This is a genomic window from Saccharothrix espanaensis DSM 44229 (genome assembly GCF_000328705.1).
Taxonomy (GTDB): Bacteria; Actinomycetota; Actinomycetes; order Mycobacteriales; family Pseudonocardiaceae; genus Actinosynnema; species Actinosynnema espanaense.
On the sequence record NC_019673.1, the window covers coordinates 1,931,842 to 1,987,440 of the forward strand.

Consider the following 55,599-nt stretch of genomic DNA (forward strand, 5'->3'; position numbering starts at 1 on the left):
ACACGCCGGCGGGCGCGGGCTTGCCGTCCGGCCCGGTGGCCTCCAGCACCAGGTCGAGGGTGACCGGCGCGGTGCCGGCGTTGCGGTAGGTGAGCTCCCGGGTGACCGGGACGTCGTCGTCGTGGGGCCACTGCTGGAGCCCGAAGCCGACGCTGACCGGGTCGGTGGTCACCGACGTGGCGATGGCCTTGGCCAGGTCGACCCGGCCGGAGCCCTGGTCGAACACGCCGAGGGCCGGGTTGTGCTTGGCGGACGCGGTGAGCGCGGCCTTGATCTGCGCGCCGGTCCAGTCGGGGTGCTGCTGCGCCAGGACGGCTGCCGCGCCGGCGACGTGCGGGGTGGCCATCGAGGTGCCGGAGACGGCGACGTGCGTGGCGTCGACCGGGGTGCCGATGACGCCGGCGGCGGACTTGGCGGCGGCGATGTCGACGCCGGGGGCGGTGAGGTCGGGTTTGATGCCGGCGTCACCCGCGCGCGGGCCCTTGCTGGAGAACGGGGCGAGCTTGTCGTCGCGCTCGACCGCGCCGACGCTGAGCGCCGACTCGGCGGTGCTCGGCGAGGAGACCGTGCCGGGCCGCCCGGAGTTGCCCGCGGCGACCACGAACAGGGTGCCCTTCTCGGCGGAGAGCCGGTTGATCGCCGCCTCCAGCGGGTCGACCTCCTCGGTGTCGCCGCCGCCCAGGCTCAGGTTGACCACGTCGGCGCCCTGGTCGGCCGCCCACTGGATGCCCGCGAGGATCCACGACTCGGCGCAGCCGCCGATGAAGCAGACCTTGCCGTCGAGGATCTGCGACTCCGGCGCGATGCCCCGGTACTTGGCGTGCCGGCTCGCGATGGTGGCCGCGACGTGCGTGCCGTGGCCGACGGCGTCGGTGTTGTCCGGGTCGTCGGTGAAGTTGGCCTTGCCGGCGACCACGCCCGCGAGGTCGGGGTGCGCGGCGTCGACGCCGGTGTCCAGCACGGCGACCTTCACGCCCTTGCCGGTGTACCCGGCGTTCCAGGCGGTCGGCGCGCCGATCTGGGCGGCGCTGCGGTCCAGGCTGGTCTGCCGGATCCCGTCCAGCCACACCTTGGCCACGCCGGGGTCGGCGACCAGCGCGGCGAACAGGCCGGTCGCGCCGACCTTGGCCGCGCGGGCGGCGAACGCGCCGGCGGCCGGCAGGTCGCGGGTGACCCGCAGGCCGGCCGCGGCGCGCAGCCGGTCGGCGTCGCCGGTCACGATCAGCGGCACGTCGTCGCGCCGGGCGTCGTCGTAGCCGGCCTCGGCCAGGCCGGTCACGTCGAACAGCCGCGGGTCGAGCCTGCCCTGCGCGAGCGGACCCAGGGCGTCGACCGGGACGACGTGCAGCCGCCCGTCGCGCCGGTAGGTCTGGAACCGGGCGTCCGCGCGGCCCTCACCGGGGGTGATCGAGTCCAGCCGATCCCCGCGGAACAGGACCCGGTCGCCGGTGACGAGGGTGACGGACGTGGTCCTGGCGGCGTCGGCGAGTGCCCCGCCGGCCTCGACCGGACCGGCCCCGGGACCGGGTGCGGCGGTGGCCGCGGCGGTCCCGGAGACGAGCAGGCCGACCGCCAACGCGGCGGCTCCCCAAGCGCCACGCTTACCGGATCTCAACACAGATACCTCCCGAATCTGGTTGTGCGCGCTGTGGAACGCGCGGTCGGGAGGCCGCTCGACACCGGAGCGGCGGCGGTTAACCGGAAGTGACGAAGCCCCCCAACAACCTCGACGCTATCCACCCCTCAGAGTGAGATCAGCGTCTCATTGAGGGATGTTTAGCCACCGGATCGGGGGTTTTCGACGTGACGCACGGTGCGTGGCTAGTACGGAAGAGTGCCCGGCGAACCGGGCACTGTCCGCGTCAGACGATCTTGTAGGCCCGGATCACGGTGTGCTCGGCGGTGTTCCCGACCCGGTCGGACGCCCTCACCCGGAGCGAGGCGAACCCGGCCGCGTCGGGGTTGGCGACCCGCGCGACGCCATCCGAGACGGGGACCGCCGCCCACGTCCGCCCGTCGTCGAAGGAGACCTCGACGTCGAGCCGCCCGATCCCGTCGGTCGCCTGCTGCCGCACCACCAGCGGCACCCGCAGCTCCGCGCCGCGCGGCGCGCTGCCGGCGGTGAGCTCCGGCGCGAACCGGACGACGGTCAGCGGCAACGGCCGGAGCTCCCCGCCCGGCGCGGTGTCCGAGCGGAACGTCCACGCCGCCGCGACCCGGGTGGCGAACTCCGACACGCCCGCCGGCCGGGCCGCCTCGGTCTCCACCCGGTAGTCCGCTGCGCCGCCGGGCACCTTGAACAGCCCGTTGCCCGGGAAGGCGGTCTCGCCGACCCGCACGCCGTCGCGCAGCAGCGTGGTGCGGGCCGACGACACGGCCGAACTGCCGCCGTTGCCCGCGCCGTCGCCGAACAGCGGCAGCCCGAAGCCGATCTCGTCGCCCTTGCGCGCCAACGACGTCGGCCGGCCCACCGGCAGCACGGGCGAGAACACCGGGTCGTTGAACCGCTCCTGGACGGTGGAACCCTTGCGGTAGGAGCGTTCCGGGGCGACCAGGGACAGCGCGGTCGACCCGTCGGCGGCGGTCTGCTGGAAGCCCCAGCTCCACCCGACGCCCTCGGTGCCGACCCGGTCGACCGACGCGCCGGCCACGGCCGGCATCCAGCCCCAGCCCGTGGTGCCGTCCGGCGCCGCCGGGTTGCCGACGTGCCCGTAGGTCGACCCCGCCGGGCCCGCGCCGTAACTCGTGCGCACCTCGGCCAGGTCCTCGGCCGGCACCGCGCGGGCGAACCCGGTCGGCAGCCGGCCGTGCAGCGCCCACGCGAACCGGTAGGTCACCGGGGTGGGGCCCGCCGGCGTGCCCGACAGTTGCGCGCCGAGCAGCGCGGTCAGCTCCTCGCCCGGCAGGTCCGGACCGTTGTGGCCGATCGACACGTCCGTCCCGAACCCGCCCAGGAACGCCGTGCTCACGCTCGCCGACCGGTCACCGCGCCGACGGGCCGTGGTGAGGTCGCCGAGCACCTCCCGCGCTTTCGGGTCGGGAGCGGTGATCCGCACCGGTCGAGCCGTGCGCGCGTCCACGACGACCGTCGTGTCGGCGGTGACGGACAGGTCGGGGCGGGGGAGCAGCGCGACCTTCCGGTCGGTGGTGACGTCCGCGCCCACGAAGTAGTCGCCCTTAGACACGCGCAGCGAGACCTTGCCGTCCGCGCTGAACAAGAACACGAACGTGCTGTTGTCCATGCCGATGACGGAGGCGTAGTAGTTCTTGGCCGGGTTGCCCGCCGCGTCCACGAACCGGAACGTCACGTCGTAGCTCTCCACCTCGCGGTGCACGCTCACCGGCACGCGCAACGGCGTCGCACCGCCCGTCGCGACGATCGTGCCCGCGTACACGCCGTCCACCGGCGCACGGCGGGTGTCGGCGGTGACGGCGATCGTCGCGTCACCGCCCGGTGGCACCGTGACCTCCGCCGGTGACACGGTGACCACGTCGCTCGGCTTGCCGTCCGGCGCGGTCACCACCGCAGACGGCCGCAGGGTCACGGGCGCGGTGCCGGTGTTGCGGTAGACGACGTTCTTCGTCACCGGGGTGTCGTCGTCGTGCGGCCACTTCTGCAAGCCCAGCGCCACGTTCGCCGGGTCGGCGGTGACCGTCGTGGTGATGGCCGCGGCCAGGTCGACCCGGCCCGCGCCCTGGTCGAACGCGGTCAGCGCCGGGTTCGGCCGGGCGGAGGCGACCAGCGCGGCCTTGAGCCGCGCGCCGGACCAGTCCGGGTGCTGCTGCGCCAGCAGCGCCGCCGCGCCCGCGACGTGCGGGGTGGCCATCGACGTGCCGGACAGGGCGACGTGCGTGGCGTCCACGGGCGTGCCGATCGTGCCGTGCTCGGCCTTCGCCGCCGCGATGTCCACGCCGGGCGCGGTCACGTCCGGCTTCACGCCACCGTCGGGACGCGGGCCCCGGCTGGAGAACTCCGCGATGCCCTCCGCCCGGTCCACCGCGCCCACGGTCAGCGCGGCGTCGGCGCTGCCGGGGGAGGAGACGGTGCCGGGCCGCCCCGAGTTGCCCGCCGCGACCACGAACAGGGCGCGCGCGGACAGCGCCTCGACGGCGGCCTCCAGCGGGTCGGTCTCCGGGGTGTCGGGGCCGCCCAGGCTCAGGTTGACCACGTCCGCGCCCTGCCCGACCGCCCACTGCACCCCGGCCAGGATCGCCGACTCCGGGCAGCCCGCCGCCACGCAGACCTTGCCGTCCAGCAGTTCCGCGTCCGGCGCGACACCCCGGTACACGGCGTGCCGGCTGCCGATGGCGGCGGCGACGTGCGTGCCGTGGCCGACCCGGTCGGTGTTGTCCGGGTCCGTGGTGAAGTTCGACCTCGCCGCGACCCGCCCCGCCAGGTCGGGGTGGCCGTCGTCGATCCCGGTGTCGAGCACGGCGACCTTGACGCCCTCGCCGGTGTAGCCCGCGCTCCACGCGGCGGGCGCGCCGATCTGCGCCGTGCTGCGGTCCAGGCTCGGCCGGCGCAGCCCGTCCAGCCACACCTTGCGCACGCTCGCCCTCGACACGAGCGTGCGCCAAGCGTCGGCCGCACCGCCTTTCGGCACCTCGACGGCGACCGCGCCGACCGCGTCCAGGGTCTTGGTGCGCGGCAGGCCGGGGTCGCCGACGACGATCAGCGGGATCGTCGGGCGGCGGTCGTAGCCCGCCTCCAGCAGGGCCGTGACGTCGAACAGGCGCGGGTCCAGCCGGCCGCGCGCCAGGTCGTGGGCCGCGTCGCGCGGCACCACGTGCAGGTGGCCGTCCCGGCGGAACGTGTGGAACACGGCCCGCTCCCGGCCCGGACCGCCGGTCAGCGAACCGACCTGGTCACCGGTCAGGACGACCCGGTCACCGGTGACCAGGGTGATCGAGCGCGCGCCGGCCGCGACTTCGCCGGCCGGGGACCGGCCGCCCGCCGGCGTCGCCGCGGTGACCAGACCGAACAGGGCCAGTGCGGCGCACAACGCGCCGCGCCCGCGTGGGGGTGTCAACGGACCTACCTCCCGGTGGTGGTGCCGCGCGCGGCGGATCGCACAGCCGGAGGGCTCGGCCGGCCGCGGTCGCGGCGACGGCACCGGGAGGTGGCCGGAAACCCAGGACCCGCCCGACGCTAGCCCGACCCGTCGGCGGCAGGCACCCGCTGATCGGCCGGTGTCGTCAGCGCTGGGCCACCGACCCGTCCGCGCCGACCGCGAGGGACAGCTGCGGGCCCGCACCGCCGCAGTCCGGACCGTTGGGGTAGACCGTTCTCGCGGTCGGCGTGAGCTCCCGGTCCACCACCGGCGCCCCCGCCGCGTCGGCCAGCCGCAACCGCACGGTCACCTGCTTGGCCGGCAGGTCCTCGATGGCGGCGAACCCGGTCTTCCCGCCGGTCGGCACGGCGCTCGCGCCGCACGTGTCCTCCGGCGCGGTGCCCGTGCACGTGGTGTCGCCGGCCCGGGACGCCGGGAGCAGGTCCAGTCGCGGCTGCACGCACCGGCCGTCCCAGCACACCTCGATCGTGCCGGTCTCGGCGGTGGCGAGCGCGACTTCCACGTTGACGCCCGTCGGCGCGCCGATCATGGTGCACGCCCGCCCGACGTCCGCCCCGCATGCCGGGACGAGCAGCAGCAGGGCCAAGAGTGGTCTCCACATGCCCGGGGGACGGAACGGCAGGGCGGTCAGGTTGCCCGCCGCCACCAACGCCGTTTCGGCGGCGGGGCCAGTTCGCCGCGCTCGGTGGCCCACGCGGCGAACGCGGCGGCGTCCTCCCGGAACCGGCTGCCGGTGCGGCGCGGGTGCGCGCGGGCGTACTCGTCGAACAGCGGCCGGAAGCGCTCGCCCAGCTCGGCGGCCACCTCCGGGCGCAGCATCGCCACGATCCCGCGCCGCTTGTTCAGCAGCGACCGCGCCTCGACCCGCAGCCGCTCCGGGTCGAACCCCGCCGGCGGCGGACCGTCGGCCATCAGCGAGTGCAGCAGCTCGGCCTGCGCCGCCGCGAGCCGGTCGCGCTGCGGCTGCGTCACCCGAGCACCGCCCGGATCGCGGCCAGCTCACCGGCCAGTTCCGCGTCGGCCGGGTAGTCGTCGTCGCGCTCCAGCAGCACGCCCGGCGGGTCGATCCGCTCGCACAGCTGCGCGAGCACGTCGAGGACCTCCGGCAGGACCGCGTGCGCGTGCGTGTCGTGGTAGACGCCGTGGTGCTCCTCGCCGCCCGCGACGTGCACGTACGCCAAGCGCTCCAACGGGATCTCGTCCAGGAACCGGCCCACGTCGGTGCCCAGGTTGCGGGCGTTGGCGTACAGGTTCGCCACGTCGATCAGGAGCAGGCAGTCGGTGCGCTCCACCAGGTCGGCCAGGAACTGGCCCTCGGTCAGCTCGCCGTCGGGCCACTCCAGCAGCGCGGCCACGTTCTCCAGCGCCAGCGGCACCGGCAGGTCAGCCTGCGCGGCCTTGACGTTGGCCACCAGGACGTCCAGCGCGTCACGGGTGCGCGGCAGCGGCATCAGGTGGCCCGAGTCGAGGCCGCCCGCGCGCACGAAGCACACGTGGTCGCTGACGAACGGCGCGTCGAGCGCTTCGGCGAGCGCCCCGAGGTGCGCGACCCGCCCGGCGTCCACCGGCTCGGCGCCGCCCAGCGACAGCGACACGGCGTGCGGCAGCACCGGCAGACCGCGTTCGCGCAGCAGCAGCACGGACTCGGGCAGGTGCCCGACATGCAGGTTCTCCGCCACGACCTCGACGAAGTCCACGTCGAGCCGCTCCACCGTGAGGTCGATCTCCGACCGCCACCCGATCCCGACACCGAGTTTCATGCCCGCCACCCCATCACGCCCGACCGGGCGACCACCACGGCCGCCGTTGCACCATGGTCGCCGCGCGCGGCGACAGCCCGAGGTTCTCCCACAACCGACGCGACCGCATCCGGCCGTGCAACCCGCAGCGCGCGGTCAACGCCACCACCTCGGCCCGCGCGGTGAGCGGATCGAGGTCGCGCAGTCGTTTGAGCCCCCGCGTGGTCGACGGCCCCACGTAGCGCAGCAGACCGGCGAGCAGTCCCAATACGCCGTACCCCAGGAGGTGTGACGTGAGCGCGGACAGCTCGTAGTGCCACTCCGTGCTGATCACGCCGATCCAGGAGACGACCGAGCCGGTCACAGCCCAGGTGGCGATGACCTGCCGGTTGCGCGGGATGGCGAGGCGGTGGGCGATCACGCGTTCGCCGAGCGCGCGGGTCTCGGCGGAGGCCGCGGTGCTCGCCAGCACGACGTCCAACGGCGCGGGCAGTAAACGCAACACGTGTTGCGTCAGCGGTCGGAACGACAACGGGTGATCCGCTGTCCCGACGCCTGAAAGCGACTCGTGTTGCGTTAGCGTGCCTGCTGGCGACAGCTCCGACCACGTCGACATCGTCGCGGTTGTCGGCTCGGCCACCGGAAGCGACTCGTGTTGCGTCAGCGGAGTGGGGGAACGCGACTCGTGTGGCGTTAGGGGGCTCGCCAAACGCGACACGTGTTGCGTTACGGGGTGCACCACGCCGTCCGGGGTGATCCGCGCCGCGCCGGCCTCGACCAGCACGACCACCGCCACCTCGGCGGCCCGCTGTGGGCCGCCCGCGATGAAGCCGTACTCCTCGGGCAGCAACCACCCCGGCGCGGTGTCGGTCATCAGTCGCCGCCGCCCCCGCAGCCGCCGCCGCACGACGACCCGCCGCCGCACGACGATCCGCTGCTGCCGCCCGACCCGGACGCGCTGCCGCAGCTGTTGCTGGAACAACTGCCACACCCGCCGCCGCACGACGCGCTGCCGGTCGCGTTGTCGCTGCGCTTGCGCCGCTGCAACGTCGCGGCGGCCGTCGGGGCGATGCCGAGGACCTCCCACACCAGGTGTCCCTGCACCTTGCCCAGCAGCCCGTAGTACGCGACCAGCGAGACGCGGTTGTTCGTCGTGGCCAAGCCGTCGAGCCGCTTCACCGCCGCCTGCCCGGAGACGGTCAACGGCAGTGCGAGCCTGGTCAGCGCGATGCACGCGAAGATCGTGCAGAGCAGCGCCGCCACCACGCCCTTGAACGGCACCACGTCGCCGATGCCGAGCGCCACGGTCACGATCCCGCCGAACACCAGCACCCGCCGCACCGACCGCATCGCCGAGCGCCGCCGCGTGGACCGCACGAAACCGCGGTCGACCAGGTGCCGCCGCAACGACTCCACCTCGCCGCTGCGCGCGGCCGACGCGACGAGGTCACCCAACGCCTGCGGCAGGGACTGCAACACGCGCGCCTGCAAGGGCGTCCACGAGCGGTGTTGCGCGTGCACCGCGCTCACCCGGCCGTGGCGCGACATCCGCACCGCACCCGCCTCGACCAGCGACACCACCGCGACCTCGGCCGCCCGGCCGGGTCCGCCCGCGAGGAAGCCCTGCTCCTCGGGCCACAGCTCAGCCGCCGAACCCGCTGAAGTCGGTGTCCAGGAAGTCGCCACCGTCGTCCCCCTCCAACCACTCCGAGGCCAGCCACCCGCCGGCGAGCCAGCCGCCCGCGACGAGCAGTCCGTCGCGCTTGCGCCACCGCCGCGGCTCGATGACGACCGCCGGCCGCCTGCGTCGGGGAAGCGCCTGCTCGGACGCTCCGGCATACCCGATCGGTTCCGCCGTCTCGCCGTCGAACACCGCGGTGTCCGCGCGCCGTCCGCCCGACTCCGGCGGGGCTGCCACGGCCCGGCGCACCAGGCCGTAGCGGGCGGTCACCTCGGCCGGGTCGACCGGGGCGAGCCCGGCGGTGGCCTCGTCGTACGCCCGCGCCCCACGCCGGGTGCGCACCGGCGGCGGTCCCAACAGCAGCAGCACCGCCACCACCCCGGTCACCGACGGCAGCACGGCGACCGGCCACCCGGCCGGTGCGACCACCCACCCGACCGCCATCAGGGCCAGCACCGGCAGCACGCAGAGCACCGCCCGCACCAGCCGTCGTCGCGGCGACACCAGCAGTCCCGCCTCGACCAGACCTTGACCGATCCGCCGGGCGGGCCCGCTGGTCGCGACCTCGACCAGCAGCCCGTCCAGGTCGCGCGGCTCGTCCAACCGGGCCAGCAGCACGTTCTGGAGGGCGGTCGACGTGCCGGGTTCCGGCGCGGGCACGGCCGTCAGCGTGCCGCCGGCGAGCCGGGCGCGGTTGTCCGCGACCAGGCCCGCGACCGCGACCTCCGCCGCCCGCACCGGGCCGCCGCCGAGGAAGCCGATCTCCTCGAAGGTCAGCGGCCGGACCGGCGCGGAGCCGGTGACCCGCTTCAGCCACAAGCCGAGCAGGACCGCGAGCACCAGCGCCGGTCCGTACCACCACAGGAACGCCATGCCGTCAGCCTAGGAGCGCGGGCTGTGCGCGGGCTAACCTCCGCCGCCCCCACCGCCGCACCCGCCGCCACCGCCGCCGCCACCGCCGCACGACGACCCGCTGCTGCCGCCGCAGGACGACGAGGAACCGCCGCTGCACGACGCCCCGGCACCGATGAACCCGCCGGCGACACCGGCCTGTGCCGCGCGCGGGCGCGGGCGTTGCCGAGCCGCGGCCCGCAGCGGGATGTTCGGGTGCGCGTTGAACCCGCGGAGAGCGACCGGCCAGACCTCCCCGGACCGGCCGGTCGCCCCTCCACCCCCGGTGGTCTCGCCTGCGCGAGCCAGGCCCACCGCGCTGTTGCCCAACGCCGTGGGAGTCACGTACTTCGGCTTGCGGAACAACCAGATCAGCACGCCGGTGAGCACCAGTTGCAGCGTCAGCCAGCCGACCGGCGCGCCGATCACGAGCCCGTTCGCCCAGCGGAACACGCCGATCGCGAACAGCAGCGCCAGCGGCACCACGCTGCGCCCCAGCCGCCGCTTCGCGACCCGCGGCGGCACCAGGTAACCCCGCTCCACCAGGCTGTCGCCGACCACGCCCGCCGCGCCCTGGTCGGACACGGAGGTGATCATCAGCGTGAGCGTGCGGTACTTGTAGCGGGTCGCGTCGGCGATCACGGCCTGGTCGACCGGGTTGTGCACGACGGGCTTGCCGATGACGCTCACCGCGCCGTCGCGGGCCGGGCGCAGCGCGTCGGAGGCGATCAGCGAGGCGACCGCGGTCTCCACGACCCGGCGCGGACCGCCGGTCAGGAACGCGATCTCGTAGGCCCCGAGCACGCCCGCGGGGGCGCCTCCCCGCGTCCCCCGCAGGCGCACTCGGACAGCGATCGCCCAGGCCACTGCGACGGCCAGCGCGATCCAGTACAGCTCAAGGAATTCCGGGCCCGACAAGCCCCACGGTCGCTCCACGGTCCACCCCCTGTGGGCCTCGGCGGACACGCGGTCCGCGCTAGGGGGCAATCGTGTGCGTCAGGCCACACCCCAGCAAGAGGGCTTTAGCAAACCTTAGGGTTGCTGTTGCCCTCGATCAGGACGACGATGCGCCGTCCACGCCGCCGGAACCCTCGCCGTCGGTGCCCTTGAAGATGCGCATGATTCCTCCTGGTGTCGATGTCTCATCATTCGGAGTAGCGCCTTCAGTCTGTCGGACCGCCCGGGTTCTCGACCAGACGCAAACTGATGCTGTTGATGCAGTAGCGCTGGTCCGTCGGGGTCGCGTAGCCCTCACCCTCGAAAACGTGCCCGAGGTGGCTGTGGCATGTGGCGCAGAGCACCTCGGTGCGCACCATGCCCAGCGCCCGGTCCTCCCGCAGGATCACCGTGTCGGCGGCGAGCGGGGAGAAGAACGACGGCCAGCCGCAGTGCGAGTCGAACTTGGTGTCGCTGCGGAACAGCTCGGTACCGCAGGCGCGGCAGGAGTAGACGCCCTCGCTCTTGGTGTCGGTGTACTCGCCGGTCCAGGCGGGCTCGGTGCCCGCGTCGCGCAGGACCGCGTACTCCTTGGGCGTGAGGATCTCCCGCCACTCCAGCTCGGAGTGGACCACCTTCGGGGTGGCGCCGAGGACAGGTTCCATACCTCCACGTTAGTCGAAGAACGTGGACAGGATCTCGCCGAGCCCGAACCACACGCTGATCGCCACACCCAGCAGGATCAGCAGCACCACGGCCACCGCGGTGAGCCGGCGCAGCCCGCCGGTCCGGTTCACCGAGTCGGCGAAGTTCTCCACGCCCGCCAGGTAGCCCTCGACGGTGAAGCCGGGGGTCTGGCGCTGCATCCGGTCCAGGTGTTCGGCGAACGCCCTGGTCTCCGGGTCGTGCGGGTCGAGGCCGATGAGCTCGTCCTCCACGTTCGGCGGGCGGTCGTCGGTCCGGCCGGACGGCCGGTCCTCCTCCGGGATGTCGGCGGCACGCGAACTGGCCATGCGCCAAGGGTAGTGGCAGGTTCAACCCGGACACCGGACGGAACGGACTTTCCGCCCGAGCCCGCGACGGTCCGTGCCCGTCCGCCTGCGCCTGTTCGTGCCCGGTCAGCCCGCGAGCACGGCCGCCGGGCGGACCGCGCCGACCGGCCGGCCGTGGCCCAGCACCGGGAAGGTCGCCAGGTCCGCCGGCGCGTCGACGCCCAGCCGGCGCAGCGCGGCGACCAGCACCACGGCCCGCGCCCGGCTCGACCCGTCGGCGATCTTGCACGCCACGGCCTCGCCGGTGGGCAGCCCGATCGCGTAGACGCCCTCGGCACCGTCCTTGGCGACCGCGCCGGGGATCGCCCGCATCAGCGCCGTGACGTCGCGCCCGGTGCCGCCGACCCACTCCGGGTGGCTGCTCATGGCCCGCGCGATCCGGCGTTCGGGACCGTCGGTCGCGGCGGCCAGCCGGGCGAACGCGCGGGCCAGCCCGACCAGGCTGATGCCGAACAGGGGAGCGCCGCAGCCGTCGACGCCCTCGGCCCCGATCCGCTCGCCGGCCAGTTCCTCCAGGGTGTCCCGGATCGCGGTCTGCAGCGGGTGGGCCGGGTCGAGGTAGGTCCCGGTCGGCCAGTCGTTGACCACGCAGGTGGCCAGCATCGCGGCGTGCTTGCCGGAGCAGTTCATGTAGATCGGGGCCTTGCCGCGGCCGGCGGCCAGGTGCGCGCGCAGCGCCGCCTCGCCGATCGGGAGGTCCGGGGTGCAGCGCAGCGCGTCCGGGGTGAGGCCGGCGGCGGCCAGGACCCGGGTCGCGCCGGCGACGTGGAAGTCCTCGCCGGAGTGGCTGGCGCAGGCCAGGGCGAGCAGTTCGCCGTCGAGGTCCAGGCCGTGCCGCAGCATCGCCAGCGCCTGCACGGGCTTGTTCGACGACCGCGGGTAGGCGACCTGGTCCGGCTGGCCGACCGCGAGCCGCAGACCGCCGGCGGAGTCGAGCGCGACGACCGACCCGTGGTGCTCGGACTCCAGGAAATCGCCCCGCCACACCTCGGCGACCAGTTCGTGCGCCATCGCGCGCCCCCGCTTCCACCCTCGGAAAAGCCAACTGCCAACTGTCGACAGTTAACACTGCGCCGGCTGATCGTGGTAGGGAGACGTTCGTGACACCTCCCCTGCACCTGAGCCTCGCCGGACAGGCCGTGGACGTGCTGCGCGAGTTGGTGCTGACCGGTGAGATCCCGCCCGGGACCCGGATCAACGAGGTGGAGCTGGCCGCCCGGCTGGGGATCAGCCGGGGTCCGCTGCGCGAGGCGATCCGGCACCTGGCGTCCGAGGGCGTGCTCATCCTGGTCCCGCACCGCGGCGCGCACGTGCCGACCGCCACCCCGGCCGACGTCCAGGCGCTGTTCGAGCTGCGCGCCGCGCTGGAGTGCGCGGCGGCCGAGCTCGCGGCGAGCCGGCGGACCGAGGCGGACATCGTCGTGCTGCGCGAGGTCTGCGCCGAGTCGCGGCGCACCTACCACGCCGGCGAGCGCTTCCCCTACCGGCTGGACCTGGCGTTCCACCAGGCGCTGCTGGCCGCGGCCCGGTCACCGCGCATCGCCGAGCAGGTGCGGCTGGTGCAACAACGGGTCGTCCTGCTGCGCAGCGGCCTGCGCGACGACCCGCCGCACCAGCACGCGTCCTTGGACGACCACGACGCCCTGGTCACGGCCGTCGCCGCCGGCGACCCGGTGAAGGCGGCCGAGGTGATGCGCCGGCACCTGGCCCGGGTCTGCTCGCAGATGCTCACCGGCCTGACCGCCGCCGCCCGGGAATCCGCCGACTGACCCTCCCGCGCGCCACCGCCGACCACGCGGCCGGTCAGTACGTGGCCAGGTGGTCGAGCAGGTGCAGGGTGGTCTCCTCGGCGGCTTCCTCCGGCACGAAGTGGCCCGCGCCCGACAGCACCTCGAACCAGTACGGCCCGGTCACCCAGTCGCCGGTGTTCTGCGCCGCCTCCGGCCCGATCACCTGGTCGTCCTCGCCCCACAGGAACCGGGTCGGCACCGAGACCGGCCGGAACGTGCCGGTGAAGTCGTTGGCGCGGTACCAGTTCAGCGCCGCGGTCAGCGCGCCCGGCTCGCTGAGCTTGCGCACGTACTGGTTCACCCGCTCCTGCGGGATCACCGCCGGCCACCCGGCCCGCAACTGCGCCGCGTCGTCGGCCAGCAGTTCCCGCTCCGCCACGCCCGGCGTGCGCAGGTGGTCCAGGAACGCCCACCGGCGCTGCTGGTCCGGGTCGGTCCGCAGGGTCTGCGCCAGCGCGCCGGGGTGCGGCGCGGACACCGCGGTCAACGTCCGGATCCGCAGCGGGTACCGGGCCGCGGCGATCCACGCCACGATCGCGCCCCAGTCGTGCCCCACCAGGTCGAACCGCTTCCACCCCAGCGCGTCCGCGATGTCCCGCACGTCCTGCACCGCGTGCTCCAGCCGGTAGGCCGAGACCTCACGGGGCCGCACGCCCGGCGAGTAGCCGCGCAGGTCCGGCGCGACGGCGCGGTAGCCGTGCGCGGCCAGGGCGCGCAACTGGTGCCGCCACTCGATGCCGCACTCCGGCACCCCGTGCAGCAGCAGCACCTTGCGGCCGGTCACCGGGCCCGTCGCGATGGCGTCGAACGTGCCGGCGTCGGTCGTGACGCGCTCCCGGGTCAGGTCCGACTCGAAGACTGCGGGTCGTGATCGCATGTACTCATCGTGGCGAGCGGTCGACGGAGAGTCCCTGGTGTGCGCACCCGAGGGCGGGTGGGGGCAGCCCTACCCTCGTCAGGGTGGTTGGACCCAGTGCCGCCCGGCGGCCGTTCAGCCCAGCGTCCCGGTCACCTTCGCGTGCCCCCTGAGCAGGTTGCGGGCGATGGTCCGGCGCTGGATCTCGTCGGTGCCCTCGTAGATCCGCAGCAGCCGCAGCTCCCGGTACCAGCGCTCGATCGGCAGCTCGCGGGTGTAGCCCATGCCGCCGTGGATCTGCAGCACCCGGTCCACGATCTCGTTGGCCTTGATCCCGCCGTAGAGCTTGGCGATGCTCTGCGCCTGCCGGGAGTCCGCGCCCTGGTCGACCAGCCACGCGGCGTGCAGCACCAGCCAGCGCAGCGCCTCGACCTCCACCGCCGAGTCGGCCAGCATCCACTGGATGGCCTGGTACTCGGCGATCGGCTGTCCGAAGGCGACCCGGTTCTTGGCCTGCTCGACGGCCATCTCCACCAGCCGCTCGCACGCCCCGAGCGCCCGCGCGGGCAGCAGGTAGCGGCCCTGGCCGATCCACTGCATGGCCAGCCGGAACCCCTGCCCGACCTCGCCCAGCACGTTCGCCTCGGGCACCCGCACGTCGTCGAACACCAGCGCGGCCGGACCCCACTGGCCCATGGTCGGGATCGGCTCGGACTTCCAGCCCATCTCCCGGTCGACCAGGAAGCACGTGACGCCGCCGGCCGCGCCCTTCTCCTTGTCGGTCACCGCGAAGACCATCACGAAGTCGGCCTCGTGGCCCTGCGTGATGAACGTCTTCTCGCCGTTGACCACCCACTCGCCGCCCTCCTTGCGGGCCGACGTGCGGATCGCCTTGGCGTCGGAGCCCGCGCCCGGCTCGGTGATCGCGAAGCACGACACCCGCTCGCCGGAGATGGTCGGCAGCAGGTAGCGCCGCTTCTGCTCCTCGTTGCCGTGGAACAGGATGTTGTCGGCGTAGCCGCCGAACCGGAACGGCACGAAGCTGCGCCCCAGCTCCTGCTCGACCAGCGCGGTCATCACCGCGCCCAGGCCCATCCCGCCGTACTCCCGGGGGGTGAGCACGCCGAAGAACCCGGCGGCCTTCGCCTTGTCCTGCAACGCCTTGAGCTCGTCGCGGCCCAGTCCCGGCTGTCCGGCGCGCTCGCGGCGCAGCACCTCGGGTTCCAGCGGCACGACCTCCTTGCGCACGAAGGTCCGCACCCAGTCGCGGATCTCCTTCTGCTCGTCGTCGAGCGTGAAGTCCATGACGGTCCTCCCTACTTGTCCCGTTCGGGCTCGCCCCGGTCAGGCGAACGCGCTGATCCGGTCGGTGAGCAGCCGCTGGATCCCGCACGAGCTGGGACCCGGCGATCGGCCGGGCGGTGGCCGGCGACGCGGCGTCGGACCCGGTGCCGGGCTGGGCGATGGTCTTGCCGGTCAGGCCCAGCGACACCGAGACGATGTCGCGCGCCGCTGCGTAGTCGCGCGCCGACTCCGCCAGGACCAGGTCGCGGCCGATCGCCTCGTCGCGGTCCCGGCGGGCCGCGTGCGGCACGACCCGGTGCTCCGCGCACCGGTGCACCAGGTCCCGATGCTCGTCGGGAAATCGCGGATCCACCTCGGCGACCTCCTCAACGAACAGTGTTAGGTTTTCTAACGTAGGCGCGCACCCGAACCCGAGGCAAGAGGAGCCGACCATGCCGAGGACCCCGATCCTGAGCGCCTCCGGCATCCGCACCGCCGCCCTGGGCATCATCGACCGGCACGGGCTGGACGGCCTGTCGATGCGCAAGCTGGCGGCCGAGCTGGGCGTGCAGGCGGCGTCGCTGTACGGGCACGTGGCCACCAAGGACGACCTGCTGCACGACCTGGCCGGCGAGATCCTGGAGAAGGTCGACGTGACCGGTTTCGCCGACGGCGACTGGCGGCACGGCCTGACGATGTGCGCCCGCTCGTACCGGGCGGCGCTGGCCGAGCACCCGAACATCGTGCCGTTCCTGGCCTACGGCCCGGCGCACCGCGAGGCGTCCCTGCGCCGGCTCGACGCCCTGCACGGCGGCCTGGTCGCCGCCGGGTGGAGCCGCCGCGAGGCCACCATGATCGCCGCGTCCCTGATGTACCTGGTGTTCGGCGCGGCGCTGAGCTCGTTCTCCAGCGGCTTCTCCGAGGACCAGGCGCTCTACCGGGACCGCTACCCGAACCTCGACAAGGCCCACCTGCTGCCCGCCGTGGCCGAGGAGTTGGACCACGACAGCTTCGAACTGGCCCTGGCCGCCTTCGTCGACGGCCTCGCCCTCCGCCTACCCCGCTGACCGCTCCGCACGCCCGGTCGTCGCGCGCTGATCTTCGTCCCGACCTCCGCGCGCCGCCCGACGTCGCGGGTTAGGCTCCCCGGGTGGCTGCGAAGGCTGTGGAGCTGACCGTCGGCGAGCGCGTGGTGCGGGTGTCGAACCCGGACAAGCTGTACTTCCCCGAGCGGGGCATCACCAAGCGCCAGGTCGTGGAGTACTACATCGCGGTCGCCGAGCCGCTGCTGACCGTGCTGCGCGACCGTCCCACGACGCTCAAGCGATACGTGGACGGGGTGACCGGGGAGGCGTTCTACCAGAAGCGCCTGCCCAAGGGCGCGCCCGACTGGGTGCAGACCGCGCGCATCACGTTCCCGTCCGGGCGGCCCGCCGACGAGGTCTGCCCGACCGAGCCCGCGGTGCTCGCGTGGGCGGCGAACCTCGGCACGTTCGACTTCCACCCGTGGCCGGTGCGCCGGACCGACACCGACCGCCCCGACGAGCTGCGCGTCGACCTCGACCCGCAGCCCGGCACCGACTTCGGCGACGCGGTCAAGGTGGCGCTGGTGCTGCGCGAAGTCCTGGCGGAACTGGGCCTGACCGGCTACCCGAAGACCTCCGGCGGGCGCGGCGTCCACGTCGCCGTGCGGATCCGGCCGGAGTGGGACTTCGTGGACGTCCGGCACGCCGTGATCGCCCTGGCCCGCGAGGTCGAGCGCCGGGCGCCGGACCTGGCCACCACGTCGTGGTGGAAGGAGGAGCGCGGGACGAAGGTCTTCCTGGACTACAACCAGGCCGCCCGCGACCGCACCATAGCCTCGGCGTGGTCGGTCCGCGGCACCCCGCGCGCGACGGTGTCCACACCGGTCACCTGGGAGCGGCTGTCCACAGTGGACCCGGACGACTTCGACGTGCTGACCGTGCCGGCGTACCTGGCCGAGCACGGCGACCCGCACGCCGGCCTGGACGCGGAGGCGTTCGGCCTGGAAACCCTGCTCGACTGGTACGCCGCCGACGAACGGGGCGAACTGCCCTACCCGCCGGACTACCCGAAGATGCCCGGCGAGCCGCCGCGCGTGCAGCCGTCGAAGGCCCGCAAGCCGGAGTGACCCGGGATACGGGCCAGTCCGACACCCACGTTCGCACACCGCCCGGTGCCGTCCGCCGCGTTCCAGTTCGCCCCGATCCGGGTGACCCGCACGGTGGGTCACCTTGTCGTCGGGGTCGTCCGGAGGTGGGGCGGCAGGTGCAGCCAGGCGGTGGATTCGGCGTCCCATCCGGTGAGGGTGGCGGTGCCGTGCGGTGTTTCGACCGGGACGTGGTGTGCCGTGAGGAGGCCGGGCACGGTCAGGTGCACGGCGTCGAGGTCTTCGGCGGCGCGGGTCCAGCACACCTGTGCGCGTCCGTCCGACGAGCGCGGATACCGGGTCACGAGTCGCCCGTAGTCGGAGGGCGAGTTGATGGTGAACACGCGCGAGCCGGTCGGGTCGAACGTGACGGTGAACAGTTGCCGGTCCGGACCGAACTCCGCCAGTTCGCCCCACTGCCACATGCTGGTGCCGTTGGGAAGGAAGGAGGAGGTCCACAGCGCCCCGACCGGTTTGTCGGGACTCGCGGGTCCATCGGCCACCTGGACCGTGCGCGGTGTCGCGTCCGCCGCGTACCGCGCCTGGGGCGAGCGCAGCGAGGTGTCGCCGAGGGACCCGGTCGACAACCGCAGCAGGACGGCGGCGGCGATGTGGTCGAGTTCCGGCGTGGGCCGCGCGGTGAAGTCACGGCCGGAGTGCTGGAGGGACGCCGCGAAGGCGATGTGCCGGTAGAGGTCGTCGTCGGTCAGATCGTCGAGTCGGGTGTCGAGGTCGCGATCGCCGAGGAAGTCGCGCAGGAGCAGGCACAGTTCGATGAGAACGGGGCTCCTGGGCTGGTCGATGGTGCGATCAGCCATGAGTAGACCTCGTATTCGCGCGGGGTGGCCGGCACCCTGGACTGTAGTGCCGCTTGGTCCGGGCACTCTCCGTGCCCGGCCCAAGCCGACCTGCTAGCAGTTGACCTGGGTTACCGGAGTCTTGTGAGTGCGCTCGTGCCGTGCGTCGTTGCCCTCCACCATCAGGAACTCCGCCTTGGCGTAGTAGCGGGCGGAAACGCAGCCCAGCGCCGCCGCGGCGCTGACGTACGACCCGTTTCCGGAGTTGTTCACAGCCGAGTTCTGGGCCACCAGTTTGAAGTAGCCGGGGTTGCTGCTCTCGCGGTACAGGTAGGTTTCCACCCCCAGGTACTTCTTCTTGCTGTTGCAGTTGATCACGGCGTTGCTGGTGACGTTGCCGGCTACGTGGCCGGAGTTGTGCGGCCAGTCGAGGTTGAACTTGCAGTCGGAGACATCCTCCAGCGGCCGGATCTCCCCGGCGTCGAGCAGTTCGGACTCCGGCATCAGGTCGGACGTGGCTGTCGTGATGGCCGGTCGTGCCAGGTCGACGCGGGTCTCCGCGGCAGCGACCATGACTCCGGTGAGCATGAGAGACGTGACTGTGCCCACGGCGACGACATAGTTGGCGAAACGCATTCTTTCCCCCGTTGTAATGAATGAAGGCGTGGAATAAATCCAACTTGACGATTGAAGCACCACATCGTCAGCCGCTGTCACCGCCGATTGACGGTGATCCGAACTGCTCCGAACCATTCGGATGCCATGTATCTCACTCTGCGTAATCTCACCGGGTTGCCTGGCGCAGTACGTTTCGAGCCGACCTGGAGTTCCCTGCCGAGCACAGCGCTCCCGCGTCAAGCACCCCGAAGATGCCGGCGAGCCGCCGCGCGTGCAGCCGGCGAAGGCCCGCAAGCCGGACTGATCCGGGATACGGCCGCGAGGCGGCTGTGCGGGGACCGGCCGCTCGGCGGGGACGAGCGGTAGGGGGTGGCTCCGCAGGCGGTCGACGTGATCAGTCGGACTGATCACCTCGACTGAAATTCGGCCGTCGAGACCCGGGAGAACGGCCGATCGGCGTCGGACGCTTGTAGCGTTCGGGCTATGGAGTTCGTCATCCGTGTCGCGGCACCCCTGCCCGTGCTCCCGCGTGTGCCGGTGGCCCGTCGAAGGGTCCTGGCCCTGGCGGAGCGCGACGGCCTGCTCTGCCGTTGGTGCGGTTTGAAAGCCGACCTGGAGTGGCCCGTGGGACACCCCGCCGCCCCGATCGCCACCCGGGCCGGTGGCCCGGACGACCTGCGCCTGGCGCACCGCTTCTGCGACGACCCGGCGAACCGCAAGTTCGACCTCGACACCCCGGACGCCACGACCCGCGTGCGCCGCGCCCGCCTGGCCTTCGCCGTCGAGGTCGCGCGCACGCCGTCCACCTCGGCTGCCCGTCGCTGGCGCCGCTTCGAACACGGCAGCGACCGCCACCGGACGACCGTCGCCAACCTGCGCGCGATGCGCCGCATCGGCATCCGCCCCGGCGTCGCCGACATCGCCGCGGTGGCCCTCGGCCCACTGTCCCGCGCCCTGTACGGCGCACGAATCCGCCAGTGGTCCCACCACCCCCTGCCCAACGCCGAACAGCGCCCGCTCGACGTCCGCTGACTACTCGAGTTCCAGCCGCATCCCGAACCTCCGGTCGGCGGCGATGTCACGGGCCACCAACTCGGCCACCTGACGTCCACCGGTCGTGGTCGAAGTGGTCAGCCGGTAGTCGTCCACCTTGGGCCGCAGGTCGACGGCGGTGGCGTAGACGATCGCCCCGGCGGGCAGCGTGACCCGGTAGCGGAGGTGGGCCAGCGGGTTGCCCATGGTCATCACGAACAGGTCCGACTTCTCGGACAGCACCAGCGGAGCGGCTTTGCGCGGCCACCTCACCGCGAATTCGAGGACGACGTGGTCGCCCGTCCTCGGCGGGTCGGCGAGGAAGTGGACGATCACCTCCAGCCGGCCGTCGGCGAGCCAGTGCGACGTGCACTCGTACCGTTGTGCCGGCGCGCGGCCGATGTCGACCCGGACCGCGCCGACCCGGACCCTGCGGCGCAAGCGCGACGGCTGGTCCCAGTTCGGGCCCAGGCGGATCCGCACGAACGGCAGTTCACGCCGGAGCACGGACGCGAGCACCTGGATCGTGGCCGTCACATCACCACTCGGGCCGACCTCCACGCATTCCGTCCAGCGGTCGATCCGCCAGAGCGGTTGTGCTTCTCCGTAGATGAGATCGCAGTAGCGGGAGATGAGCGCGTCACGCCGTCCCAGTCTGCGCAGCAGTTCGGCTCGGTGACCTGCCAAGCCCCTCAGCAGGCCCAGTGCGACCAGGGGTAGACAAGCCACAGCGCCGAACGCCGCGCCGGTGAGGGCTCCGAGTGCCAGGCCGCCGGTGAGTGCGCCGGCCGGCCCGAACGGCACCCGGCGGGCGAGTGATCGGCGAGTTGGTCGAGGCAGGAAATCATCGAGCACGTGATCCTCCTTGGCCGGCGCGGCGAGGCAGGTTCGCCGGTCTCGCGACGGGATCGGGGCGAGCAGTGGACCGCTTCGGCGTCGGCCGGTCAATCCATGCGTCGGATGCATGTTGCAGGCGGAAACCGCAGGTCGCGATATCCGGTCGCCCGGCTTCGGTCGGCCGGTTAGCCTCCGTCGGTGACCTTGTTCCCGGTGGCCGAGACCGAAGCGCAGTTCGACGGGGTCGTGGGGGACGAGGGGGCGTTGCGGCCCGCTGTCGACGCGCTGTGCCGCACCCTGCGCCTCGACGGCCCGGTCGAGCGGTTCGCCGACGGGTCGTTGCCCGTCTACGCCGTGGGGGATGGCCACGTGCTCAAGCTCTTTCCCGCCGTCCACCTCGATGAGGTCTCTACCGAACGGGACGTGCTCGCCGCCGTCCACGGGCGTCTGCCGGTGCCGACGCCCGAGGTGTTCGACGCCGGCGAGTTCGGCGGGTGGGGTTACGTCCACATGTCACGGCTGCGCGGCACCAGCCTGGTCGACGTCTGGCCCGGCCTCGACCCGTCGCGGCGGAAGGACGTCGCGCGCCAGGTCGGCGAGGCGCTCGCCGCGCTGCACACCATCACGCCGCCGATCGCCGAACCCGCCGACTGGGCGAGCTTCGTCGCTGGGCAGCGGGCGGGTTGCGTCGACCGGCAGGCCGCCCGGGGGCTGGACCCCGCGTGGCTGGAGCAGATCCCGGACTTCCTGGGCTCGGTCGACCTCGGCGACCCCGAGACCGTGCTGGCGCACACCGAGGTGATGAGCGCGCACCTGCTCGTCCGGGACGGTCGCCTGTCCGGCCTGTTCGACTTCGAGCCCGCCATGCGCGCGGCCCGCGAGTACGAGTTCGTCGCGACCGGCGTCTTCCTCACCAAGGGCGACCACGACGCCAACGCCGCGTTGCGCGCCGGGTACGGCCACGACGTCGACCCGCGCCGCGTGATGGCCTACACGCTCCTGCACGTCTACTCCAACCTCGCCTGGTACCTGCGTGAGGTGCCGTCCGGGTTGACCACCCTGGACGGCCTGGCGGAGCACTGGTTTGGGCCAACCGGCTAGTTGTCGCCGCAGTTCAGCCGCGATCCGACTAGACCTCTCGTACCATGAACGGCGACGCGGAGCGGAGGAGGTCGGCCCATGGCGGGTGCGTACGTGGTGCGGTTCGTCGGCGGCCCCCTGGACGGGCGGGTCGACTCGGTGAGCGCGCCCCCGGACGCCCCCAAGCCGACGCTGACCCACGTGCACCTGCACGGCGGCCCGAAGATCGTGCACCACTACGACCTTCAGTACGCCGTCGAGTACGGCTGCGAGTACCGCCTGCGCGTCGAAGACTGACCCCGAAGACCCGGGAAGGCCCGATTGGTCCCGGACCGATCCCGAACCGGCCCCGAACCGGCCCTGGACCGGCCCCAAACCGGCCCTGGACCGGCTCTGGACCGGGTTTGGAGAGAGCGCGTCGCGGTGTGCTCGACCGCGTGTGGGAGCGCTCTCGCACCAGTCTCCTGTCCATTTTGGACCTACAGCGCCGGGTCGCGTGGACTAGGCCGCGAAATGGCCTCGACTGTCCACAATGGACGAACGGGGTCGTTACGCGGTGTTGCTTGTGTTCGTCGCCCATCCGACGCACAGTGGGTGCCGCGTCCCGGCCGGCCCGCGGAATTGTCGGTGTCGTAGGGCAAGCTGCACGCGACGGAACATGATCGGCAGTGGAGGTGCCTGATGGCGAAGGCGAAGCAGAGTTCCTTGTCGGCCGAGGATCTCGACCACCTGCGCGGGGAACTCGCCGCGGGCCGCCCGCCCGCGGTGTGGTTCACCTCCGCGGCGGTCGGGGTGGAGGCGGGCCGGTCGGCCAAGGTGCTGGCGTTCACCGACCCGCCGGAGGGCGACTACATCCAGGTCCGCCCGACCGGGGCGAAGGACGAGTTGTCGTTCTCGCCCGCGGAACTCACCCTGGAGAAGCCCGCGCCGCGCCGCCGGACGCCGCCCGCCCCCCAGCCGGAACCGGAGCCCGCCGCGGCCGCGCCGACCCCGGTCGAGCACATCTACACCCCGGAGCCCAAGCCCGTGCCCCCCAAGCCCGCCCCGAAGCCCGCGCCCGCCCCGGCCCCCGCCGCGTCGCCGGCCCGCGCCGCCGGTCGCAAGCAGCCAAAGCCCGCCGAGGTGACCGTGACGCTGACCTCCACCGCCGAGGGCGAGTGGACCGTCGACGTGCAGACCGGCGCGAAGCGGGTCCTGAGAAACGCGCCGATCGCGGCGTCCGCGGTGGCCCAGGCCGCCAAGCTCCTGCTGCCGGAAGTCGACGAGGCGGTGGAGACGGTTTTGAGCGCCGCTCGGGAACGCCACTTGGCGCGCGTCGAACAACTCCGCGCGGAGTTGGCGGCGGCCCAGCGGGCATTGGATGAGCTAACCGGCTGAAATGCGGCCACGTAGTGCGACGTTCTGATGATAAAAGCTCCGCGATCGGGTGACTGGTCTTCCCACGCACGGCGGTAGGGCGCACCGTAGGGGCCGTCATACCGTGCCAACAACTGGATGCCCACGCGATCACGGGGAGGCCATGATGGCCGTAGAGATCACGACCACTGAAGAGGTTCCGGCGGCCGGCACGTGCGGCTGCTGCGGCGGCTGCACCGGTCCCGGCTGCGGGTGCTGCTCGAGCTGTTGATTCTCCGCATTGCCGACGACCCCCGCGGGCAGCTGTCCGCGGGGGTCGTCGCAGGTTAGGGCGGGAAATGCCGGAAATGCTCTTCCGGTCGGCTCGCCGCGGCAGATGGATCGATAGCGAACAAATACGCTGTGACGTCCTGATCACATTGTCAGGGCGGGCAGACCGTGCCGCTGGTGGGCAGTTTTGCATCGGTCAGGAATTCGACCGCGGCCTGCGTCGCGCACGCCGACTGCACCAGCGCGCCGTGCCCGCCGCCCTGCCACCCCACCACGACCCCGGCGGGCAGCGCCTGCGCCGCCCGCTCGGTGCCGCCCTGCGGCGTGACCGGGTCGGTCGCGGTGCTCAGCACCAGGACCGGCGGCGCGCTGGACAGCTTGGGCGCCTTCGGCAGCGGCGGCACCGGGAACGGCCCGCACAGCAGCAGCCGCCGCGCGTACCAGGCCCCGAACAGCGGCTGCTTGGTCCGCCAGTCGTCGGCCATGCTCTTCACCCGCTCCGGCGGGATCCGGGTCGTGGTGTCGTTGCACCTGGTCACGATGCCCGGGTCGAGCAGCGGCGGGTTGTCGTCGCGGTCCACCACCTGCGGGCGCACGAAGTCGGTCAGCGGCGCGCCGTTGCCCTGCTCGGCCGCCACCAGCGCGTCGGCCAGCGCCGGCCACCTCGCCCGGTCGGCCAGCCCCGCCAGCACCGCCGACACCGCCGTGCCCGCCGTCAGGTCCAGGTCGTTGCCCCGGATCTTCTTGGTGCGCAACGAGTCCAGCAGCGCGGTGAACCGCTTCGTGGCGTCCGACCCGAGCGCGCACGACCGGATAACGCAGTCCTTCTGGAAGGCCGCGAAGGTCTCCTCCGCCGCGACCGCCTGCGCCTGCGCCACCCCCGGCACGTCCAGCGCCGGGTCCGGCGCGCCGTCGAACACCATCCGCCCCACCCGGTCCGGGTAGCGGCTCGCGTACAGGGTCAGCACCTTCGACCCGTCGCCGACGCCGATCGCGTTGAGGTGCGCGGTGCCCAGCGCCTCCCGCAACTGCTCCAGGTCCGCCGACGTGCGCCACGAGTCCACGGCCGGCAGCCGGTTCTCCAGGTCCAGCACGCACTCCTGGCTGGCCCGCCCGATCGACTCCAGCAGCTCGTCCTGGGTCGGGCTGTCCGGGTCGGACTCGACGATCCCGGCCCGCGCCACCTCCGGCACGCACTGCACGCCGTCGGACTTGCCGGTACCCCGCCGGTCCACCCCGATCAGCGAGAACGTGCTCAGCAGCGCGGGCGGCAGCGACGCCGCCAACCGGGCCGCCTTGAGCGTGCCCGGCTCGCCGTCCGGGTCGCCCACCACGACCAGCGCGGTGCCGCCCGTGCCGACCTTGAGCAGCGACATGCCCAGCGCGCCGCGCCCCGGCCGGTTGGGCACGTCGAGCTTCACGGTCAGCCGCGCGCACTCGTACTGCTGGTCGCCCGCCGGCGCGGCGGACCCCATCCGGGCCTTGGTCGAGTCGGTGCACGACGACCAGGTGAGGGTCGACTGGAAGTTCTCCAGCGGGGGAACCTCGCGGGGGCCGGTCGGGGCCGGGGCCTCGGTCTGCTCGCCGGCACCGTGCACGGCGATCACCGGCCGGGTCGACGGGCCCGCGCTGCACGCGCCGAGCGCGCTCAGGGCCACCAGCAACAGGGCGGCGTGACGCCGACGCGGCACAGTCGTCCCTCACTCTCTGTCGATGGTGGTGCAAAGCCTCACATAACCGAGGTGAGACTTCGGTGAGCGGGGGAGGATGGGCGACGTGGTCATGGTGCACGTCGAGGGTTCCCCTGAGCGGCGGGTTTCCGGTTCCGGGCCGTTCGCCGCCGCTGTCCGCGCGTTCGGCGCGATCCCGCCGCCGGCGCTCGTCCTGCTCGGTGTGGTCAGCGTCCAGGTCGGTGCCGCGGTCGCCAAGCAGCTGTTCGGCATGGCCGGCCCGATGGGCACCGTCGCCCTGCGGCTCGCGCTGGCCGCGCTGGTGCTGGTGGTCGTCTGGCGGCCGTCGTTCCGGGTCGACAAGCGCACCCTGCTGGTCATCGGCGGCTACGGCGTCGTGCTCGGCGCCATGAACCTGACCTTCTACCAGGCCATCGAGCGCATCCCGCTGGGCGCGGCGGTCACCATCGAGTTCCTCGGCCCGCTCGCGGTGGCCGTGCTCGGGTCGCGCCGCTGGCTCGACGGCCTGTGGGCGCTGCTGGCCGCCGCGGGCGTGGTGCTGCTGACCAGGGTCGACGGCGGTCTGGACCCGGTCGGCGTGCTGTTCGCGCTGGGTGCGGCGGTCTGCTGGGCCGGGTACATCCTGCTGGCCGCGGCGCTGGGCAGCCGCACGTCGGACGGGCGCGGGCTGGCGATGGCGATGGTGTTCGCGGCGGTGGTCGTGCTGCCGTTCGGCATCGCCGACGCGGGCGCGGCGCTGCTCGACCCGGTGGTGCTGATCGCCGGCGCGGCGGTGGCGCTGCTGTCGTCGGTCATCCCGTACTCGCTGGAGCTGGAGGCCCTGCGCCGGATCCCGCCCCGGGTGTTCGGCATCCTGATGAGCCTGGAACCGGCCGTCGCGGCGGTGGCCGGGCTGATCCTGCTGCACGAGGCGCTGCGTCCCGCACAATGGGTGGCGGTGTGCTGCGTCGTCCTGGCATCGGTCGGGGCGACCAGGACCGCGCGACCCCCGGAGGTCTGAGTGGTGCAGAGCAAGGCGGCGACGGTCGAGGAATACCTGGGCGAGCTGCCGGACGACCGGCGCGACGCCGTGGCCGAGGTGCGGGAGGTGATCCTGGCCAACCTGCCCGAGGGCTACGACGAGGGCATGGCGTGGGGGATGATCACCTACTCGGTGCCGTTGAGCCGGTCCGGCGCGACCTACAACGGCAAGCCGCTCGGGTACGTGGCGCTGGCGTCCCAGAAGAACTACCTGTCGCTGTACCTGACCTGCGTGGACGGCGGGCGTGAGCAGGAGTTCCGGGCCGAGTTCGAGGCGGCCGGCCACAAGCTCGACATGGGCAGGTCCTGCGTCCGCTTCAAGCGCGTCGCCGACCTGCCGCTGGACGTGATCGGCCGCGAGGTGGCCCGCTACCCGGTCGACGAGTTCCTGGCCCTGGCGACCGCGGCCCGCTCCACCCGATAGCCCGCACCGGGGATCGTGCCTGCGCTGGGCCGTTCAGATTCGGATCGTTCAGGGATCGTTCAGAACGGGATCGTTCAGGGTCGGATCGGCGCACGGGCCGGCGCGGCGGCTTCGGCGGCCGGTGCGCCGGGACCGGAGACGGTGGGGTTCGGTGTGCCGGGGGCCGGTGGCTCCTGGCCCGGTGACTCCGAGCCCAGGGCCCCGTCGACCAGTTCCCGGCCGCGCGCCTCGAAGATCGCCGCGTAGTGGGCCGAGTACCGGTCGTAGACGGCGACCACGTCCTCGGCCTTGGCCACCTCGCCCCGGAACCGGTCGCGCAGCCGGCGCATCGTGTTCACGTCGGCCCGGCGCTTCTGGCTGTGCAGGTACGGCTTGAACGTCACGTTCAGCCCACCCACCACCGCCGCGATCAGCAGCAAGGTCTTGCCCAGCACCGTTTCCGACGACGTGAACCCCACCGCCAGCACGGCCGGCACCAGGATCAGCACGATCGTGTAGACCACACCGGTGCTGCGGTGGACCTGCCGCCACACGGTCAGCCGCCGGTAGTCCGTGCGCATCCGGTCGTCGAGTTCCTGGACGAGCGCGTTCACATCCGCCACGCCCGGTCACGGTACGCGGCCGGCCGCTCACCGTCCCCGGATCCGCCGATCCCGCCCGAGCTGGCCCAGCGGGCTCGACCTACCGGGCCGGGCGGGGCCCACTCCGCCGCGTCAGGCGGGCTTGACCTCGCCGCGCAGCACCGACTCCACGTCGTAGCGCGCCGGCTGGTCGAGCTGGTCGTAGCCGCACGACTCAGGCGTCCGGTCCGGCCGCCACCGGCGGAACTGGCCGTTGTGCCGCAGCCGCGCCGGGGCCGCGCCCTCGGTCTGCGAGTAGGCGATCTCCAGCACCCGCTCCGGGCGCAGCGGCACCCAGTCCGCGTGCTTGCCGCGCCACCGGTTGACCTCGCCGGGCAGCCGCCGGCCGTCCGGCTCCACCAGCCACGGGTGGTCGCCCTCGGTGATCAGCCCGGCGAACTCCTCCGCCAGCGCCCGCCGCTCGGCCGCCTTGAACGACCCGACGACACCCACGTGGTGCAGCACGCCCCGGTCGTCGTGCAGCCCCAGCAGCAGCGACCCGACCGCCGTGCCCGGCTCGGTGTCCTTGTGCCAGCGCAGACCCGCCACCACGCACTCGGCGGTCCGCTGGTGCTTGACCTTGATCATGGTGCGCTTGCCCGGCGAGTACCCGGCGGACGCGGGCTTGCCGATCACCCCGTCCAGCCCCGCGCCCTCGAACAGCTCGAACCACTGCGCGGCGAGTTCACCGTCCGCGGTGGCGGGCGTCAGGTACAGCGAGTCGCCGGGTGTGACCAGGCCCTCCAGCCGATCCCGCCGCGTCGTGCACGGCTCGTCGAGCAGCACCTCGTCGCCCACCGCGAGCAGGTCGAAGGCCACGAAGCTCGCGGGTGTCTGCTCGGCCAGCAGCTGCACCCGGCTGGCCGCCGGGTGGATGCGCTCGGACAACGCGTCGAAGTCCAGCTTGTCGTTCTTCGCCACGACCAGCTCGCCGTCCACCACGACCCGCTCCGGCAGGGTGCGCAGCAGCGCCGCCACCGCCTCCGGGAAGTACCGGTTGAGCGGCTTGCCGCTGCGGGACTGGAGGGTCAGCTCGTCGCCGTCGCGGAACACCAGGCAGCGGTAGCCGTCCCACTTGGGTTCGAACACCCAGTCCGAGCCGGTCGGGATCTTGTCCACCGCGTTGGCCAGCATCGGCTGCACGGGAGGGTTCAGCGGGAGCGCCACGCCGCCATCCTGACTGGTGACGGCCCTCGGCGCAGCTGTTCGACGGGTTCGGGCACCGCGCGTCGGGCCCGCGGGACCCGGCGTCCGGTCTTCAGTGGACCCGCTGGCGGGCGCGGGCCGCGAGGTCGAGTCGGACGGCGGTGGGCAGCACCGACACGCCCAACGTCTCGCGGGCGCGGGCCAGCACCCCGTCCAGCTCCCGCCACACCGCGCGGACGTCCGCGCCCTGGCCGAGCGTGACCTTCAGCCGCAAGGCGGGTTCGCCGATCACCTTGACCTGCGCGGACGTGACGCCGTCGACCTGTTCCACATCGGACTTCACGGCGTCGGCGATGGCGCCGGAGGTGACCACCACGTGGTGGTCGAGCGCGAGGTCCGGGTGCCGTTCCGGGGTGGCGGCGCGCCACGCCCAGCGCAGCCCGACGACCACCAGGACCAAGCCCGCGACCAGCGCGCCGATCCGCACCAGGAGCAGGTGCTCGCGCGCCCAGTCCAGCGCGGTCGGGTCGAACAGCGGCCGGTCGACGTGCCGGGCGTTGAGCACGACCGCCCCGACCCCGGCGAGCAGCGCGATCGTGCCGAGGATCGCGGCGCAGACCCGTTCGGTGCGGTAGGAGCGGGCGATCATCGGCTCTCCGTTCCCGTGCCGGCCAGGTGGTCTGCCGCCGGTGCGTTGTCCGGGGTGCTGCTGTCGGGTGTGGTCCGGCGGTCGATCGGCGGTGTCGATCGGCGGTCCTTGGGGGAGCTGACGACCACGGAGACCTTGGGGGGCTTCGCGATCGGCAGCGCCTTGACCGTCGCGCGGACGACTTCGAGGAGCCGGGGGCGGAGCGAGGCTTCGTCGTGCAGCGCGCTCGTCGCCCGCACGTGCACCTTGCGGCGCGAGACGGTGACCGAGGCCGACGCGACCCCGTCCTCCGCGCGCACGCGGTGGCCGACGACGCGGGCCAGCGCGGTCGGCGTGGTGGTCACGATTACCTGGTCGGACGGGTCGTGCAGGCGGACGTAGCGGAAGCGGGCGGTCATCGCGATCAGCAGCAGCAGGAGCCCGGCGGCCGCCGTGATGAGACCGGTCGTGAGGACGCGGTCGTCGGTCCACCGGATGTCGCGCGGCCACGGCACGAGGTGGCCGTGGCCGGCCCAGTGCCAGGAGATGTCCGCGATGACCAGCACGCCGACGGCGGCCACGGCCAGGCCGAGGAACGGTGACAGGAAGCGGAGCAACGCGCGCACGGCCGTCACCCCACCCTGGAACGGACCGGGGGCCGCAGCGCGGACACGGTGACGTCGACGTCGCGGACGTGGTAGCCGGTGAGGCGCTCCACCTCGTCGGCGACGCTGCGCCGGACCTCGGCGGCGGCCTGCCGGACGGGGGAGGGGTAGTGCAGCGCGAGCCGGACGACGACGTCGACCACGTTCTCGCCGCTCTCCCGGACCTTCACGGTGGAGCCGGATGAAGCCTCGGGCACCGAACCCACCGCCCGCACCGCGATCTTCCGCAGCACGGAAGGGTGGATGTCGAGCGAACCACGATCGTCCACCGCCTGACCGAGCCGATCCGCGGCACCGTCCCGTGCGGACTCGAAGAGCGGGCTCAACGGCACGGTGTAGGTCTCGATCCGCCCCGTGCGCAGCCGTGATCGCGTGGTCTCACTCCGGACGCGCCCCGTACCGATCCGCATCCGGATCCGCCTGCCGCCCCCGCCGTTGCTCCCGCCGCTTCCGCCGCTGTTCCCGCCGCTGTTCCCGCCGACGCTTCCGCCGTTCCCGCTGCCGCTGGTTCCGGCGACCCCCGCGGCCGGGGTGCTCACTTGTCCCGCCCCCGGCCGAGGAGGTCACCGAGGTCGAGCTGCCCGTCCAACACCCGCCCCACCACCAGCCCGATGACACCGACGGCCAACGTGACGAGGAAGGCGGCGAACCCACTGGCCGCCGCCAACCCGAGCACCAGCCCCGCCAACAACCCGGTCTGAGTCCCGTTCATAGCCAACACTCCCAACCACTAGATGAGGTCCCGCCGAACCCGACGCCCAACCAACCGCCGCCACAACCGCCGCCGCACGAAGAAGACCGGCGCGTCGAACCGCCGCTCCCCGTCCGATCCACCGGCCGCACCACCCGCCGCCGCACCACTTCCGGCCCCGCCGACTCCCGACGCGCCGTCCGCAGACCCCGCCGCCCGCAACTCGGCCAACCCCCGCACGAACACCTCGGGGTCACCCCCGACATCCGGGTGGTTGGCCCGCACAAACGCCCGAATCTCCGCCCGCCGGTTCACTCCACCCCCACCTCCGGCATCACGCCGAACCTCAACGCACCAGGGCGATTGATCCCACGCCGGCCCACGCCGGATCGCAGTGGGAGGGGCCGGCTCACGTCAGTTCGCGCAGCTCCGGCTCGACGCGTGCCAGATTGCGCGGCACCGGGCCGATCCGCACCGGGCCGATCCGCACCGGGTAGCTCTACGCCGGGGTGCATCGCGGCGGGTCGCATCGTGACCACCGCGCCCTGCATCCCGCACGCCGCGACCGCGGTGGGCACGCACGGCACCGGGGCGTTCGTCCCTGCGTTCCGGCGCTGCCAGCTCCGCACGGTCCCGCGCCGCGCCAGCTGCAAGCGGTGCGGCTGGGTGGTGGGGTCGGCGGTGGTGGGGGTGTGCGGGTGCCACTGTTCGGTGGGTGGGCAGGGGGCGGTGACGGCTGTCGGGGCCTTGCGCGAATGCTTCGCCGGGAGTGCCGCGCTCCTTGTTTCCGGCAACGAAATCATCGCGTGGATCGTGCCCGAACTTCGGGTGGTTCGCCCGATCGAAGGGCGTCTGCCGCATTCTGCTGATCCGTTTCCCCAGGTCACGAAGGTCACGGGTCCTCCAGGTCGGCCACGGTCACGTCCACCGGCACGTTTCCGGCCACCTTCGCCACCACGTCCCGCAGTTCCGCCACCACCTCCGGGATGGGGCGGCCGGGGCGCAGCACCACCGACACGCCCACCCGCTCCTCCGCCCGCACGCCCACGACCTGCCTGCCCGGCAGGTACGACGCGTACCCGCGGGCGAGGCGGGCCACCGACGGGTGCGCCAGCAGCGCCGCCTCGATCTGCTCCGCCTGGTGCATCCGGACTACTCGACGCGCGAGGGCTGGGACTGCTGCTCTTCGGACTCGCCGTTCTCGTCGGGCAGGTGGATGTCGTTCACCGCGATGTTCACCTCGATGACCTCCAGGCCCGTGATCCGCTCCACCGCCGTGATCACGTTCCGCCGCACCGCCCGCGCCAGGTCGACGATCCCCGCCCCGTACTCGACCACGATGTCCAGGTCGATCGCCGCCTGCTTCTCGCCGACCTCGACCGACACGCCGGACGTCGCCGAGGTGCCCGCACCGGGGATTCGTTCGCGCAGCGCACCGAACGCCCGGGAAACGCCGCCGCCGAGCGCGTGCACGCCGGAGATCTCGCGCGCCGCGATGCCCGCGACCTTCTGCACGACGGACGACGCGATGGTCGTCTTGCCCTGCGTCGTGTCGTCGGCCAGGCGGGCGGGGGTGTTGTCGGGCTTGGTCGCTGTGTTCTGGGCCATGGCGCGGTCCTTTCCGGATCCGAATCGTTCTGCACAGGTTCGGATGCGGACCGTGTCCGGGTCATCACGGCAATGTGACGCTCGTCACCGCCATGTCCCCCGATCGGGTATCCGATCGCGGAGGGTGCGGCAGGGAAGCAGCAGGCGAGGAGCGACGGGTCAGGGGGCGATGTCGATCAAGTGCACGTGCACGACCGGCGCGGCGTCGCCCAGGTGGGCCACCAGGTCGTGGGCCAGCCTCGACCGGAGGTCGTCCGCCGCCGCGATCGCCGGTGCCGGGTACCGCGCGGCCACGAGCACCTGCAACTGCCCGTCCTCCACGTCCGTCCCGCGCACGTGCAGGCCCAGCTCCGCCGCCAGCTCCACGGCCAGCTGCCGGCACACCGCGAGCACCGCCCGCTCCGACACCCGCACCCGACCGCCGTCCTGGTCGAACTCGACCGGGGTGGAACCCAGTCTCGGGCGGACGCCGTGCACGGCGGCCAGCACGCGGGTCACCAGGCCCGGCGGCGTCGGCACCGGGGTCACCGCCGTCTCCCGGACGGCCGCCCACCGCCGTTCCAGCTCCGCCAGCTCGGCCGCGCAGTCGGCGCACCCGTCGACGTGCCGGGCCAGCGCCGGGTCGTCGTCGCGGTCGGCCAGGTACGCCACCAGCTCGTCCGCCGAGCGTCCGCAGGGGAGCGGGCTCATCGCTGCTCCCTCAGCTTCGCCATGAGGGCCACCCTTGCCCGGTGCAGCCGCGCGCGCAAGGCCGGCACCCCCGTGCCCAGCACCTGGGCCACCTCCTCGTAGCTCAGTCCCTCCAGCTCACGCAGCACGAGCGGCACCCGCTGCGACGGTTCGAGGCTCGCGATGGCGCGCAGCACGACGTCCGTCGTCTCGTTGCGCAGCAGCGACGCCTCCGGCCCGTCCACGGCCCTCGGCTCGGGCGCGGACTCCAGCGGCACGGTCGGCTTCTTGCGCCGCAGGTGCGCCAGCGCCGCGTTGGTCACCACCCGGTACAGCCAGGTGGACGCCGCCGAGTCGCCGCGGAACCGGGGCAGCGCCCGCCACGCCGAGATCCACGCGTCCTGCACCACGTCCTCGGCCTCGACCGGGTCGCCGACGATCCGCAGCGCCACCCGGTACATCCGCCCGGTGTGCCGGCGGACCAGCTCGTCGAACGCCGCGGTGTCGCCGCGCACGGCGGCCTCCAGCAGGGGCTGGTCCGCTGTCACGCGCCCGCCCGCCGGTACCGGAGCAGCAACGCGCTCTCGTACCGCAGGATCGACGCCAACTCCAGGTCGCGCGGCGCCGGCGGCAGCGGGCCGGTGGCGATGCGGCCGGCGTCACCGCCCGCGAGCACCGGGGCGAACGTCACGCACAGCACGTCCACCAGGCCGGCCTCGATCAGCGCGCCGAACAGGGTGGGCCCGCCCTCGCAGTCGACCCGCCGCAGCCCGCGCTCGTCCAGCGCGGCCAGGGCGGTGGGCAGGTTCACCTCGCGGTCGCCGGCGACCACCACGTCCGCGCCCGCGTCGGCCAGCGCGTCGCGGCGGTCGGCCGGCGCGGCGGACGTGGTGAGCACGATCGGCCGCACCGCGGACTCGGTGATCAGCGGCGAGGTGGGCTCGATGGAGCACCGCGCGGTGACCACGGCGACCGGCGGGACCGGCGACAGGCCGAGCCGGGCCCGCCGCTCCTGGCGCACCTCGCCGGCCTTGACGCCCCGGTAGCCCTCGATCAGCGCGGTCCGCGCGCCGACCAGCACGACGTCGGCCAGGTCGCGACCCAGCGCGAACACCTTCTTGTCCGCCGGGTTGCCCAGGCCGCCGGACTTCCCGGCGATGGTCACCGCTCCGTCCACGCTGGACACGAAGTTGACCTGCACCCACGGCCGGTCCAGCCCGGCCGGGTAGTCGTAGAGCCGTTCCAGGTCGGCGTCGGTGATCCCGCCCGCGGTCCCGGGGTCGGTGGAAGGTGGCGGCCACAACATCTGCACGTGCCCATCCCAGCACGCCGTTACGCTTCGGGCATGTCAGCCCCGCGCCTGTCCGACCGCGATCCCCGCGTCGAGCCGGACGAACTGGTCGGGGCGATGGTGCCGCCGCCCCGGTTCGACACCGTCCGGTTCGCGACCTACCTGCCCAACCCGGACGAGCCGAGCCAGGCCGCGGCGGTCGAGGCGTGCGAGGCGTTCGCGGAGCGGGTGTCGGCGGGCGAGCGGGGCTGGTTCGGGTCGCTGTTCCGCAAGTCGCCGCAGGACAAGCCGGGCCTCTACCTCGACGGCGGGTTCGGCGTCGGCAAGACGCACCTGCTCGCGTCGATCTGGCACGCGGTGCCCGGCCCCAAGTCCTACGGCACGTTCGTGGAGCTGACGAACCTGGTCGGCGCGCTCGGGTTCGCCGAGGCGGTCCGCCGGCTCTCGGCGCACAAGCTGCTCGCGATCGACGAGTTCGAGCTGGACGACCCGGGCGACACGATGCTGGTGACCAGGCTGATCAAGGAGCTGGCGGCGGCGGGCGTGGCGGTCGCGGCGACGTCGAACACGCTGCCGGACAAGCTGGGCGAGGGCCGGTTCGCGGCGGCGGACTTCCTGCGCGAGATCCAGTCCATGTCGGCGAAGTTCACCGTGGTGCGGGTGGACGGCCCGGACTACCGGCACCGGGGCCTGCCCGACGCGCCGGAGCCGATGACCGACGACGAGCTGACCGCGAGGGCCGAGGGCACGCCCGGGGCGACGCTGGACGACTTCGCCGGGCTGTGCGCGCGGCTGGCGCGGCTGCACCCGTCCCGCTACGGGCGGCTGCTCGACGGGGTCACGGCCGTGCACCTGCGCGGCGTCGCGCCCGCGCCGGACCAGGCGGTGGCGTTGCGGCTGGTGGCGCTGGGCGACCGGCTCTACGACCGGGACATCCCGGTCGCGGTGTCCGGCGCGCCGCTGTCGGAGTTGTTCACCGAGGAGATGCTGCGGGGCGGCTACCGCAAGAAGTACCTGCGCGCGGTGTCCCGGCTGGTAGCCCTTTCGAGGTAGCCCCGACCCTCCCGCGACGTAGCCGAGAACCCCCCTCCCGGGTGACCCCCGGGGGACCGTTGGCGCTGGTTTTGCGGGGTGTCGTCCGGGTATCCACACTCCGTGATGAGCGAAGCGGAGCGCCGGACGCTGAACGAGATAGAGCACAGACTCGCCGTGGAGGAGCCGGGACTGGCCGACGTGCTGGTCAGCGGTCGCCCTCGCCACCCACTCACGACCTACGCGCTCGTGGCCACGTTCGCCGCGCTCGGCGTCCTGCTGATCGCGCTCGGCGTGGTCGGGACGGGCCTGCTGTCCATCGGCTGCGCGGCGATCACCCTGCTGCTGCGCGGTTTCACCCTCCGCTGACCCCGACCGTCCTGCTACGGGACGAGGTTCACGCGGGCCGTGCACGTGCCGACGAACGTCGTCGCGTCGTAGTTCTCCCAGCGCGCGCCGCCGTCCCACGGGTCCTGCACGAGCAGACCGGCGAAGCTCGCCCCGATCAACCGCAACGAGCTCATCCGGGTGTAGCCGGTGACCACGCGGGCGTGGCCGGGCACGAAGCTGATCGACGGCCGGTGTTCGCGGACCTCGGAGCGGTACTCGGCGAAGGTCGGCGTGGAGGTCAGCTCGGCGGTCAACGCCTTGCCGGTCAACGTCTCCAGCGCCGGCGCCACGTCGTGCTCGTCGCCGGAGACCGGGAACTCCTCGGTGCCCAGCCCCAGCTCCTCCGCCAGCCGCTCCTGGTCGTAGAGGTAGCGGTAGAAGTCCAGCACCACCTGCACGCACGCCGCCGTCGCCCACTGCGCGGTCTCCTGCCGGAACGGCCGCCCGCACAGCCGCAGCTCCTGGGTGTCCACGCGCGGTCTGAGCACCTCCTCGACCAGGCCGCGGTCGAACCGCCGCACCACCGGCTCGGTGACCTTCAGAACCTGCGCCAGGTGCGTCAGGTCCTGCACCCGCTGCCGGTAGCGCTCCTCGTTCGCGATCCGCGCCGCCGCCGACGCCGTCGGCCGGGCCACCGGCCGCGCGGGCTCCAGCCGGCCCTCCGGCACCACCGCGACCAGCGGCGCGCCCAGGCACGGCCGGGCGGCGACGTCGACGTAGCCGTCCCCGGCGGGGTACCGCCACAGCGCGACCTCGCCCGTCTCGTCGCACACCGGCACCGGCCGGTCGGACAGCCGGACGCCGTCGGCCGGGATCGGCAGCGCGCCGACCGTGACCAGCACTCCCAGCTGCGCGGCGACCATGCGCGCCATGTCGACCGTGGCCATCGAACCCTCCCCAGAATGGTGTCCGTGACCTAAGGAGCACCCGGAGGGGGCCGCTGATACGCGAAACCCGGTGGCTTCACGGTGCGTGTCCGGGCGACCATGCGCGGTGTGGGATTCCTGGACTCGAACGGCCTCGCCTACCGTCTGCCCGACGGCCGCGAGCTGTTCCGCGACGTGTCGTTCAAAGTCGGCGCGGGCGCGGTGGTGGCGCTGGTCGGCGCGAACGGCGTCGGCAAGACGACCCTGCTGCGCATCCTGTCGGGCGAGCTGACACCGAGCGCGGGCAGCGTGCGGGTGCAGGGCGGGCTCGGCGTGATGCCGCAGTTCGTGGGCTCAGTGCGGGACGGCAGCACGGTGCGCGACCTGCTGCTGGCGGCCTCGCCGAAGGCGCTGCGGGACGCCGCGACGGCCTTGGACCAGGTCGAGCTGGCCCTGATGGAGACCGACGACGAGCCGACCCAGATGAAGTACGCCGACGCCCTGACCGGGTGGGGCGAGGTGGGCGGCTACGACGCCGAGGTCCTGTGGGACACGGTCACCGTGGCCGCGCTCGGCGTCCCGTTCGACCGGGCCCGGTTCCGCGAGGTGCGCACGCTCTCCGGCGGCGAGCAGAAGCGGCTGGTGCTGGAGGCGCTGCTGCGCGGGCCGGAGCAGGTGCTGCTGCTCGACGAGCCGGACAACTACCTCGACGTGCCGGGCAAGCGCTGGCTGGAGGAGCGGCTCGGCGACACCGGCAAGGGCGTCCTGCTGGTCAGCCACGACCGGGAGCTGCTCGACGTGGCCGCCACCCAGGTGGTGACGGTCGAGGCGCGCTCGGCGTGGACGCACAGCGGCTCGTTCGGCACCTGGCACGCCGCCCGACAGGCCCGGATCGAGCGGTTGGCCGAGCAGCACCGGCGGTGGGACGAGGAGCACCACCGGCTCAAGGAGCTGGTCCGCACGCTTCAGATCCAGGCCCGGATCAGCGAGGTGATGGCGGCGAAGTACCGCGCCATGCAGACCAGGCTGGCGAAGTTCGAGGAGGCCGGGCCGCCGCCGGAGCTGCCCACCGACGAGCGGGTCACGCCCCGGCTGCGCGGCGGGCGGACCGGCGTGCGCGCGATCACCTGCGCCGGGCTGGAGCTGACCGGGCTGATGAAGCCGTTCGACGTCGAGGTGTTCTTCGGCGACCGGGTGGCGGTGCTGGGGTCCAACGGGTCGGGCAAGAGCCACTTCCTGCGGCTGCTCGGCGGCGGCGAGGTGGCGCACACCGGGGCGTGGCGGCTGGGCGCGCGGGTCGTGCCGGGGCTGTTCGCGCAGACCCACCAGCACCCGGAGTGGATCGGCCGGACGCTGGTGGACATCCTGTGGCACGGCGACGACGGCCGGTCGGGCAAGGACCGCGGCGCGGCCATGGCGACGTTGGACCGCTACGGCCTGGCCAAGTCGGGCGACCAGCGCTTCGAGACGCTGTCCGGCGGGCAGCAGGCCCGCTTCCAGGTGCTGCTGCTGGAGCTGTCCGGGGCGACGTTGCTGCTGCTCGACGAGCCGACGGACAACCTCGACCTGAACTCGGCGGAGGCGTTGCAGTCGGCGCTGGACGAGTTCACCGGGACCGTGGTCGCGGTCACCCACGACCGCTGGTTCGCCCGCACCTTCGACCGCTTCCTGCTGTTCCGGTCGGACGGCGAGGTGGTGGAGGTGGACGAACCGGTCTGGGACGAGCAGCGGGTCCGCCGCGCCCGCTGACCGCCGCGCCCGCTCGTCCGCGGGCTCGGAGGGCGGCGATCAGGCCCGTTGTCCGGCAACCTCCCGCCGGTCCCGGTTGTTCACCCGGGTGGGGTAAAACCCGAGCGTGGAGCACGTCGACGCCTACTGCGAGCGGTTGACCGACGCGCTGTGGGCCGAGCCCCTCAACGCCGTCAGCAACCTCGCGTTCCTGATCGCCGCCGCGCTGCTGTGGCGGCTGCGACCGGTCGCCGGCGGCCTGCGGGCGCTGCCGGTGCTGCTCGCCCTGGTCGGGCTCGCGAGCCTGGCCTTCCACACCTGGGCGACCCGGCTCACCGGAGCGCTCGACAGCGGGTTCATCGCCCTGTTCGTCCTCTACTACCCGGTGGTGTTCGCGCACTGGTTCCTCGGGGTGCGCTGGAGCCGGGCGTGGCTCGCGGTGCCCGCGTTCGTCGTGTTCGCCGCCGCCACGAGCCCGCTCGCCGCCCTGATGCCCGGCGGCAGCTACCTCGCCCCCTGGCTGGCGCTGGTCGTGATCACGGTCGTCGCCGCCGTGCGCGGCCTGCCGTGGCGTGAGCTCGCGGTCGCCGCCGCGCTGTTCGCCGGGTCGCTGGCGCTGCGCACGCTCGACCAGCCCCTGTGCGGGGTGTGGCCGAGCGGCACGCACCACGCCTGGCACGTGCTCAACGCGGCGGTGCTGTTCCTGGTCGCCCGCGCCGCTATTCGACGTGAGCGGCCAGCCGGCCGGACTTGACCGCCTTCGCCAACCGCTCGTGGTCGGCGGCGGTCTGGTCGGCGTAGGCCACCGCGTACCGGGTGAACGCCTCGTCCAGGTCGTCGCCGCCCGCGCAGTACCCGGCGAGCAGCCTCGGGTCGACCGACCGGGAGTGCGCCCGCGCCAGCAGCGCCCCGGCGAACCGGCCGTAGTCGTCGAGGTCGTCGCGCTTCAACGTGGTCGCGTCGATCTCACCCTTGCGGTTGCGGAACTGCCGCACGATGAAGTGCCGCTCGCCGATCGTGGTCCAGCCGAGCAGGATGTCGGTCTCCGCCTGCACCAGCCGTGCCCCGTGCACGATCCGCTTGCCCTCGTGCTTGGCCTCCGGCACGTCGAGGAACGGCGCGAGCGCGGACCGCCGGGCCTCCTTGACCTGGAGGATCAGCGCCTCGTCGCCGTTGCCGTGCAGCAGGACCAGGTAGTTGCGCAGCCCGACGCTGCCGGTGCCGACCACCCGGAACGCCACGTCGGACACCCCGTAGCGCATGATCAGCTCGTACCGCGACTCGCGCAGCGTGTCCACGTAGGACGGGAGCGCGTCGATGACGGCCTGCGCCTCGGCGTCCGGGATCCTGGTCAGCACCGGGGGGTCGGCGACGAACCGCCAGTGCCCGCCCTCCCGCCGGGTCCACTTCGCGGCGACCTTCGCGCTGGTGTTCTTGCGCGCCTTGGACGCGGCCCTGCTGAACTCGTCGGTCAGGTCGTCGGCCTTGGCCTTGGACAGCACCGACTCGTCGCCCAGCGCGCTCCACGACTCCAGGAACGGGATCTCGGCCAGGTGCTTGGCCGCGCCCCGGTACGCCCGCACCGCGTCGCCGGCGGCGTCCCGGCAGCCCTTCTCCGACACGCCGCCCGCACGCCCGGCCAGCACCAGCGAGGTGACCAGCCGCTTGAGGTCCCACTCCCACGGGCCGGGCAGGGTCTCGTCGAAGTCGTTGATGTCCATGACGATCTGGCCGTCGGGCGTGCCGTAGAGCCCGAAGTTCGCGGCGTGCGCGTCACCGCAGAGCTGCGCGTCCAGCCCGCTGCGCGGCCCCACCGCGAGGTCGCCCGCCATCAGCCCGGCGCTGCCCCGGAAGAACGCGAACGGCGAGGCCAGCATCCGGCCGATCCGCAGCGGCACCAGGTGCGGCAGCCGGCCCTCGTTGGACGCCTCGACGTACTCGACGACCGACGGCCGGTCGGGCGCGAGGGTCAGCGCGCGGTGCGCCTCGTGCGACACCGCCGCGCGCAGCCGACGCCCTTCCGCCAGGACCTCTTCGGGCTCGGTCCACCGGCCCAGCGCGACGGCCGCCTCGGCCCGCCTGTGTTCTCCCATACCGGGAATGATGCACCGGCGGCGCGCTGGATACCGTCCCGTGGCAAGCCTGTGACCTGCGCAATCGGTCTGTCTGCGCAATTCGGGCACGATCGTCGCCGGCCGTGTCCGGACGGTGGCGAACAGTGCCGGACAGGGCCGGCCAGGAGGGGGCGGCGCGGGCGGGTCGCAAAGGTCGCCCGCGCCACCGGGTGGGGGTCGTGGCGTCGACGGGGGTGGGCTACCGGCCGAGCACGCGGGCGATGGCGTCGACGCCCTGGTCCAGTTCGTCCTCGGTGATCACCAGCGGCGGCGCGACGCGCAGCGTGGTGTCCTGGGTTTCCTTGCACAGCACGCCGAGCCCGGCCAGCGCCTCGGACGCCTCGCGCCCGCGCGGGCCGCCGGGCGCGATCTCCACGCCCGCCCACAGGCCCCGGCCGCGCACCTCGGCGACGCCCCGGCCGACCAGCTCGCCCAGCCGCCCGTGCAGCCGCTCGCCGAGCTCGCGCGAGCGCTGCTGGAACTCGCCGGTGGCCAGCAGCCGCACCACCGCGCGGCCGACCGCGCACGCCAGCGGGTTGCCGCCGAAGGTCGAGCCGTGCTCGCCGGGCTTGAGCACGCCCAGCACGTCGCGCCGGCCGACCACGGCCGAGACCGGCACGATGCCGCCGCCCAGCGCCTTGCCCAGGGTGTAGAGGTCGGCGCGCACGTCGTCGTGGTCGAGCGCCAGCAGGTCGCCGGTGCGGCCCAGGCCGGACTGGATCTCGTCGGCGATGAACAGCGCCTGGTGCTCGTCGCACAGCGCGCGGAGGCCGGCCAGGTAGCCGGCGGGCGGCACGACGACGCCGGCCTCGCCCTGGATGGGCTCGATCAGCACGGCGGCCGTGCGCGGGCCGATCGCGTCGCGCACCGCGTCCAGGTCGCCGTACTTGACCACCCGGAAGCCGGGGGTGAACGGGCCGAAGTCGGCGCGCGCGGTGTCGTCGGTGGAGAACGACACGATCGTGGTGGTGCGGCCGTGGAAGTTGGAGCCGGCCACGATGATCTCGGCGGTGCCCTCGGGGACGCCCTTGACCCGGTAGGCCCACTTGCGGGCGACCTTGATGGCGGACTCGACGGCCTCCGCGCCGGAGTTCATGGCCAGCACCATCTCGGTGCCGGTCAGCTCGGCGAGCTCGCGGCAGAACAGGCCGAACTGGTCGTGGTGGAACGCCCGGCTGGTCAGCGTCACCCGGCCGAGCTGCTCCACCGCGGCGGCCACCAGGTCGGGGTGCCGGTGGCCGAAGTTGAGGGACGAGTACCCGGACAGGAAGTCGAGGTAGCGGCGTCCCTCGACGTCGGTCACCCACGCACCCTCGCCGTGGGAGATCACGACCGGCAGCGGGTGGTAGTTGTGCGTGCTCCACTGCTCGTCGAGTGCGATGAACTGCCCCGTGGTGGGAGCGGCGACGGTGGTCATGTCACCAGGCTAAAGGGCTTGTCACGGCGATTTCATCCGTGAGGTGTTGCGTCTTTGGCGTATTCATTGCGCAGTTCGACAGTCGCACGGAGATCTGTTGCGCACCGGGCGGACCGAAGATCGCCCGGCTACAGTCCGACGATGGCGAAGAAGTCCGCGCAGGTCGAATCGGTCCGGGACGTGCTGCGGGTCGAGCCGGCCGGCTTCGAGATCGCGCGGGTCGACCCGGCGGGCACACCGGTCGGCCCGAGGTCCAAGGCCGACGCCGCCGCCGACCTGGCGAAGATCGGCGTCGAGCTGGACGGGTTGCAGGAGGCGCTCTACGCGGAGGGCACCGGCGGCGGGCGGCGGCGGGTGCTGCTCGTGTTGCAGGGCATGGACACCTCCGGCAAGGGCGGCGTCATCCGGCACGTCGCCGGCCTGGTCAACCCGCAGGGCCTGCGCATCGCGTCGTTCAAGAAGCCCACCCGCGCCGAGCTGCGGCACGACTTCCTGTGGCGGGTCCGGCGGCAGGTGCCCGGTCCGGGCCTGATCGGCGTGTTCGACCGCTCGCACTACGAGGACGTGCTGGTCGCCCGGGTGGACGAGCTGGTGCCGGCAGCGCAGTGGCGGGCGCGCTACGCGCTGATCAACGACTTCGAGGCCGGGCTGGCCGAGGACGGCGTGACGATCGTGAAGTGCTACCTGCACATCTCGCCCGACAAGCAGCGCGAACGGCTGGTCGAGCGGCTGGAGAACCCGGCGAAGCGGTGGAAGTACAACCCGCACGACGTCGACGTCCGGGCGAAGTTTTCCCAGTACCAGACCGCCTATCAAGACGCTCTGGCGAAGTGTTCGACGGCGGTCGCGCCCTGGTACGCGATTCCCGCGGATCGCAAGTGGTACCGGAACTGGGCGGTCGCCAGGGTGCTGCTGGAGGCACTTCGGGAGGTGGCGCCGGTGTTCCCCGAGCCCTCGTACGATCCGGTGGTCGAATTGGCTCGTCTCCAGGAGGCCGACCCGTTGCGCTAGACGCAATATCCGTTGCACCTATTGCCCTCCCGCTGTGGTCTAGTCCACTGTGGGACTGCCGCGGGCACGGTGGAGCGGAGGTCTGGCGTGGAAATGGACAGGCGGCGGTTCCTGGGGGCCGTGGGTGTTGGAGCGGGGTTGCTGATGACCGAAGGTGTCGCCGAAGCACGCGCGGAGGTCCGCGTCTACCTGGGCACCTACACCACCTGGGCGGGCGGCGGCCCCGGCCTGGGGCTGGCCTCCTACGACGCGGCCACCGGCCGGCTGCGGTCGACCGGTGTGGTCGCGGGCGTGCCGAACCCGTCGTTCGTGGTCACCGCGGGCAAGCGCGTCTACGCGGTCAACGAACAGTCCAAGGGCACCGTGACCGCGCTGGAGGTCGGCGCGAACGGGGTGCCCAAGGTGATCAACACGCAGAGCACCGGGGGCGCGGACCCGTGCCACCTGGTGCTGCACAAGGGGCACGTGCTGGCCGCGAACTACAGTTCGGGCAGCGTGTCGGTGCACCCGGTGCGGTCCGACGGCGGGCTCGGCGCCCGGACGGACCTGGTGCGGCACAAGGGGTCCGGGCCCGACCCGGACCGCCAGGAAGGCCCGCACGCGCACCAGGTGCTGGCCGACCGGGCGGGCGAGTACGTCCTCGCCGTCGACCTCGGCGCGGACGCCGTGTTCTCCTACCGGCTGGAGCAGGGCAGGCTGACCCGCGTCGGCACCGCCACGCTGCACCCCGGCGCGGGACCGCGGCACCTGGCGTTCCACCCGAACGGGCGGTACGCCTACATCGCCAACGAACTGGACTCCACGGTCGTCGTGGCGTCCTACGCGGGCGGCGTGCTCACGCCGGGGCAGAAGCTCGGCACGCTGCCGCCCGGCGCGCCGACCACGCCGCGCAACTACCCGGCGGAGGTCGTCGTGTCGGCCGACGGGCGGTTCGCGTACCTGTCCAACCGCGGCCACGACAGCGTGGCGGTGTTCGCGGTGGAGCGGGACGGGGCCGCGCTGCGGCTGCTGGAGGCGACTCCGGTGGGCGGCGAGTTCCCCCGGCACATCGCGTTGGACCCGACCGGCAAGCTGCTGTTCGCGGCCAACCAGAACTCCAACACGGTGACCACGTTCGCGGTGGACCAGGCGACCGGGCGGCTCAAGCACACCAGCACGTTCCCGGCGCCCATCCCGGTGTGCGTCGCCCTGTAGGGGGAACTTTCACCGCCACCACCGTCCACAGTGGTACGCCGGACGCATGAACCTGGTGGCAGCACTGATGGTGGCGGCACTGATCCCCGCGCCGACCCCCGTCGCTCCGGAGTACGTCGCACTCGGCGACTCCTACGCGGCGGGGGTCGGCGCCCACCGGGAGGGGTGCGGGCGCAGCCCCGCCGCCCATCCCGAACTGTTCGCCGCGGCGCGCGGCCTGTCGCTGGTCTTCGCCGCGTGCACCGGGGCGACGACCGTCGAGGTGGTCGAGCAGACCTCGCGGATCACGCCGGAGACGTCGCTGGTCACGGTGACCGTGGGCGGCAACGACGCGGGCTTCGCCGACGTGATGAAGACCTGCGCGCTGGGCTCGGACTCGACCTGCGAGGCGCGGGTGGTGACCGCCGAGCGGTTCATCCGCGACGAGCTGCCCGCCCGGCTCGGCCGGGTGGAGCAGGCGGTGCGCGCGCGGACGTCCGCGCCGGTGGTGGTGCTCGGCTACCCGAGGCTGTTCGAGCCGGGCGGCGGCCTGTGCCTGATGACGCCCAACCAGCGGGTGGCGCTCAACCGGGCGGCGGACCTGCTCGACGAGACGGTGGAGGAGTGGGCCGGCTCGTCCGGGTTCACCTTCGGCGACGTGAGGGAAACGTTTGCGGGGCACGGCGTGTGCGGTCGCGACCCGTGGGTGAACAGCGTGTCCATCCCGGTCAGCCACTCCTACCACCCGAACGCGACCGGGCACCGGTCCGGCTACCTGCCGGTGCTGGAGCGGGTGGCCCCCGAGGTCCCGACCCGGGCCTCGGCTTCGAGGTCGTGACCGCGAGGCGTTGACCACCACCTTTCGGCAAGTCCCGACTTGCCGTTCGTGACGACCCACCAAGCCGTCGCGGCACCGGGCGACCCGGCCCGGCGGATGATCTGGCGAACGGCTCACCGCCGGGCCGCTGTCGGTCGGGGACCTCGCCGCCGGCCTGCCGGTGAGCAGGCCGGCGGTCTCCCGGCACCTCGGGGTGCGCAAGGGCGGACGACTGGTGCGGGACGAAGCGGTCGGCACCCGCCGCGTCCACCGGGTCGACCCGGTGGACGCGGCGGGTGCCGCGCGACTGCTTCGACGAGATCCAAGGCCGGGCACTGGCCGCGTTCGCGCGCGCCGTCGAGGAGGAGTCATGACAGAAGTCCGCCGGTCGGTCACCGTGGCCGCGGCGCCGGAACGGGCCTTCGAGGTGTTCGTGGCGAAGTTCGCCACCTGGTGGCCCGCCGGCCACCACGTGGGCGAGGCCGACCTCGCCGACGTGGTCGTGGAGCCGGTCGTCGGCGGCCGGTGGTTCGAGCGCGGCGTGGACGGCCGCGAGTGCGACTGGGGCCGCGTGCTGGCCTACCGGCCACCCACCCGGCTGCTGCTGTCCTGGCACCTCGACGGCGAGTGGGACCACGACCCCGACCCCGCGCACGCCAGTGAGGTGGAGATCACGTTCACCGCGACGGGTGACACGACCGTCGTCCAGCTCGTGCACCGCGGCTTCGACCGGCACGTCGTGGCCGCGCGGCAGGTGGAGGGCGGCGTCGGCGGCGAGGGCGGGTGGGGTCGGATCCTCGCCGGCTACGCGGCCGCCGTCTAGAACCCGTTGGCGGTGATCGGCCGCGACCGGCGATGATGCCCGGCGTGAACGCCACGAACGGGCTGCGCACGGTCGCGGCCACCCGCTACGTCACCCCCTTCCGGGAGGGCGGCTCGCTGCCGGGTCTGGTCGAGGCCGACGACCTCGGCATGTACGTGCTCAAGTTCCGCGGCGCGGGCCAGGGGGTGAAGGCCCTGGTCGCCGAGATCGTGGTGGGCGAGCTGGCCCGGCGGCTGGGCTTCCGGGTGCCCGAGATCGTCCTGGTGGAGCTGGACCCCGAGCTGGCCCGCGCCGAGCCCGACCAGGAGGTGCAGGAGCTGCTGCGGGCCAGCGGGGGCGTGAACCTGGGGCTGGACTACCTGCCCGGCTCGTTCGACTACAACCCGGTGGTGCGCGAGCCGTCGACCGACCTCGCGACCCGGCTGCTCTGGCTCGACGCCCTGACCCTCAACGTCGACCGCAGCTGGCGCAACCCGAACACGCTGCTGTGGCACCGCGAGCTGTGGCTGATCGACCACGGCGCCGCGCTGTACTTCCACCACTCGTGGACGCCGGAGCGGTTCCCGGCCGCGAGCTACCGGTTCGACGCCGCCGACCACCTGATGCTGCCCTTCGCCGGCCCCCTGGCCGAGGTCGACGCCGAGCTGTCCGCGAAGATCACCCCCGAGCTGCTGCGCGAGGTGCTGGCGCTGGTGCCCGACCAGTGGCTCGCGCAGGACGAGGCGTACGGGTCGCCGGAGGCGGTCCGCGCCGCGTACACCCAGTTCTTCACGACCCGCCTGGCGCAGCCGCGCGCCTGGGTGGACGCCCTGGAGGCCGCCCGTGCCGCACGTGTTTGAGTACGCGCTGCTGCGCGCGGTGCCCCGGCAGGAGCGCGGCGAGTTCGTCAACGTCGGCGTGCTGGTCTACTGCGCGCCGCTGGGCTTCCTGGGCGCCCGCGTGCACGTCGACGAGCAGCGCCTGCGCGCGCTGGACCCGTTCCTCGACGTCGAGCTGCTCAAGGCGAACCTGGAGCACCTCGGGGTCTCCTGCGCCGGCCGCGCGGAGGCGGGCCCGGTGTCGCGGACGACGCCCGGCCAGCGGTTCCGCTGGCTGACCGCGCCGCGCAGCACGATCATCCAGACCTCGCCCGCGCACACCGGCCTGACCGACGACCCGGAGGCGGCGCTGGAGCACCTCCTGCGCACCCTCGTGCTGCCGCCCGAGCACTAGGCTGGCAACCTCTCGCCTCACACCGCGTCTTTAGGTGCGAGCAGTTGTCCACACACGGGATCGGGGTCGCTGACATGAGCGCCGGCTACCACCAGGGCTACCAGCAGAGGGGCTACCGGCCCGCGCCGAAGCGCCGCAAACCGCGCGTCGGCCGGATCATCGCGGCCATCTTGGTGCTGTTGCTGGCCTTCGCGGTCGGCATGTGGGTCTACGTCGACTCGTCGCTGCGCCGCATCGACGCCCTGCCCGACTACGAGGGCAGGCCCGCCGACACGCCCGGCACCAACTGGCTGCTGGTCGGGTCCGACGCGCGCGACGACCTGACCGAGGAGCAGAAGGCCGACCTGTCCACCGGGGACGCGGGTGGTCGCCGCACGGACACCATCATGATCCTGCACATCCCTTCGGGTTCCGGGAAGTCCACTCTGGTGAGCGTTCCTCGGGACTCCTATGTGGACATCCCGGGCAACGGCAAGAACAAGATCAACGCGGCGTTCGCGTTCGGCGGCCCGTCGCTGCTGGCGCAGACCGTCGAAGGCGCGACGGGTTTGCGCATCGACCACTACATGGAGATCGGCTTCGGCGGGTTCGCGGGCATCGTGGACGCCGTCGGCGGTGTCGACCTGTGCATCAAGGAGCCGATGAACGACCCGCTGGCGGGCCTGGACCTCCAGCCGGGCTGCCAGGAGTTGAACGGCGCTCAGGCGCTGGGCTTCGTGCGGACCCGGGCGTTCGCCACGGCCGACCTCCAGCGGGTGCAGAACCAGCGCGAGTTCCTGTCCGCGCTGTCGGACAAGGCGACCAGCGTCGGCACCCTGATCAACCCGTTCAAGGCGTTCCCGCTGCTGTTCGCCTCCACCGACTCGATCTCGGTCAACGAGGGCGACCACCTGCACCACCTGGCCGGGATGGCGTTCGGCATGGGCGGCGGCGTGGACAACGTGACGGTGCCGGTGGGCGGCACGCCGACCGTGCCGGGCGCGGGGTCGGTCGTGCAGTGGGACCGGACGAACGCGCTGCGCCTGTTCGGTGCGCTGGAGAAGGACGAGCCGGTGCCGTCGGACCTGCTCCAGCAGCCGGGCTAGCGGCCGGGCGGGTCTCCCCCCGGGGTCCCGCCGCCTTCCGCCACAACGACGTCGGCGCTGTTTCCGCCCCCCGGAAACAGCGCCGTTCGCGTTCTGGACCCCCTGGTCGAACCCGATCAGCCCGCCGCTTCGGCGGGTGCGGCGTCGGCCGCGGTGGCGACTGCCCCAGTGGCGTCGGCTGAGGTGGTGTCGCTTGGGGTGGCGTCGCTTGGGGTGGCGGCGGCTGGGGTGGCGTCCGCCACGACCTCCACGACGGCGTCCACCTCGGCGGCCGCGACGATGTCCGCTGCCTCGACGGCCGCGCTGGCCTCGATGATGCCCTCGAACTCGCGCAGCAGGTCGTCGTAGATCGGCGTGAGTGACACTTGGTAACCCCCACAGTCTGGTTCGTCCCCCGATCGGACCAAAGCAGCCTACTCGCGGCGCGGTGTCCACTTCACCTGGTATCCGCCAACTCGGGGCGTGTGTCGCTAACTGTTGGCTAAACACATCCCATACCCGCAGGTTGTGTGCGGTGCCGACATGGGCGCGGTGGTGCGTGCGACCTAGCGTTGCTGCCCATGAACAGTGTCCCGGGTCACAACCCGAGCCGGCCCGGAACGGCCGCCACCGGTGGGGAACTCGCCGGCCGCACGGCGCTGGTCACCGGCGCGGGCAGCGGGATCGGGCGGGCGTGCGCCGCCGCGCTGGCCGAGGCGGGCGCGCGGGTCCACCTGGTCGACCGGGACGAGGCGGTCACCGCCGTCGCCGACGAGATCGGCGGCACGGCGCACGTGGTCGACCTCGCCGACGACGACCCGACCCGAACCCTCCCGACCGCCGTCGACGTGCTGGTCAACAACGCTGGCCTACAGCACGTGGCCCCGGTGCACGAGTTCCCGCCGGAGAAGTTCGCGCTGCTGCAACGGGTCATGGTCACCGCGCCGTTCCTGCTCGCCCGCCACGTGCTGCCGCACATGCGCCGGCAGCGGTGGGGCCGGCTCGTGCACGTCTCCAGCGTCCACGGCCGGCGCGCCAGCGCGTTCAAATCCGCCTACGTCACGGCCAAGCACGGCCTGGAAGGGCTGAGCAAGGTGCTCGCGCTGGAAGGCGCGGAACACGGGGTCACCAGCAACTGCGTGAGCCCCGGCTACGTGCGCACCCCGTTGGTGGAGGACCAGCTCACGAGCCAGGCCGAAGCGCACGGCATCGACCCGCACCGCGTGCTCGCCGACGTCCTGCTGACCCGGCACGCGGTCAAGGAACTGGTGGAACCGCACGAGGTGGCCGACCTGGTCCGCTGGCTGTGCGGTGCCACGGCCCGCCACGTCACCGGCTCCAGCTTCACGATCGACGGTGGCTGGACCGCCCGGTAGAAACCCGTCCCCCGGAAATGAAGTGGTGACCCGCCATGAGCAACGCCGCTCCGCCCAAGCCCGGTTTCGCCAAGGTCGTCATCGGAAGTCTCGTGGGAACCACCATCGAGTGGTACGACTTCTTCTTGTACGGCAGCGCGGCCGCGTTGGTGTTCAACAAGTTGTTCTTCCCCAACGAGGACGAGCTGACCGGCACGCTGCTGGCGTTTCTCACCTACGCCATCGGGTTCCTCGCCCGACCGCTCGGTGGCCTGGTGTTCGGGCACTTCGGCGACAAGCTGGGCCGCAAGAAGCTGCTCGTGCTCAGCCTGTTCCTGATGGGCGGCGCGACGTTCGCGATGGGCCTGCTGCCCACCTACGCCGCGATCGGTGTCGGCGCGCCGCTGCTGCTGACGTTGCTGCGGCTGGTGCAGGGGTTCGCGCTGGGCGGCGAGTGGGGCGGCGCGGTGCTGATCGTGTCCGAGCACGGCAGCGCCGAGCGGCGCGGGTTCTGGGCGTCGTGGCCACAGGCCGGCGCGCCGATGGGCAACCTGCTGGCGATCGCCGTGCTCGCGGTCCTGGCGGCCGTGCAGAGCGACGAGGCGTTCCTGTCGTGGGGGTGGCGGGTGCCGTTCCTGCTGTCCGGCGTGCTGGTGCTGATCGGCCTGTGGATCCGGTTGAGCGTCACCGAATCGCCGATCTTCCTCGAGGCGCAGGCGAAAGCGCGGGCGAAGGAGGCGGAGCAGGGCGCGGTGAGGGAACGTCCGCCGGTCGTCACGGTGCTGCGCGAGAACTGGCGCGAGGTGCTGATCGCGATGGGCGCGCGCATGGCGGAGAACGTCTCCTACTACGTGATCACCGCGTTCATCCTGGTCTACGTCACCACGTCGCTCGGCCTGCCCCGCTCCACGGGCCTCAACGCGGTGCTGATCGGGTCGGTCGCCCACCTGGTCGCCATCCCGCTGTGGGGCGCGCTGTCGGACCGGATCGGCCGCCGGGCCACGTACCTGATCGGCGCGGTCGGCGTCGGCGCGTGGATGTTCCCGTTCTTCTGGCTGCTGGACCTGAAGTCGTTCCTGCCGGTCACCCTCGCGGTCACGGTCGGGCTGGTGCTGCACGGCGCGATGTACGGGCCGCAGGCCGCGTTCTTCTCCGAGCTGTTCGGCACGAAGGTCCGCTACTCGGGCGCGTCGATCGGCTACCAGCTCGCCTCGATCGCGGCGGGCGCGCTGGCCCCGATCATCGCCACCGCCCTGCTGCGCGACTTCGGCAGCTCGTTCCCGATCGTGCTGTACGTGCTGGGGATGTGCGTGCTGACGGTGATCGCGGTCGTCGCGTCCCGGGAGACCCGGGGCACCTCGCTGAGCCGGACCGACACCGACCGCGCGACGGTGTCAGCATGACCGCATGAGCGAGGCGGACGCGGTGGAGCACCTGCTGGAGCTGTTGGACCTGCTGGCGGACGACGCGAGCAGCGAACGGCTGGCCCGGGTGCTCCCCGCGGCGCGTGCGGCGGGCGCGCGGGACGCGGCGCTGGACCGCGTCGGCCGCGCCACCGAGCAGGCGTTGAAGATCCGCCGCACGCTCACCGCGCACCGCCGCCGGGAAGCCGAGCTGGAGGCGCTGTTCGACACCGCGGGCGACCTGGCGGGCGCGCGCGACCCGGACGGCGTGCTGCGCTCGATCGTGCGCCGCGCCCGGATGCTGCTCGGGGCCGACATCGCGTACCTGAGCATGAACCAGCCCGACGAGCGCGGCACGTACATGCGGGTCACCGACGGCTCGATCTCGGTGCGGTTCCAGCGCCTGCGGCTCGGCCTGGGCGACGGGCTCGGCGGACTGGTCGCGCAGACCGCCCAGCCGTACGTGACCGCCGACTACGCCGCCGACGACCGGTTCCACCACACCGCCGCGATCGACACCGCCGTCGGCGAGGAGGGCCTGGTCGCGATCCTGGGCGTGCCGCTCAAGCTGGACCGCCGGGTGATCGGCGTGCTCTACGCGGCCAACCGGTCGCCCCGCCAGTTCCCGCCCGACGAGGTGGCGCTGCTGTCGTCGCTGGCCGACCACGCCGCGATCGCCCTGGACACCGCGCACCTGCTGGAGGAGACCCGCGCGGCCGGCGAGACGATCCGCTCGCACAACGAGGCCATGCGCCGCGCCGAGGACGCCCACGACCGGCTCACCGACCTGGTGCTGCGCGGCGCGGACGTGCCGGAGGTGGCGGCGGCCGTGGCGGAGGTGCTCGCCGGCGGGATCGCGGTGCACGACAGCGACGGTGTCGAACTCGCCCGCACCGGCACCGCCGCCGTCGTGCACCGCGCCGCGGTGAACTCCTCCCGCGCGGGCGGGCGGGCCGTGCCGCAGGACGGGACGTGGGTGTGCGCGGTGCTCGCCGGCCGGGAACTGCTGGGCAGCATCACCCTCTCCGACCGCCCCGACCTCGTGGACGCCGACCGCCGGCTGTTCGAGCGCGCGGCCGTCGTCACGGCCCTGCTGCTGCTGTTGCGCCGCACGGTCGCCGAGGCGGAGAACAAGGTGCGCGGCGAGCTGATCACCGACCTGCTGGGCGTGGTCGTGGCGGACCCGGTGGCGTTGAGCGCGCGGGCCCGCCGGGTGGGCGTGGAGCTGGGCGCGCGGCACGTGGTGCTGGTCGCGGACGGTCCGCGCGACCGGCTGGCGGCAGCGGCGGCGCACTACGCGTCCGGGTGCCGTGGATTGGCCGGGGTGCACGGCGAACACGTCGTGCTGGTGCTGCCGGGAGAAGACCTGTCCGGCGCGGCGCGGGACACGGCCCGGGTCCTGGGCAAGGCGGTGGGGCTGCCGGTCACCGTGGGCGCGGGCGGGCCCGCCGCCGGGCCGGGCGAGGTGGCCGCGGCGCACGCCGAAGCCGCCCGGTGCCTGCGCGCGTTGCTCGTCCTGGACCGGCGTGGAGCCGGGGGAACGTTGGGGGAGCTGGGTTTCGTGGGCGTGCTGCTGGGCGACCGCGCGGACGTCGGCGGGTACGTGCGGGCGACTCTGGGGCCGTTGCTGGACTACGACGCGAGTCGCGGGACCGAGCTGGTGCGCACGGTCACCGCGTACTTCGGGTGCGGGGCGAACCTCAGTCGTGCCAAGGAAGAGCTGCATGTGCACGTGAACACGGTCGTGCAGCGGCTGGACCGGGTGGCCAGCCTGCTCGGCGACGACTGGCAGTCGCCGGAGCGGGTGCTGGAGGTCCAGTTGGCGTTGCGGCTGCTGAAAGTCCTGGGATGACGTGCGGGTGGTTGACGGTGTCCTCCGGGTCGTTCAGGTCGGTGCGCAGTCCACGGCGCGACCCGACACCGAGGTGGGTTACCCCCGTGCGGTGTACCGGGACGACAACGGGTCACCGATGTGGCAAGCCGGCGTCGTCACCGATACGGGGCACGGCCAACCGGGCGGCTCGGCGGTGCGCCTCGGCAATGCGGCAGTACAACGCCTTGCACGCGTGCGTGAACGTGTGCGCGAGCTGGCATCCGGCGCACCAAAGGGGGCTTGAGTAGCCCGAAGGTGGCGTTTCGACCGGGTAAGCGCGGGTAGCTGAGATGACCCAGCGAAGTTCGCACTACCAGGTGATTTACCTTCACCCGGCGTGAGGTGAACGCTTCCGGGGTGACTGAGCAACGGCGCTCTACGCCCACCGACCGGGAGTCGGACCTGATCCGGCGCATCCGGAACCTGGCCCGCCGCGCTGAACGCACGGCGTTCAACCACTCGAACCTGGTGGGCCCGCCCCCGTCCCAGGAGCACCTGGACATCCTCGCGGAGATCCGCGCGCTCACCGAGCAGGTGGTGGCGGCCAGACCCGCCACGCTGCCCCGTCAGGCCGAGTCCGTGGAGACCGCCCAGCTCAGCGCACCCGTGCTGTGAGCCGGGTGCGCTGAACGTGGCCTGACGGGTGCCCGGGTGCGGCCGGTCGAGGCTGGACGGGTGCGTGGCCGCGGCTGGGCGAGGACCGGACGGGTGCGTGGCCGCGGCGGAAGCGTGCTCAGCGGCGGCGCACCAGTTTCACCAGGCCCTTGAAGGTCTCCTCCAAGCCGGAGGAGAACGGGTTGTCGTTGACCAGGTAGGTCCACGTGGTGTTCGGTCGCTGCACGCCGGCCGCGGCCAGGTGGGCGCCCTCCTCGTCGATCTCCACCTTGGCGAAGGTCTCCTCCGCCTCGTCCCACGCGTCCGGCACGATCTTGTGGTAGGCCGGGATCGCCTCGCGGTGGAACTCGTCGAGCGGGTTCTGCCGCGCCAGCGCCCGCAGGTGGATGCCCTCGCGCAGGTCGGTGAGGAACGTCAGGTGGTCGCTCCACCGCTGGTCGAGGTGGTGCAGCGCGATCAGCCGGGCCGCCTCCACCAGCACCTCGCGGTCCAGCTCGGCCAGCTCCGCGGCCCGCTCGGGCTTGCGCTTCGCCAGCTCCTCCCACGCCTTGTCGGTGGTCAGCAGCTGGTCGCGGTACTCCAGCATCAGCGTGCGCTGGTGCTCGATCAGCTTGTTGTAGCGCCACGTGTTGCGGTGGATCTCCAGGTGCACGCCCTCGGCCACGCGCTGCCCGTGCTCGACGGCGTGCAGCGTGCCGGTGTCGACCACCCGGCCGTCGTCCTCGACCTCGGCGGGCTCGTCGTGGTCGGGCACGTACTGGGTGACCAGGTCGTCCTGCAACGAGGAGAAGAACACCGAGCCGCCGGGGTCGCCCTGCCGGCCGGCGCGACCGCGCAGCTGGTCGTCCAGCCGCGACGACGAGTGCCGGCCGGTGCCGATCACGTAGAGGCCGCCCAGTTCGGCGATCCGCTCGCGGTCGGTCGAGTCGTGCCCGCCGAGCCGGATGTCGGTGCCGCGGCCGGCCATCTGGGTGGACACGGTGACCCGCTCGAACGAGCCCGCGTCGGCGATGATCGAGGCTTCCTCGGCGTCGTTCTTCGCGTTGAGGACCACGCACTCCAGGCCGGCCTCGGCGAGCTTGCGGGACAGCCGCTCGGACTCGGCCACGTCCAGCGTGCCGACCAGGATCGGCCGGCCGGTCTCGTGGACGGCCTTGATCTCCGCGACGATGGCGGCTTCCTTGAGCTCCAGCGTCGTGTAGAGCCGGGGTGCCTCGTCCTCCCGGACGCACTCCACGTTCGCCGGGATGACCAGGACCTCGAGCTGGTAGAAGTCGCGCAGCTGCTCGGCCACGGCGACCGCGGTGCCGGTCATGCCGCACACCGTGGGGTAGCGGCTGAGCAGCGCCTGCACGGTGATCGAGTCGAGCACCTCGCCGGAGTCGGTGGTGGCCACCGCCTCCTTGGCCTCGACCGCCGCCTGCAGGCCGTCCGGCCAGCGCTGGAGCTTCGCGATCCGGCCGCGGGTGTCGTTGATCAGGTGGACCTTGCCGTCGCGGACGATGTAGTCGACGTCGCGGTGCAGCAGGACCTGGGCGTGCAGGGCGACGTTGACCTTGCTCAGCGTGGTCGACACGTGCTCGTCGGAGTACAGGTCGATGCCGCCCAGGGCGCGTTCGACCAGCTCGGAGCCCGCGCCGGTCAGGTAGACGTTGCGCTCCTCGTCGTCCACCTCGAAGTGCAGGTCGCGGCGCAGCCGCTTGACCAGGTCGGCGAGCGCCGGGTCGACCGCGGGGCCGGCGGTGGAGCCGGCCAGCACGAGCGGCACGCGGGCCTCGTCCACCAGCACCGAGTCGGCCTCGTCGACCAGGGCGACGCGCGGCGCGGGCACGATCCGGTCGACCTCGTCGGTGGCCAGCCGGTCGCGCAGCACGTCGAAGCCGAGTTCGGACACCGAGGCGTAGGTGACCTCGGCCTCGTAGGCGGAGCGGCGCTCCTCGGGCTTGCTGCTCTGGTTGAGCCAGCCGACGGACACGCCGAGCAGCTCGTACAGCGGGCCCATCCACTCGGCGTCGCGCTGGGCCAGGTAGTCGTTGACCGAGACCACGTGCACGTGGTCGCCGCGCAGCGCGAACCCGGCGGCGGCGATCGCGCCGGACAGCGTCTTGCCCTCACCGGTGGCCATCTCCACGACGTGGCCTTCGAGCAGGCCCAGCGCACCGAGGATCTGCACGTCGAACGGGCGCAGCCCGAGCGCGCGGTCCGCGGCCTCGCGCCCCAGCGCGCAGACCTCGACCAGCTCGGGGCGTCCGAAGTCGGACTTCTCCCGCAGTGCCGCCGCCGCCTCGGTCAGCTCCGCGTCGCTGAGCGCGCTCACGCGGTCCGCCTGCTCGTTCACCTCGACGAGCAGCTTGCGGTACGGCGTGAGGTCGGCGGAGCCGGGCTTCTGCGCGAACCGGCGCAGCCGCTGCTTGAACCGTCCCAGGAGAGTGGTCACGGCACCGCAACGTACGGCACGTCGGCAACGTTCCGCACGTCACCCGTTTGACTGTTCACGGTGGACAGCCCGTCTCTGTTGGCCGGTCCGGGTGGTGGATGCGCAGTGTGACACCAGAACTACGCCAGGTCGTCGCGGGTTCGCTCGGTCCGGTCGCGGCGCGGCCGGGGGTTCGGTCCGTTCGGTGCGGAGTTCCGGTTCGAAGTCAGAATGCCGGAGTTCGAGGTCCGGGGATCGAGGTCCGGGAATCAGGATGAGGGCGTTGTTGCGGAGCGTGAGGCGGCTAGGCCAGGAGTGTGTGATGGCAGTCACATAAGGTCGGATGTGCTTAGCGTTGTGCCAGGCGGAACCGATG

Annotated in this window: 57 protein-coding genes and 1 pseudogene (1 of these 58 only partly in view); 25 read left to right on the forward strand and 33 right to left on the reverse strand. The window is 72.9% G+C overall.

The window, feature by feature from the left end:
• From BN6_RS09160 to BN6_RS09215, 11 genes are all read right to left on the reverse strand, one after another.
• On the reverse strand, positions 1-1,618 hold the 5' end (the start) of the coding sequence (locus tag BN6_RS09160; protein WP_015099298.1) for a S8 family serine peptidase. 1,640 nt of this gene lie to the left of the window's left edge; only the first 1,618 of its 3,258 coding nucleotides appear in the window; it begins with the start codon at positions 1,616-1,618; the stop codon falls past the left edge of the window.
• Positions 1,619-1,862: 244 nt separating this feature from the next.
• Complete coding sequence (locus tag BN6_RS09165) at positions 1,863-5,030, reverse strand: S8 family serine peptidase (RefSeq protein WP_015099299.1); 3,168 nt, start codon at positions 5,028-5,030, stop codon at positions 1,863-1,865.
• A gap of 166 nt (positions 5,031-5,196) precedes the next feature.
• Complete coding sequence (locus BN6_RS09170) at positions 5,197-5,658, reverse strand: hypothetical protein (protein WP_148302785.1); 462 nt, start codon at positions 5,656-5,658, stop codon at positions 5,197-5,199.
• Between the two features lie 41 nt (positions 5,659-5,699).
• Positions 5,700-6,044, reverse strand: a complete 345-nt coding sequence (locus tag BN6_RS09175) for a hypothetical protein (RefSeq protein ID WP_015099301.1) — start codon at positions 6,042-6,044, stop codon at positions 5,700-5,702.
• Positions 6,041-6,832, reverse strand: coding sequence for a DUF692 domain-containing protein (locus BN6_RS09180; RefSeq protein ID WP_015099302.1), 792 nt, complete (start codon positions 6,830-6,832; stop codon positions 6,041-6,043). The genes BN6_RS09175 and BN6_RS09180 overlap by 4 nt, the downstream gene beginning before the upstream one ends.
• Positions 6,833-7,684: 852 nt before the next feature.
• Positions 7,685-8,497 carry a TIGR04222 domain-containing membrane protein gene (locus BN6_RS09190; protein ID WP_015099304.1) on the reverse strand — a complete coding sequence of 271 codons (813 nt, stop codon included), beginning with the start codon at positions 8,495-8,497 and terminating at the stop codon, positions 7,685-7,687.
• Entirely contained in the window at positions 8,454-9,365 is a 912-nt protein-coding gene (locus BN6_RS09195; protein WP_015099305.1) for a TIGR04222 domain-containing membrane protein, read from the reverse strand. Before BN6_RS09195 ends, BN6_RS09190 begins: the two co-directional genes overlap by 44 nt.
• Positions 9,366-9,398: 33 nt before the next feature.
• Positions 9,399-10,319: a TIGR04222 domain-containing membrane protein gene (locus BN6_RS49500; protein ID WP_015099306.1), complete on the reverse strand. Its 921-nt coding sequence runs from the start codon at positions 10,317-10,319 to the stop codon at positions 9,399-9,401.
• A gap of 227 nt (positions 10,320-10,546) precedes the next feature.
• Positions 10,547-10,984, reverse strand: a complete 438-nt coding sequence (gene msrB / locus BN6_RS09205) for a peptide-methionine (R)-S-oxide reductase MsrB (RefSeq protein WP_015099307.1) — start codon at positions 10,982-10,984, stop codon at positions 10,547-10,549.
• Positions 10,985-10,993: 9 nt separating this feature from the next.
• Entirely contained in the window at positions 10,994-11,332 is a 339-nt protein-coding gene (locus tag BN6_RS09210) for a hypothetical protein (RefSeq protein WP_015099308.1), read from the reverse strand.
• 105 nt (positions 11,333-11,437) lie between these two features.
• Positions 11,438-12,382, reverse strand: coding sequence for an asparaginase (locus tag BN6_RS09215; protein WP_015099309.1), 945 nt, complete (start codon positions 12,380-12,382; stop codon positions 11,438-11,440).
• An 89-nt stretch (positions 12,383-12,471) separates the two neighbouring features.
• Here BN6_RS09215 and BN6_RS09220 point away from each other — a divergent pair, with 89 nt between their 5' ends.
• Entirely contained in the window at positions 12,472-13,140 is a 669-nt protein-coding gene (locus BN6_RS09220; RefSeq protein WP_015099310.1) for a GntR family transcriptional regulator, read from the forward strand.
• A 34-nt stretch (positions 13,141-13,174) separates the two neighbouring features.
• Here BN6_RS09220 and BN6_RS09225 read toward each other — a convergent pair whose 3' ends face one another.
• Positions 13,175-14,038, reverse strand: a complete 864-nt coding sequence (locus BN6_RS09225) for an alpha/beta fold hydrolase (protein WP_015099311.1) — start codon at positions 14,036-14,038, stop codon at positions 13,175-13,177.
• 114 nt (positions 14,039-14,152) lie between these two features.
• Positions 14,153-15,322 (reverse strand): acyl-CoA dehydrogenase family protein, encoded by a 1,170-nt coding sequence (locus BN6_RS09230; RefSeq protein ID WP_015099312.1) that lies wholly within the window; start codon positions 15,320-15,322, stop codon positions 14,153-14,155.
• A 431-nt stretch (positions 15,323-15,753) separates the two neighbouring features.
• Between BN6_RS09230 and BN6_RS09235 the strand changes: the two genes are divergently transcribed.
• Together BN6_RS09235 and ligD are read left to right on the forward strand one after the other, a co-directional pair.
• Positions 15,754-16,368: a TetR/AcrR family transcriptional regulator C-terminal domain-containing protein gene (locus tag BN6_RS09235; RefSeq protein WP_015099313.1), complete on the forward strand. Its 615-nt coding sequence runs from the start codon at positions 15,754-15,756 to the stop codon at positions 16,366-16,368.
• Positions 16,369-16,451: 83 nt separating this feature from the next.
• Positions 16,452-17,453 carry a non-homologous end-joining DNA ligase gene (ligD, locus tag BN6_RS09240; RefSeq protein WP_015099314.1) on the forward strand — a complete coding sequence of 334 codons (1,002 nt, stop codon included), beginning with the start codon at positions 16,452-16,454 and terminating at the stop codon, positions 17,451-17,453.
• A 98-nt stretch (positions 17,454-17,551) separates the two neighbouring features.
• On the opposite strand, the gene BN6_RS41690 is transcribed toward ligD, so the two are convergent.
• Together BN6_RS41690 and BN6_RS09250 are read right to left on the reverse strand one after the other, a co-directional pair.
• Positions 17,552-18,289, reverse strand: a complete 738-nt coding sequence (locus tag BN6_RS41690; protein ID WP_015099315.1) for a hypothetical protein — start codon at positions 18,287-18,289, stop codon at positions 17,552-17,554.
• A gap of 93 nt (positions 18,290-18,382) precedes the next feature.
• The gene (locus BN6_RS09250; protein WP_041312361.1) at positions 18,383-18,856 is read right to left on the reverse strand and encodes a hypothetical protein; all 474 of its coding nucleotides are present in this window, start codon (positions 18,854-18,856) and stop codon (positions 18,383-18,385) included.
• 513 nt (positions 18,857-19,369) lie between these two features.
• Between BN6_RS09250 and BN6_RS09255 the strand changes: the two genes are divergently transcribed.
• Positions 19,370-19,918: a hypothetical protein gene (locus BN6_RS09255; protein ID WP_015099317.1), complete on the forward strand. Its 549-nt coding sequence runs from the start codon at positions 19,370-19,372 to the stop codon at positions 19,916-19,918.
• Here BN6_RS09255 and BN6_RS45420 read toward each other — a convergent pair whose 3' ends face one another.
• Positions 19,919-20,773, reverse strand: a complete 855-nt coding sequence (locus tag BN6_RS45420) for a hypothetical protein (RefSeq protein ID WP_015099318.1) — start codon at positions 20,771-20,773, stop codon at positions 19,919-19,921.
• A gap of 180 nt (positions 20,774-20,953) precedes the next feature.
• Between BN6_RS45420 and BN6_RS09265 the strand changes: the two genes are divergently transcribed.
• From BN6_RS09265 to BN6_RS09275, 3 genes are all read left to right on the forward strand, one after another.
• Positions 20,954-21,856 (forward strand): phosphotransferase family protein, encoded by a 903-nt coding sequence (locus BN6_RS09265; RefSeq protein WP_148302788.1) that lies wholly within the window; start codon positions 20,954-20,956, stop codon positions 21,854-21,856.
• A gap of 78 nt (positions 21,857-21,934) precedes the next feature.
• Entirely contained in the window at positions 21,935-22,132 is a 198-nt protein-coding gene (locus tag BN6_RS09270) for a hypothetical protein (RefSeq protein WP_015099320.1), read from the forward strand.
• A gap of 384 nt (positions 22,133-22,516) precedes the next feature.
• A complete protein-coding gene (locus BN6_RS09275; protein WP_015099321.1) occupies positions 22,517-23,212 on the forward strand; it encodes a DUF6319 family protein in 696 nt (231 codons plus the stop codon).
• A 401-nt stretch (positions 23,213-23,613) separates the two neighbouring features.
• Here the strand turns inward: BN6_RS09275 and BN6_RS09280 are convergent, their stop codons facing one another.
• Positions 23,614-25,152 carry an alpha/beta hydrolase gene (locus BN6_RS09280; RefSeq protein WP_015099322.1) on the reverse strand — a complete coding sequence of 513 codons (1,539 nt, stop codon included), beginning with the start codon at positions 25,150-25,152 and terminating at the stop codon, positions 23,614-23,616.
• A gap of 76 nt (positions 25,153-25,228) precedes the next feature.
• Between BN6_RS09280 and BN6_RS09285 the strand changes: the two genes are divergently transcribed.
• Both BN6_RS09285 and BN6_RS09290 read left to right on the forward strand, forming a co-directional pair.
• Entirely contained in the window at positions 25,229-26,152 is a 924-nt protein-coding gene (locus BN6_RS09285) for an EamA family transporter (protein ID WP_015099323.1), read from the forward strand.
• On the forward strand, positions 26,153-26,596 hold the full coding sequence (locus BN6_RS09290; RefSeq protein WP_015099324.1) for a DUF1801 domain-containing protein: 444 nt from the start codon (positions 26,153-26,155) through the stop codon (positions 26,594-26,596). It abuts the gene before it with no gap.
• 74 nt (positions 26,597-26,670) lie between these two features.
• Here the strand turns inward: BN6_RS09290 and BN6_RS09295 are convergent, their stop codons facing one another.
• The 11 genes from BN6_RS09295 to BN6_RS09355 form a co-directional block, all read right to left on the reverse strand.
• Positions 26,671-27,198 (reverse strand): hypothetical protein, encoded by a 528-nt coding sequence (locus tag BN6_RS09295; RefSeq protein ID WP_015099325.1) that lies wholly within the window; start codon positions 27,196-27,198, stop codon positions 26,671-26,673.
• Between the two features lie 111 nt (positions 27,199-27,309).
• Complete coding sequence (locus BN6_RS09300) at positions 27,310-28,383, reverse strand: ATP-dependent DNA ligase (protein WP_015099326.1); 1,074 nt, start codon at positions 28,381-28,383, stop codon at positions 27,310-27,312.
• A 91-nt stretch (positions 28,384-28,474) separates the two neighbouring features.
• Positions 28,475-29,011 carry a hypothetical protein gene (locus BN6_RS09305; RefSeq protein ID WP_015099327.1) on the reverse strand — a complete coding sequence of 179 codons (537 nt, stop codon included), beginning with the start codon at positions 29,009-29,011 and terminating at the stop codon, positions 28,475-28,477.
• Positions 29,008-29,616: a DUF6286 domain-containing protein gene (locus BN6_RS09310; RefSeq protein ID WP_231905162.1), complete on the reverse strand. Its 609-nt coding sequence runs from the start codon at positions 29,614-29,616 to the stop codon at positions 29,008-29,010. The genes BN6_RS09305 and BN6_RS09310 overlap by 4 nt, the downstream gene beginning before the upstream one ends.
• A 5-nt stretch (positions 29,617-29,621) precedes the next feature.
• Entirely contained in the window at positions 29,622-30,065 is a 444-nt protein-coding gene (locus BN6_RS42915) for an Asp23/Gls24 family envelope stress response protein (RefSeq protein WP_084672878.1), read from the reverse strand.
• A gap of 125 nt (positions 30,066-30,190) precedes the next feature.
• Complete coding sequence (locus BN6_RS47385) at positions 30,191-30,367, reverse strand: hypothetical protein (RefSeq protein ID WP_015099330.1); 177 nt, start codon at positions 30,365-30,367, stop codon at positions 30,191-30,193.
• Positions 30,368-31,238: 871 nt separating this feature from the next.
• Entirely contained in the window at positions 31,239-31,493 is a 255-nt protein-coding gene (locus tag BN6_RS09335) for a hypothetical protein (RefSeq protein WP_015099331.1), read from the reverse strand.
• A 5-nt stretch (positions 31,494-31,498) separates the two neighbouring features.
• Complete coding sequence (locus BN6_RS09340; RefSeq protein ID WP_015099332.1) at positions 31,499-31,954, reverse strand: Asp23/Gls24 family envelope stress response protein; 456 nt, start codon at positions 31,952-31,954, stop codon at positions 31,499-31,501.
• Positions 31,955-32,113: 159 nt separating this feature from the next.
• Entirely contained in the window at positions 32,114-32,644 is a 531-nt protein-coding gene (locus tag BN6_RS09345; RefSeq protein WP_015099333.1) for an anti-sigma factor family protein, read from the reverse strand.
• Positions 32,641-33,171 carry an RNA polymerase sigma factor gene (locus BN6_RS09350; RefSeq protein WP_015099334.1) on the reverse strand — a complete coding sequence of 177 codons (531 nt, stop codon included), beginning with the start codon at positions 33,169-33,171 and terminating at the stop codon, positions 32,641-32,643. Before BN6_RS09350 ends, BN6_RS09345 begins: the two co-directional genes overlap by 4 nt.
• A complete protein-coding gene (locus BN6_RS09355) occupies positions 33,168-33,929 on the reverse strand; it encodes a pyrimidine reductase family protein (protein ID WP_041316389.1) in 762 nt (253 codons plus the stop codon). The genes BN6_RS09350 and BN6_RS09355 overlap by 4 nt, the downstream gene beginning before the upstream one ends.
• A 39-nt stretch (positions 33,930-33,968) precedes the next feature.
• Here BN6_RS09355 and zapE point away from each other — a divergent pair, with 39 nt between their 5' ends.
• A complete protein-coding gene (zapE, locus tag BN6_RS09360; RefSeq protein ID WP_015099336.1) occupies positions 33,969-34,967 on the forward strand; it encodes a cell division protein ZapE in 999 nt (332 codons plus the stop codon).
• 105 nt (positions 34,968-35,072) lie between these two features.
• Positions 35,073-35,315, forward strand: a complete 243-nt coding sequence (locus BN6_RS09365) for a DUF3040 domain-containing protein (RefSeq protein ID WP_041312385.1) — start codon at positions 35,073-35,075, stop codon at positions 35,313-35,315.
• Positions 35,316-35,329: 14 nt separating this feature from the next.
• On the opposite strand, the gene BN6_RS09370 is transcribed toward BN6_RS09365, so the two are convergent.
• Entirely contained in the window at positions 35,330-36,223 is an 894-nt protein-coding gene (locus BN6_RS09370) for a hypothetical protein (protein ID WP_015099338.1), read from the reverse strand.
• Between the two features lie 216 nt (positions 36,224-36,439).
• Here BN6_RS09370 and BN6_RS50120 point away from each other — a divergent pair.
• From BN6_RS50120 to BN6_RS09380, 3 genes and pseudogenes are all read left to right on the forward strand, one after another.
• Positions 36,440-36,841 (forward strand): annotated as a pseudogene (locus BN6_RS50120) (ATP-binding cassette domain-containing protein); the annotation flags it as partial.
• 516 nt (positions 36,842-37,357) lie between these two features.
• On the forward strand, positions 37,358-37,951 hold the full coding sequence (locus BN6_RS50125) for an ATP-binding cassette domain-containing protein (protein WP_408005333.1): 594 nt from the start codon (positions 37,358-37,360) through the stop codon (positions 37,949-37,951).
• A 106-nt stretch (positions 37,952-38,057) separates the two neighbouring features.
• The gene (locus tag BN6_RS09380; RefSeq protein WP_015099340.1) at positions 38,058-38,684 is read left to right on the forward strand and encodes a hypothetical protein; all 627 of its coding nucleotides are present in this window, start codon (positions 38,058-38,060) and stop codon (positions 38,682-38,684) included.
• Here the strand turns inward: BN6_RS09380 and BN6_RS09385 are convergent.
• Positions 38,650-40,023: a DUF2252 domain-containing protein gene (locus tag BN6_RS09385; RefSeq protein WP_015099341.1), complete on the reverse strand. Its 1,374-nt coding sequence runs from the start codon at positions 40,021-40,023 to the stop codon at positions 38,650-38,652. The two genes, BN6_RS09380 and BN6_RS09385, sit on opposite strands and share 35 nt — an antisense overlap.
• A gap of 220 nt (positions 40,024-40,243) precedes the next feature.
• Entirely contained in the window at positions 40,244-41,461 is a 1,218-nt protein-coding gene (gene rocD / locus BN6_RS09390) for an ornithine--oxo-acid transaminase (RefSeq protein WP_015099342.1), read from the reverse strand.
• Positions 41,462-41,602: 141 nt separating this feature from the next.
• Here rocD and BN6_RS09395 point away from each other — a divergent pair, with 141 nt between their 5' ends.
• The 7 genes from BN6_RS09395 (at position 41,603) to BN6_RS09425 (ending at position 47,582) form a co-directional block, all read left to right on the forward strand.
• The gene (locus tag BN6_RS09395) at positions 41,603-42,472 is read left to right on the forward strand and encodes a PPK2 family polyphosphate kinase (protein ID WP_041312387.1); all 870 of its coding nucleotides are present in this window, start codon (positions 41,603-41,605) and stop codon (positions 42,470-42,472) included.
• A gap of 144 nt (positions 42,473-42,616) precedes the next feature.
• On the forward strand, positions 42,617-43,666 hold the full coding sequence (locus tag BN6_RS09400; protein ID WP_197540249.1) for a lactonase family protein: 1,050 nt from the start codon (positions 42,617-42,619) through the stop codon (positions 43,664-43,666).
• Positions 43,667-43,712: 46 nt separating this feature from the next.
• On the forward strand, positions 43,713-44,483 hold the full coding sequence (locus BN6_RS09405) for an SGNH/GDSL hydrolase family protein (RefSeq protein WP_015099345.1): 771 nt from the start codon (positions 43,713-43,715) through the stop codon (positions 44,481-44,483).
• A gap of 349 nt (positions 44,484-44,832) precedes the next feature.
• Positions 44,833-45,285 (forward strand): SRPBCC family protein, encoded by a 453-nt coding sequence (locus BN6_RS09410; RefSeq protein WP_015099346.1) that lies wholly within the window; start codon positions 44,833-44,835, stop codon positions 45,283-45,285.
• A gap of 35 nt (positions 45,286-45,320) precedes the next feature.
• Complete coding sequence (locus tag BN6_RS09415) at positions 45,321-46,124, forward strand: HipA family kinase (protein WP_041316391.1); 804 nt, start codon at positions 45,321-45,323, stop codon at positions 46,122-46,124.
• A complete protein-coding gene (locus tag BN6_RS09420; protein WP_015099348.1) occupies positions 46,108-46,497 on the forward strand; it encodes a DUF3037 domain-containing protein in 390 nt (129 codons plus the stop codon). Before BN6_RS09415 ends, BN6_RS09420 begins: the two co-directional genes overlap by 17 nt.
• Positions 46,498-46,571: 74 nt before the next feature.
• Positions 46,572-47,582, forward strand: a complete 1,011-nt coding sequence (locus BN6_RS09425) for an LCP family protein (RefSeq protein ID WP_015099349.1) — start codon at positions 46,572-46,574, stop codon at positions 47,580-47,582.
• A 116-nt stretch (positions 47,583-47,698) separates the two neighbouring features.
• Here the strand turns inward: BN6_RS09425 and BN6_RS46545 are convergent, their stop codons facing one another.
• The gene (locus BN6_RS46545) at positions 47,699-47,947 is read right to left on the reverse strand and encodes a hypothetical protein (RefSeq protein WP_015099350.1); all 249 of its coding nucleotides are present in this window, start codon (positions 47,945-47,947) and stop codon (positions 47,699-47,701) included.
• 195 nt (positions 47,948-48,142) lie between these two features.
• Here BN6_RS46545 and BN6_RS09435 point away from each other — a divergent pair, with 195 nt between their 5' ends.
• The 4 genes from BN6_RS09435 (at position 48,143) to BN6_RS09450 (ending at position 52,807) form a co-directional block, all read left to right on the forward strand.
• Positions 48,143-48,937, forward strand: a complete 795-nt coding sequence (locus BN6_RS09435; protein WP_015099351.1) for a 3-hydroxybutyrate dehydrogenase — start codon at positions 48,143-48,145, stop codon at positions 48,935-48,937.
• Between the two features lie 35 nt (positions 48,938-48,972).
• Entirely contained in the window at positions 48,973-50,319 is a 1,347-nt protein-coding gene (locus BN6_RS09440) for an MFS transporter (protein ID WP_015099352.1), read from the forward strand.
• A gap of 4 nt (positions 50,320-50,323) precedes the next feature.
• A complete protein-coding gene (locus BN6_RS09445) occupies positions 50,324-52,171 on the forward strand; it encodes a helix-turn-helix domain-containing protein (RefSeq protein ID WP_015099353.1) in 1,848 nt (615 codons plus the stop codon).
• A 378-nt stretch (positions 52,172-52,549) separates the two neighbouring features.
• A complete protein-coding gene (locus BN6_RS09450) occupies positions 52,550-52,807 on the forward strand; it encodes a hypothetical protein (RefSeq protein ID WP_015099355.1) in 258 nt (85 codons plus the stop codon).
• Positions 52,808-52,925: 118 nt separating this feature from the next.
• On the opposite strand, the gene secA2 is transcribed toward BN6_RS09450, so the two are convergent.
• Positions 52,926-55,244: an accessory Sec system translocase SecA2 gene (gene secA2 / locus BN6_RS09455; RefSeq protein ID WP_015099356.1), complete on the reverse strand. Its 2,319-nt coding sequence runs from the start codon at positions 55,242-55,244 to the stop codon at positions 52,926-52,928.
• Positions 55,245-55,599: the final 355 nt, after the last annotated feature.

What these genes read in the sequence shown, in the direction of transcription:
- BN6_RS09180 (WP_015099302.1), bottom strand. Translation starts at nt 6,832, where the DNA reads ATGAAACTCGGTGTCGGGATCGGGTGGCGGTCGGAGATCGACCTCACG.
- BN6_RS09195 (WP_015099305.1), bottom strand. Translation starts at nt 9,365, where the DNA reads ATGGCGTTCCTGTGGTGGTACGGACCGGCGCTGGTGCTCGCGGTCCTG.
- msrB (WP_015099307.1), bottom strand. Translation starts at nt 10,984, where the DNA reads ATGGAACCTGTCCTCGGCGCCACCCCGAAGGTGGTCCACTCCGAGCTG.
- BN6_RS09210 (WP_015099308.1), bottom strand. Translation starts at nt 11,332, where the DNA reads ATGGCCAGTTCGCGTGCCGCCGACATCCCGGAGGAGGACCGGCCGTCC.
- BN6_RS09215 (WP_015099309.1), bottom strand. Translation starts at nt 12,382, where the DNA reads ATGGCGCACGAACTGGTCGCCGAGGTGTGGCGGGGCGATTTCCTGGAG.
- BN6_RS09225 (WP_015099311.1), bottom strand. Translation starts at nt 14,038, where the DNA reads ATGCGATCACGACCCGCAGTCTTCGAGTCGGACCTGACCCGGGAGCGC.
- BN6_RS09230 (WP_015099312.1), bottom strand. Translation starts at nt 15,322, where the DNA reads ATGGACTTCACGCTCGACGACGAGCAGAAGGAGATCCGCGACTGGGTG.
- BN6_RS09235 (WP_015099313.1), top strand. Translation starts at nt 15,754, where the DNA reads ATGCCGAGGACCCCGATCCTGAGCGCCTCCGGCATCCGCACCGCCGCC.
- BN6_RS41690 (WP_015099315.1), bottom strand. Translation starts at nt 18,289, where the DNA reads ATGGCTGATCGCACCATCGACCAGCCCAGGAGCCCCGTTCTCATCGAA.
- BN6_RS09250 (WP_041312361.1), bottom strand. Translation starts at nt 18,856, where the DNA reads ATGCTCACCGGAGTCATGGTCGCTGCCGCGGAGACCCGCGTCGACCTG.
- BN6_RS09255 (WP_015099317.1), top strand. Translation starts at nt 19,370, where the DNA reads ATGGAGTTCGTCATCCGTGTCGCGGCACCCCTGCCCGTGCTCCCGCGT.
- BN6_RS09270 (WP_015099320.1), top strand. Translation starts at nt 21,935, where the DNA reads ATGGCGGGTGCGTACGTGGTGCGGTTCGTCGGCGGCCCCCTGGACGGG.
- BN6_RS09275 (WP_015099321.1), top strand. Translation starts at nt 22,517, where the DNA reads ATGGCGAAGGCGAAGCAGAGTTCCTTGTCGGCCGAGGATCTCGACCAC.
- BN6_RS09285 (WP_015099323.1), top strand. Translation starts at nt 25,229, where the DNA reads ATGGGCGACGTGGTCATGGTGCACGTCGAGGGTTCCCCTGAGCGGCGG.
- BN6_RS09305 (WP_015099327.1), bottom strand. Translation starts at nt 29,011, where the DNA reads ATGATCGCCCGCTCCTACCGCACCGAACGGGTCTGCGCCGCGATCCTC.
- BN6_RS42915 (WP_084672878.1), bottom strand. Translation starts at nt 30,065, where the DNA reads ATGCGGATCGGTACGGGGCGCGTCCGGAGTGAGACCACGCGATCACGG.
- BN6_RS47385 (WP_015099330.1), bottom strand. Translation starts at nt 30,367, where the DNA reads ATGAACGGGACTCAGACCGGGTTGTTGGCGGGGCTGGTGCTCGGGTTG.
- BN6_RS09335 (WP_015099331.1), bottom strand. Translation starts at nt 31,493, where the DNA reads ATGCACCAGGCGGAGCAGATCGAGGCGGCGCTGCTGGCGCACCCGTCG.
- BN6_RS09340 (WP_015099332.1), bottom strand. Translation starts at nt 31,954, where the DNA reads ATGGCCCAGAACACAGCGACCAAGCCCGACAACACCCCCGCCCGCCTG.
- BN6_RS09345 (WP_015099333.1), bottom strand. Translation starts at nt 32,644, where the DNA reads ATGAGCCCGCTCCCCTGCGGACGCTCGGCGGACGAGCTGGTGGCGTAC.
- BN6_RS09355 (WP_041316389.1), bottom strand. Translation starts at nt 33,929, where the DNA reads ATGTTGTGGCCGCCACCTTCCACCGACCCCGGGACCGCGGGCGGGATC.
- zapE (WP_015099336.1), top strand. Translation starts at nt 33,969, where the DNA reads ATGTCAGCCCCGCGCCTGTCCGACCGCGATCCCCGCGTCGAGCCGGAC.
- BN6_RS09365 (WP_041312385.1), top strand. Translation starts at nt 35,073, where the DNA reads ATGAGCGAAGCGGAGCGCCGGACGCTGAACGAGATAGAGCACAGACTC.
- BN6_RS09370 (WP_015099338.1), bottom strand. Translation starts at nt 36,223, where the DNA reads ATGGCCACGGTCGACATGGCGCGCATGGTCGCCGCGCAGCTGGGAGTG.
- BN6_RS50125 (WP_408005333.1), top strand. Translation starts at nt 37,358, where the DNA reads ATGAAGCCGTTCGACGTCGAGGTGTTCTTCGGCGACCGGGTGGCGGTG.
- BN6_RS09385 (WP_015099341.1), bottom strand. Translation starts at nt 40,023, where the DNA reads ATGGGAGAACACAGGCGGGCCGAGGCGGCCGTCGCGCTGGGCCGGTGG.
- rocD (WP_015099342.1), bottom strand. Translation starts at nt 41,461, where the DNA reads ATGACCACCGTCGCCGCTCCCACCACGGGGCAGTTCATCGCACTCGAC.
- BN6_RS09395 (WP_041312387.1), top strand. Translation starts at nt 41,603, where the DNA reads ATGGCGAAGAAGTCCGCGCAGGTCGAATCGGTCCGGGACGTGCTGCGG.
- BN6_RS09400 (WP_197540249.1), top strand. Translation starts at nt 42,617, where the DNA reads ATGACCGAAGGTGTCGCCGAAGCACGCGCGGAGGTCCGCGTCTACCTG.
- BN6_RS09405 (WP_015099345.1), top strand. Translation starts at nt 43,713, where the DNA reads ATGAACCTGGTGGCAGCACTGATGGTGGCGGCACTGATCCCCGCGCCG.
- BN6_RS09410 (WP_015099346.1), top strand. Translation starts at nt 44,833, where the DNA reads ATGACAGAAGTCCGCCGGTCGGTCACCGTGGCCGCGGCGCCGGAACGG.
- BN6_RS09415 (WP_041316391.1), top strand. Translation starts at nt 45,321, where the DNA reads ATGCCCGGCGTGAACGCCACGAACGGGCTGCGCACGGTCGCGGCCACC.
- BN6_RS09425 (WP_015099349.1), top strand. Translation starts at nt 46,572, where the DNA reads ATGAGCGCCGGCTACCACCAGGGCTACCAGCAGAGGGGCTACCGGCCC.
- BN6_RS09435 (WP_015099351.1), top strand. Translation starts at nt 48,143, where the DNA reads ATGAACAGTGTCCCGGGTCACAACCCGAGCCGGCCCGGAACGGCCGCC.
- BN6_RS09440 (WP_015099352.1), top strand. Translation starts at nt 48,973, where the DNA reads ATGAGCAACGCCGCTCCGCCCAAGCCCGGTTTCGCCAAGGTCGTCATC.
- BN6_RS09445 (WP_015099353.1), top strand. Translation starts at nt 50,324, where the DNA reads ATGAGCGAGGCGGACGCGGTGGAGCACCTGCTGGAGCTGTTGGACCTG.